The sequence below is a fragment of the Chelatococcus sp. CO-6 genome, from assembly GCF_001271345.1.
Taxonomy (GTDB): domain Bacteria; phylum Pseudomonadota; class Alphaproteobacteria; order Rhizobiales; family Beijerinckiaceae; genus Chelatococcus_A; species Chelatococcus_A caeni.
This window is the reverse complement of record NZ_CP012398.1, coordinates 2,597,501-2,653,435: the sequence shown is the minus strand read 5'-3', so window position 1 is coordinate 2,653,435 and position 55,935 is coordinate 2,597,501. Positions and strand designations below refer to the sequence as shown.

The window sequence follows — 55,935 nt, the reverse complement described above, 5'->3', positions numbered from 1 at the left end:
CGGAGCAACCGGCCACCGCAACGCCTTCCGCGCGATCGCGCCGCAGCGGACAGTATGGCTCCAACGCGGCGCGCTGCCGTGGCGCGAACCTGCTCGCGGACGCACGGCAGAACATGCCGACGCGGCTGGGGGTCGCGCTCGCGATCCTGCAGCGGGCCGGCTTCGACCCGGAAAGGGAATATGCCTTTTCCGATCCCGTCATCGTCGGAATCGGCGGGGCCACCATCAGAGGCAAGCAGCGCCTCGTCGACCTTTACATGCAGGCGCAGATCCAGGCCCTGCCCTTCTTCAGCCGCGACTTCCCGCAGGAGTTGAAGAATCTCCCCGACCTCGACAGCCGCTTCGAGGAAGAATTTTCGGAGCATATCGTCGAGCAAGCCGCCAACGCGACCGCCAGGATCATGGATACGCTGTCGGCGGCGGGACTGGATATCGACAAGACGAAAGCGTCCGTCCTGTCCTTTGACGTGAAACGGATGGGTTGGGAGCACGGCGGGCTGAGGCCCGGGGTCTCCGTCGAGCACGCCTCGCGCGGGTACGTCCTGAAGGTGGAGGGCGGGGGCGAGCCGCTGTTCTTCGCCGTGGTGCCGGGCGATCCCGCTCTGATCCTGCGCATGCCCGCGGACAGCGCAGGCCAGAAGAAATGGCTCTCGGGCCATCTGTGCCAGTTCTTCGAGACGCCTGTCGATCGCGGGAATTCGCTGACCGAATATCTCCTGAAGGAGGTCGACGGCGACATCAGCCTGCGCGAGGCCGTCGCGGACAGCAGCCTGCGCATCTTCGAGGACCTGCTGCTCCCGCTGAAGAACGAGGCTTTCGCGGAAACGGGTTACGAGCAGTTCGTCCACGCCGCGCGCGGCGGTACCGTTCCCGGCTATGATCCGGCGCGCGAATGGCAGCAGGGGAACCACAAGACCGCCGTCGCCCTCGGGGTTCTCGACGCGGGCCCTCCCGTCCTCGACGTGATCGGAAAGCTGCGCCTGCCCGCTGCTGCCGCCAAGACGATCGGCAACCAGGCGGATGCCCTGCCCCAGATCCGGAAAGGCGCCAAAGGCCTGAAGACAGCGGCGAACAGGATGGGGGGCGCGGACCAGGTCATGGATGCCGCCAAGGCGGGGCAGCTCGCGGACAAGGGGGGGCCCCTGGCGAAGGTGAAGACGATGGCATCACCCGCCCTCGCCATGGAGCAGCACCTGCAGCTCCGAACCGAGGTCACGAAGCGCGGGCGCAGGTATTTCGTCAAGTTGCGCAACGACAAGGGCGCTGCGGCGCCCGGCGCCGCGGGAGCACCGGGGGCGCGCAACGCGGATCCCGGCCGCATCCTGCGGGAGACCTACGAGGAAGCGGGGAAGATGCGCCAGGGCAGCGGCCGCGTGCTGAGCGCAGACGAGATCGCCCGCATCATCGACCGGCGAGCCGACCGGCCCATTCCCGACAGGCTCTACAGGGGCCAGGTCGGCTCGGGCATCACGAGCACGTTCGACTGGAGCGGACAGGATGCGCAGGACCGGTACCTTGCCGCCATCATCGAGCATGCCGGGAGCTATAGCGGGACCGAGCACGGCAAGGTGCCCTCCCTCACGATGACCGAATCGACGGCCGAGTACTTTGCGCATGGCAGGCCTGACGCGAAGGTGTGGGTCATCGACACTAGGCACAGCCCGCGGGATTTCCGGACGATCGAGGATATCCTGAAGAACGATGGTCCCAGGCTGGTCCGGGACGGCAAACTCTCCAGGCAGGTCCTGGCGAAGGCAGTGGGGCTGACCATCACCAACCAATGGGAAGACGAAGTCTTCTTCGTGCGTGGCAGCATTCCGGCCGACTGGGCGCAGTTGCGGGGCCCGAAGCCGTTGCCTCGCCCCCTGGCGGACGCCCGGCAGCGCGGCGCCAGGCCGGCGCCCGTGGCCGGCGCCCGCGCGGTGGACGGGAGCGCTCAAAACCTGCCCGCGGTGAAGGCCATCGCCCGTTTCATCGAAGTGCCGGGCAACTGGAACGCGGCAGCCGGCGACTATGCGCCCACGGCGATCGCCAACGCTCTGCGCCGGGAGCTGGTGCTGCGCGGCTATCCCGCGAGCGGAAAGAGCCTGTCGGTGATACCGAACGGCCCGGTCTCGGGCCCCGCCGTCGAGCTCGCCTATTCGCCCGGCCACTACGACGCCTATATCGCGGGCAACCTGCACCGGATCCGCGGGGATGGCGACTGCCTCTTCCGCGCCGTGCTCGCGAGCATGAACCAGAACAGGGCCGTCACGAACGAGGCGGTGGCCGGGCTGCGGCGGCTCGCCGCGCAGGAAATCCGCAACAATCCCGGCCATTACGCGCCCTTCGTCGGGCACGCGTAGCGGGCGAAGCCGCGCTCAGCCCGCCGTCCCCTCGATCAGGCGCAAACGCAGGGCCGCCGCCCGGCGGTGGCCCTCGAGGCCTTCGCTGCGGCTCTGGCGGCAGGCGGGCGGCGCGACCGCCATGACGCCGCGCTCGTCGAGCCATTGATGGGTGGCGACCTTGACGTAGGAGCCGACCCACAGACCACCCGTGTAGCGCCCGGCGCCCATCGTCGGCAGGGTGTGGTTGGTGCCGCAGCACTTGTCCGAATAGACGACGCTCGCCAGCGGCCCGATAAAGAGCGAGCCGTAGTTGGAGAGTTTCTTCGCAGTGGCATGCGGATCGGCCGTGTGCACCTGAAGATGCTCGGCGGCGATGAGGTCGGAATAGGCGATCATCGCCTCTTCGGTGGCGGCGACAGCAATCTCACCGTTGTCACGCCAGGCGGGGCCGGCGACGGCGGCGGTCGGCAGGTCTTTAAGCTGGCGCTCGACCTCCGCGAGCACCGCTTCGGCGAGCCGGCGCGAGGTCGTGATCAGGCCGACGCGCGTGCGCACGTCGTGCTCGGCCTGGGCGAGGAGGTCGGTAGCGATCATCACGGGATCGCCCGTCTCGTCGGCGAGCACGTAGATCTCGCTCGGGCCGGCGAGCTGGTCGATGCCGACGGGGCCGAAGACCTGGCGCTTGGCCTCGTTCACATAGGCGTTGCCGGGGCCGACAATCTTGTCGACCGCCGGGACCGTCTCGGTGCCGAAGGCCATGGCGGCGATCGCCTGGGCGCCGCCGACGCGGAAGATGCGGTCCGCGCCCGAAAGATGGCAGCCGGCGATCATGGCCGGATGGGCTGTCGGCGGCAGGCAGGCGATCACCTCCGCGCAACCCGCGACCTTGGCCGGCACGATCGTCATGATGGGCGCCGACAGGAGGGGATAGCGCCCGCCCGGCACATAGGCCCCGATCCGCCGGATGGGGATGACGCGATGGCCGAGGTGAAGGCCCGGCAACGCTTCCACCTCGAGCGGCAGCAGGGTGGCGAGCTGAGCCTCGGCGAAAGCGCGCACGCGCTCAATGGCGAATTCCGTGTCCTTGCGGGTCTGCGGGTCAAGGTTGGCAAGCGCCTCGGCGCGCTCGGCGTCGCTCACCTCGAAGCGCTCGGGCACCATGCCGTCGAAGGTCGCGGAATAGGTGCGCAGCGCCGCGTCGCCTTGCATCCGCACCGCGTCGAGGACCTGCCGGACGGTCGCCTCGACGGCGCGCCCGTCCGGCCCCTCGGACTGCTTCGGCGCCTTCACGTGAACCAAGCTCGCACGGAGTTCTGACGGCAGGTCGGGCATCGCTCACCTCTCGCAACTGGCTCGGGCGACCATCCGGGAAGGCTGACCCTTACTCAACGGCCCCGAGGGGCCTTGTTCAGGATTCTGAACATCCTTAGGCTCGCCGGGCCCGTTGCAACCGGAGCCGCCATGCCGCAGATCGGATCGCACCTGAAGGAGCTGCGCCGCCGGCGCGACCTGAGCGTGCGCGAGCTCGCGCTGCGCTCGGGCATCTCCCATTCGGCCATCTCGCTCATCGAGCGCGACCGCATGAGCCCGTCGGTCGACACGCTGAGCGCCATCCTCGACGCCCTCGGCACGACGCTGCCGGGGTTCTTCGCGGACCTTTACTCCAGCGTTCCGCACTCGCCCTTCTACGCCGCGCACGAATGGGTGGAGATCGGCAAGGCCGCGACCATTTCCTATCGCATGGTGGGCATCAACCACCCCAACCGGCAGATCCTGATGCTGCACGAGACCTATGCCCGCGGCGCGGACTCGGGCGAGGCCTTCGCCCACTCCGCCCAGGAGGCCGGCATGGTGACGCGCGGCGCCGTGGAGCTGACGGTGGGCGGCGAGAGCCGCGTGCTCCACCAGGGCGACGGCTATTATTTCGACAGCCGCCTGCCGCATCGCTTCCGCAACGTCACGGACGGCGAGAGCGAGATCGTGAGCGCCGTCACGCCGCCAACCTACTAGAATTGCCTTGCTGTTGACCGGCTGCACCAACGTGGTGATTATCGTCACCACCGGACGGTCGAGAGCTTTCAAGTCCCCCGAAATATGCTTGCCTTCGGGGATAACAACAGAGGGGAAAGTCATGCGATCGGTGAGGACATTCGCGCTCGTCGGCTGCCTGTCGGCCGTCGTCGGCGCATGGGGGATCATCGGGGCCGAGGCGCGCGACCTCACGGTCGTGTCCTGGGGCGGCAACTACCAGGACGCCCAGCGCAAGATCTATTTCGAGCCCTTCGCGAAGCAGAGCGGAAAGCCGCTGCTCGACGAGAGCTGGGACGGCGGCATCGGCGTCATCGCCGCCAAGGTCAAGGCCGGGGTACCGAACTGGGACGTGGTGCAGGTGGAATCCGAGGAGCTCGCCCTCGGCTGTGCCGACGGCTTCTACGAACAGCTCGACTGGGACAAGCTCGGCGGCAAGGACAAGTTCCTGCCGGCCGCCGTGAGCGACTGCGGCGTCGGCGCCATCGTGTGGAGCACGGCGCTCAGCTATGACGCAGACAAGCTGAAGGAGGCACCGGCCTCCTGGGCCGACTTCTGGGACGTGCAGAAGTTCCCCGGCAAGCGCGGCCTCAGGCGCGGGCCGAAATACGCGCTCGAATTCGCGCTCATGGCGGACGGCGTCGCCCCGGCCGACGTCTACAAGGAGCTCGCGACACCCGCCGGGGTGGACCGCGCCTTCAAGAAGCTCGATGCGTTGAAGCCCCATATCGTGTGGTGGGAATCGGGCGCCCAGCCGCTGCAGCTCCTCGCCTCCGGCGAGGTGGTGATGACGAGCGCCTACAACGGCCGCATCTCCGGCATCAACAAGGCCGAGGGCAAGAACTTCAAGGTCGTCTGGCCGGGCAGCATCTACGCCATCGACAGCTGGGTGATCCTGAAGGACAGCCCCAACAAGGACGCCGCGATGGACTTCATCGCCTTCGCGAGCGCGCCCGAGAACCAGGTGAAGCTGCCCGAATACATCGCCTACGGCCTGCCCAACAAGGAAGCGGCCGGCGCCGTCCCGGCCAATCTCCAGGCGGATCTGCCGACCGCGCCGGACAATCTCGCCCAGGCGGTCCCGCTCGATGCCGACTTCTGGGTGGACAACATCGAGGAGCTCAACAAGCGCTTCAACGCCTGGCTCGCCCAGTGACGGCAGCCGGCTGACCGATCCGGGGCGGGCGCCGCCGCCCGGCCCGGATTTCCTTTTCGTTTGGCCCGCCGGGCGCGCATGCCTCGTGCGTCGCCGGGCCCTCGGCATCGGGCGGAGCAATGGGCGCCTTCATCGCGTTTCAAGACGTCACCAAGAACTTCGGAGCCGTCACGGTCGTCGACCGCCTCGACCTCCAGATCGCCAAGGGCGAGTTCCTCAGCCTCCTCGGCCCCTCCGGCTCCGGCAAGACCACCATCCTGATGATGCTCGCGGGCTTCGAGCGTCCCACGAGCGGAGCGATCCTCCTCGCCGACAAGCCCATCGCCCATCTGCCGCCCCATCGCCGGCAGATGGGCGTGGTGTTCCAGAACTACGCCCTCTTTCCGCACATGAGCGTGGCGGAGAACGTCGCCTTCCCGCTCGAGATGCAGCGCGTGCCGCGCGCCGAGATCACCCGGCGCGTCGAGCGGGCGCTCGACATGGTGCGGCTCAGCGCCCTCAAGGACCGCAAGCCGTCGCAGCTCTCCGGCGGGCAGCAGCAGCGCGTGGCGCTGACCCGCGCCCTCGTCTTCGAGCCGGACGTCATCCTCATGGACGAGCCGCTCGGCGCCCTCGACAAGCAGTTGCGCGAGCACATGCAGCTCGAGATCCGCGACCTGCACCGACGCCTCGGGCTCACCATCGTCTTCGTCACCCACGACCAGTCGGAGGCGCTGACGATGTCGGACCGCATCGCCGTCTTCAACGCCGGCAAGGTCGAGCAGATCGACACGCCTCAGGCGGTCTACGACCGCCCGCGCACCCGCTTCGTCGCCGAGTTCATCGGCGAGACCAATCTCGTGGAGGGCAAGGTCGTGGAGGCCGGGGCGCAGCAGGCCGTGGTGCGCGTGGGCGAGACTGCGCTCAACGTTTCGGGAGAGGTCTCGCCCGGCCGGGACGTGTCGCTGTCGCTGCGCCCGGAGCGCATCCGGCTCGGCAAGGAGCCGGCCGCGGCCAACGCCCTCACCGTCACCGTCGCGGACTGCATCTATCACGGCGATCACATGCGCCTCGTACTGAAGAGCGGGCCGCTCGAGCTGGTGGCGCGGGCCGAGCGGCTGGCCGGCGACTGGGCGGTGGGCACCGAGGCCGTCGCCTCCTTCGACCCGCAGGACTGCACGGTGCTCGCTTCATGAGCCGCGCCTCGGTCCGGGACAGGTCGCGGGCCTTCGCGCTCGTCGCGCCGCTCGTCCTCTTCCTCGCCCTCTTCTTCGTCTGGCCGCTGTGGACCATGGTGACCGCGTCCGTCGTCGACGACGCGGTGACGAAAGTGCTGCCGCGCACCGCCGTCGCCATGGCCGACTGGGACGGGAGCGACCTGCCGCCGCCGGCCGTGCACGGCGCGCTCGCGGAAGACCTGCGCGCGGCACAGGACCAGCAGGCCCTCGGCGAGGCCGTGCGCCGGCTGAACAGCGCCGTCTCCGGCTTTCGTACCCTTCTCACCCGCACCGTGACGGCGGCGCGCGAGGCGTCGGACCCGGCCGCGCTCGATTTTGCCGCCGTCGACCCGCGCTGGAACGAACCCCGCTTCTGGCGCGCCATCAAGGAGGCGGTGCCGCCCTATACCGACCGCAACCTGCTCGCTGCGCTCGACCTCAGGCGCGATGCCGGCGGCAGCATCGTCGCGGAGGAGCCTGGCGCGGCGGCCAACCGCATCATCATGCTGCGCACCTTCGTGATCGCCGGCTCGGTGACGCTCGCCTGCGCGGCGATCGGCCTGCCCTATGCCATGCTCGCCGCCGCCGCGGGCGGCATCATGCGCGCGCTCCTGCTGCTCGCCGTGCTGGTGCCGCTGTGGACCTCGCTCCTCGTGCGCACCGCGGCCTGGTTCATCCTCCTGCAGCAGGAGGGCCTCATCAACCGCACGCTCGCCTCGCTCGGCATCATCGACGCGCCGCTGCCGCTCATCTTCAACCGGCTCGGCGTCATCATCGCCATGACGCACGTGCTATTGCCGTTCATGGTGCTGCCGATCTACAGCGTGCTCATCGCCGTGCCGCGCAACCTGATGCCGGCGGCCGCCTCGCTCGGGGCGGGGCCGATCCGCGCCTTCTGGCGCGTGCTGCTGCCGCTCGCCATGCCCGGTCTCATGTCGGGCTGCCTGCTCGTCTTCATGGTGGCCATCGGCTATTACATCACGCCCGCGCTCGTCGGCGGCGCCAACGACCAGATGATCTCCTCGGTCATCGCCTTCTACGCCCTCGGCACCGCCAACTGGGGCATGGCGGGGGCGCTCGGCCTCATCCTGCTCGCGGTCACGCTGCTGCTCTACCTCGTCTACGGGCGGCTCTCGCGCTCGCCGCAATTGCCGGGGGCCTGAGCCATGCTGCGCGCGCTCCAGATCGCCTTCGGCATCCTCGTCGTCGCCTTCCTGATCCTGCCGATCATCGCCATCCTGCCGCTCGCCTTCACGTCGAGCGTGTTTCTCACCTATCCCATCCCCGCCTATTCGCTGCGCTGGTTCGAGGAGCTGGTGAGCGCCGACGTGTGGCGCCTGTCCATCGTCAACAGCCTGATCATCGGCGGCGGCGCGACCGTCCTCTCGACCGTGCTCGGCACGCTTGCGGCGCTCGGCCTGCGCGGCAGCTCCCTGCCCTTTGCCGGCCTCCTGAGGACGCTCTTTCTGCTGCCCATGGTCGTTCCCGCCGTGGTCCTCGGCGTCGGCATGCAGATCTTCCTCGTGCGCCTCGGTCTCGCCAGCACCTATCCGGGCGTCATCATCGCGCATGCGGTGCTCTGCGTGCCCTTCGTCGTGGTGAGCGTCTCGGCGGCGCTGCAGGGCATCGATCCGGCGGTCGAGAAGGCGGCCATGAGCCTCGGCGCGCCGCCCGTCACGGTCTTCCGCCGCGTCACCCTGCCGCTCGCCGTGCCGGGGGTCGTTTCCGGCGCCGTCTTCGCCTTCGCGACCTCCCTCGACGAGGTGGTGATCACGCTCTTCGTCGCCGGCCCCAACCAGCGCACCCTGGCCCGGCAGATGTTCTCCAGCATCCGCGAGAACATCAGCCCGACGGTGGCGGCGGCGGCGCTCCTCCTCATCATCGGCACGCTGTGCCTTGCCGCCCTCGCCGCGCTTCTGCGCCGCCGCGAGAAACGTGCGGTGGCCGTGCCGTGACGGGCGCCGAACCCGCCTGCCGGATACGGGTTCAGAACGCGAGCTGCACCTTCATGGCGCGGGAGCGGTCGCCGGCGAGGGTGAAGGCAGCCACCGCATCGTCGAAAGGCAGCGTCGCGCTGACGAGCGGCTTCACGTCGATGTGGCCGCGCGCCATCATCTCGACGGCGAGCCCTAACTCATGGTCGAAGCGGAAGGTGCCGCGCAATTCGAGCTCGCGGGCCACGATCATGCTCATCGGCAGGGTCATCTCGCCGCCGATGCCGACCTGCACGACGATGCCGCCGGCATGCATGACGTCGAGCGCGCCGACGAGCGCGGCCTGATTGCCGGAGGCCTGTGTCCTGAGGCAGGCAAGAGGGCCGGACGGCAGCGCCCGCCCGGCCTTGCGCCTCGAGACGCGGACCATTCGGCCCTGCGGCCATCGCGACGAAGACGACCGAAAAACACCGCGGCAGCGGCCGGACGATCATGAACGATCCCCCGCCGCCGTGCTTGACGGGCAGGGGCCGGTGGGCAAGAGAAGAACGGGGGCTGGCTGAAAAGGACAGGGAATCACAGGTTTCGACACCGTGGCCACGACCATTCAGACAGCAAGAGAACGGGTCATCATCGCCGACGACCACCCCGTCTTCCGGGACGGGCTGTGCCGCATCGTGCGGCGGCTCTACCCTTCCGCCGCGATCGAGGAAGCGGGCAGCTTCGATCGGGTGCTTAACCTGGCGCGCAAGGGGGAGGCTCCTGACCTCCTGCTCCTCGACCTCGTGTTTCCGGGCCTCGACCCCATGCATTCCCTGCGCGCGCTGCGCCAGGAATTCGAGCGCGCGACCATCATCGTCGTCTCGATGGTGAACGACCGCAAGACGATCGATGCTGTCATGGCAGCCGGCGCCGACGGCTTCATCGGCAAGTCCGTGCCGCCGGACGAAGTCGCCGCCGCCATCGAGGCCATCCGCGCGGGCGACTTCGTGGTGAAGCGCGCAGCGGAGGAGACTGGCCTGCACCTGGAGGAGCATGCCGCGCTGTCGTCGCTCACCCTGCGTCAGCGCGAGGTGCTCAGCCTGCTGAGGGAAGGAAAGACCAACAAGGAGATCGGCAAGGAGCTCAACATTTCCCCCTTCACCGTGCGCCTCCACGTCTCGGCGCTCCTGCGCAGCCTCGGCGTTTCCTCCCGCGCCGCAGCCGCCGCGAAGGCGGCGATCAACGGGCTCTGAAGGGATAGCCGTCCGTCCCGCTTCAGACGCCCTCGCCTTGCAAGAACAGCGCCGGGTCCCTCTCCTCTTCCCGAGCCTCCATCCTGAGCTTCTGCGCCACCAGCACGGCCCGCAGCGTCGATGGATGGACAGGCTTCGCGACGACGGTGATGGCATCGTCGCCGAGCTCTTGGCGGACCCTGCCCTCGTCGTGACCCGTCATGATGACCGCCGGGACCGGACGGCCGAGCATCGCCGCGACACGCGCGATGCAGGCGGCGCCGGTCAGCGGTCCGTTGAGGTCGAAATCCGTGATGACGAGGTCGCAGGCCCCGACGCCCTCGGGCATGGCGGTTTCAGCCTGCACGCTGCATCCCCAGCGCTCGAGCAGCGCCGTCGTCGCGAGCAGCACGTCCCTGTCATCCTCGATCAACAGGATCCGCATGCCGCTGAGCGGGGTGACCGGGCCGGCGGGATGCTGCACGACCGTTCGCTCCTCTGCCGGCACGATGCGCAGGCCGGCGATCCGGACAACCGTCCCGCGTCCGGAGCGTGAGACGATGGAGGCGTCGAGCCCCATGATGCCGCCGATCCGCCTGACGATCGACAGGCCGAGGCCGACGCCTTCGACGTCCCTGCCCGGTTCCGGCACGCGGTAGAACTCGTCGAAGACCCTGGGCAGGTGATCGGCCGGGATGCCCCTGCCCCGATCGTGGACTTCGAGGGTCAAGCTGCCCCCGCGGCGCCTGCAGCCGATCAGGACCGGCGCTCCCGGGGCGTATTTCACGGCGTTCGAGACGATGTTCTGCACCATGGTGGCGAGGAGGTCCGGGTCGATCCGCACATGGAGCCGCGTGGGCACGATGCGCAGCGTGACGCCCGCCTGCCGCGCCGCCTCGCGGTTCCGCTCCGCCACGTCCCGCAGAAGCTCGCCGAGCGGGACAGCCTCGGCGCGCGGCCTGACCTTGCCACTGTCGAGCGTGGAGATGTCGAGCAGCGACCTGAACAGGCGCGACACGCTCTGCAGCGCCCTGTCGATGTTGTCGACCATGCGGCCCTGGTCGGGCGTCAGGCCGCTGTCGCGCAGGCAGGCGGTGAAGAGGCTGATGGCGTGCACCGGCTGGCGCAGGTCGTGGCTCGCCTGGGCGAAGAAGCGCGACTTGGTGAGATTGGCAGCGATGGCGGTGTCATGCGCCCGGCGGGTGTTCCTCAACAGCAGATGGGCATAGGCGGGCACGATGATCGTGGTCAGCACGAGCGTGGCGACGAAATAGGGATGCTCGCTCCAATAGGCACCGGAATAGGCCACGATGGCGAGGCTCGCGAGCGCAAATCCCGTCGCGATGGCAAGATAGCCGGACCCGTAGCGCATGCCGTTGCCGACGGTGACCCAGAGCAGGATGGCATAGACCGGCGAGACATATTCCCCGCCGATGATCAGGGTGAAGGTGATGGCGGCATAATCGTGGACCATCGCCAGGAGCCGCCGCGCGGGAAACGTGCCCGGGCGCCGGGTGATCACCAGGAGAAGCGCGATGGACACGACGATGAAGACCGCCGGATAGGCCATGAGCGGCAGGATGCTGCCGTCCGGAAGAAAGCCGATGACCGCGCCGATGAGGATGTACAGGGTCGCCACGCTGGCAAGGACCACCCGGACGAGCGCCTGAGCGCGTTCGGTTTCGGCCTCGCTGTCACGATGGGGACCTTCCGTTGCCGGCCCGAACATCTTCTGCAATGCGATCATGCGCCCCCGTATCCGCTCCCAAGCCCCACCGCGGCTGATCATAATCCGCCTGTACCGCTTGATGACATCGAACGGCAATCGTCAGGTGCGACGTTGCGCATCGAGCAACAGCCCCATGCACCTGTTCACATCGCGGTCATGTACAGGAGATTTCATGTCCGCTCACCGCGAGAAGCTCGCCTCCGGGGACGCAGGAATGATGATGCGGATGAGAATTGCCGCCTAGGCGCTCTTTGTCATCGCTGCCGGGGCGGATCCGGATCACGCTCGACCGCAGCGGCGCCCTGATCGGGAGGCCGGCTCAATTCATCGGGCGATCCCCGCTTTCGTCTCCATGCCGCAAGCGCCTTGCGGGCCGTCGCGCGCTGCGCAGCTTTTGCCTTTCTCGTCGCGCACGGTGACAGCTACGAAAGCTGGCGCGAGCTGGTCCTCATCTTCCGCAGCGAATAGGCCCGGGCGCCGCCGCCTCATCTTTCGCAATATATCGAAAAGGAGGGTGGAGAGCGCCCGCATCCGCTTGTTCAGCCGCCGGTCCGAACCGGACGTGGCGCCTTGCGAAGCAGAACGAGGCCCCCGATCAGCAGCAAGAGGCCGACCATGGTCGAGGGCACGCCCATGATCATGATCCAGAACCAGAAGGCCGCCACCGAATCGTTCTCGGCACGTGTCGCCGGATCAAGAATCTGCAGCAGGCTGACCTCGGAACCGAGGAGGGCGAACGCCGTATTGGCGAGCACGGCGGCACCGAGGAGAAGGCAGCCCCACCCGAGCCTGCGCATCGTATGGCCGAGCCTCGCCAGCACGACGGTCACGGCGGCCGCCAGCAGAAGCAGGGTGAGCACCGACACTATCTCGACCCTGACGCCGCCGGCGGCCGAATCATCGATGTCGTGGGCAGACGTCAGGGGAAGCGCGACGACGCCATAGCCGGTCCGAGCGACCAGGAGCCCGAACGCCAGACTGACGACCCACCTGCTCCAGAAGGATGCCATCATGCACCGTGTGTGGTTCCGCGACGCTGATCCGTTGCTCGCGAAACCGCCGCCAGCAGCGTCGCGCTGCAACGGCGCGACGCCACAGGCAACGATTACTGACCAGCCTTCATCTCGGCGATGAGTTCGTCGTAGAGGGCGCAGACCTGCCCCATGTCGCTCGCCTGCTGCGCCTTGGCCTGGGCGTCGGTGGCCTTCTTGCTCCAGTCGACAGCGGCCTGCGGGTTGGTCGCGGCGAGCTGCTGCAGGCCGGTGGAAAGCTCCATCGCCTTCGCGTGCACGTCCTGCTGCGAGCAGGCGAGCGCGGGAGCGGCGATGAAGAGCATGGGAAGAGCCAAGGCAATCTTGCGCATGATAATCCTCGAACAGGAAAAGGGCGCCCGGCCGCACAGCCGAGCGGCGCCACTTAGGCGGCCGCCGGCGGCTTATTCAAGTGTCCATATGTACATATGGCAGCCGTGCGCCCCCGGAGCAGGCGATACGACAGGAGCGTGAAGGTAACTCCGGGCGCGCGACCGGTCCAATGGGGCGTCGCGATAAAATTAATCTAAAGTTTGACTTCTCCTGCTGCGGTATGTCGGCGGCTCGCCGCTGCCTGCGTTCGGCAGCTGGCTATCTTGCAGACGATCCCACCGCAGGCCCGCCGTTCCGCGCGGGCCCGAAACCGTGACGTGCTGCTCGGCAGGCACTTCTCGCCCCTCGCCGGCTAGCGTTCGTAGATGCCGACAAGCTCGGCTTCCGCCAGCTTGTGCTTCTTCGCCTCGGTCCACAGGTCGGCGACGCCGACCTGTCGCGGCAGGTCGATGCTGGGCACGTCGAGGGCGGCAAGCCGGAAGTGATAATGATGCGGCCCGTGCCCCTTCGGCGGCTCCGGCCCGTCGTAATAGGGGTTGCCGAAGTCGTTGCTGCAGATGCGCATGCGCGCTTCGTCCGGCCCCGTCTCCACGCTCTCGGGCAGCCGTTCGGCATCGGCGGGGATGTTGTACAGGCCCCAGTGACGGAAGGTTCCGCTCGGCGCATCCGGGTCCTCGACAATGAGCACGAAGCTCCTGGTGCCATCGGGCACGCCGCTCCATTTCAGCGGCGGCGAGAGGTTCCGGCCATCGCGCGTGTATTTCTCGGGGATTCGCTCGCCGTCGGCGAAGGCAGGGCTGATGAGGGTCAGCGGCATCGCTCGTCTCCTATTGGCCTGATGATTCACTGCGGATGGGCCACGCGCGTGCGGCGTCCAGGAGCTGCACCACCTCCGCATCGCTCGTCTGGTCGAAGTTCTCGTAATGGAAACCCACGGCCCGGAAGTTCGACGGAGCGTCGAGGCAGACGACCTCGTCCGCATCCGCCTGCAGCAGGGCGAGGCTGTCGCGTGGTGCCACGGGGACGGCGAGCACGAGCCGGGCCGCTGCCGACCGCCGCAACGCCTTCAAGGCGACGCGCACCGTGCCGCCGGTGGCGATGCCGTCGTCGACGACGATCGCCGTCCGGCCGGCGAGCGGCACAGGCTGGCGCCCGGCGAGATAGGTCCGTCGGCGCCTCTCGATCTCCGCCAGCTGGCGCTCCATCTCCGCCTCCACGTAGCCGCGCGGCGGATCGACCACCTGCATGGCCTCCTCGTTGAGCACGACCTGCGGGTCCGCTCCGTCGACCACCGCACCGACGCCGTATTCGGGATAGCCGGGCGCGCCCAGCTTGCGCACCATCAGCAGATCGAGCGGGGCGGACAGGGCCTTCGCCACCTCGAAGGCGACCGGCACGCCGCCGCGCGGCAGGGCGAGGACGACCGGCCGCTCACCCTTGAGATGCGTAAGCGTCTCGGCCAGGCGCCGGCCCGCATCGCGGCGGTCCTTGAATGTCTCATGGGTGTCGAACATGGCCATCATCCGCTGTCTGTCCGGGATCCCGGCAGGTGCGCCAGGAACCAGTCCCTCGCGTGGTGCACGACCTCGTCGAGCTTGCCCGGCTCCTCGAACAGGTGGCCCGCGCCCTCGACGATGATGAGCTGCTTCTCGCAGGCGAGCGCCTCGTAGGCCTCGCGGTTCATGCCGATGACCGGACCGTCGAGGCTGCCGACGAGGAGCAGCGTCGGGGCCTTCACCCGGTGCAGAACCGGCAGGGCGAGGTCGGGCCGCCCGCCGCGCAACACGACGGCGGCGACGGACGAGTGCGGCTGCGCGGCTGCCACGAGCGCCGCCCCGGCCCCGGTGCTCGCGCCGAAATAGCCGGGACGGAGCGATGCCGTGTCGGGAAAGCCGGCGATCCAGGCCGTGGCGCGCTCCAGGCGCGCGGCGATCAGCGGGATGTCGAAGACGTTGCGCCTGTCAGCCGCCTCTTCCGGCGTCAGGAGGTCGAGCAGGAAGGTCGCCAGCCCCGCCTCCTGCAGCGCGGCGGCCACATGGTTGTTCCGGGGGCTCAGGCGGCCGCTGCCGCTGCCGTGGGCGAAGATGACGACGCCGGCCGCAACCGCCGGCACGCCGAGAAGACCGGTGAGCCCTTCCGGCTCGATATGCACCTCGCGCACATCCGCGCCTTGCATCGCCGCCTCCTACACGCCGAAGGGATAGGTTTCCGGCACCCCGTGCGGCCGCGCCGTGGGCAGCGGGGTGACCGTGCGCGTCTCGTCGAACCAGACATAGGCGTCGAACTGCTCCGGTAGGACCGCCTCGAAATAGTGGCTGGTGAGCTCCGTCTGCGGGCGATAGATGACACCGATAGCCCGCTCCAGCCGCGGGGCACCCAATGCCTCGCGCAGCTCCCGATCGGCGGATGCCCTGAGATCGGTCAGCGAGCAGGCGGTCCCGGACTGGTGGAAAACGCGCTCGTAGGAATCGGCGCGCGAGGGGTTGACGGTCTTGACGCGCATCGGTCCGCCCCAGTCATCGGCGGCCGCCACCGTGCCGCGGTCGGTCCCGAAGCCGATCAGGACGGCACTGTCGCCATGGGCCGTGCGGCACAGCTCGCCGATGTTGAACTCGCCCTGCCATCCCATGGCGGTGGCAGCCGCGTTGCCGATGTGGGAGTTGTGCGCCCAGACCACCGCCTTCGCCCTTTCGCCGCGCGCGGCGAGAAGATGCTGCAGCGTGTCGAACATGTGCCGGTCGCGCAGATTCCAGGACTCGGTCGAGCCATGGTACATGATGCGATAGTAGTGCTCGGCCGCACGCACGACCCGGGCGTTCTGGGCCGCGTCGAAATAATCCTCCCCATCGGCGGCGACATATTCGAGGCGCTTGCCCAGAAGCTCCGCCAGCTGGGCGACGACCTCGTCCTCGCAGGTGTCGTGCCCCGCCCGCAGCACGGCACGGCCGTAATGGGCCGGCTCGATCTGCCATGGCGTGAGGCAGCCGTAGCGGCGGCGCGCGGTCTCTGCGGCCGCCGGATCCACCCTGTCGAGATAGGCGATGACGGCCGCCATGGAGGCTGTCAGGGAATAGACGTCGAGGCCGTGGAAGGCGACCCTCTCGCCGGTCTGCCGGCCTTCGTTGTGGCTGCGCAGCCAGTCGACGAGCTGCGCGAATTCCATATTGCGCCACATCCACGTCGGGAACCGGGCGAAGGTTTCCTCATCGTAATGCCCCGCCTCCCTGTGGCGGACATAACGATCGACGCGCGCCGCATCCGGCCAGTCCGCCTCGACCGCGACGATAGTGAAGCCGTGGCGCTCGACGAGCCGGCGCGTGATCGCCGCGCGGGCGCGGTAGAACTCGCTCGTCCCGTGGGTAGCCTCGCCCAGAAGCACCACGCGCGCATCCGCGAAGCGGTCGAACATGGCGCCGAAGCGCTCCGTCTCGTCCAGCGGCGGCAGCTGCTCGCAGCGCGCGCGCACCAGCCGTGCCGCGTCATCGGCCAGGCGCGCCCGCGAACGTTCCATGATGGAGGCATCGGCCATGCTTCATTCTCCGTCCGTTCCAGGGCCGCAGGATCGGCAGGCCCTGCGGCCGCGCTCCCGCGTTCCCGGCCGACCAGCCGGAACCAGATGATGGTGATCGTCCTTTCGCAGCCGTCATGGCCCAGGGCGGTCATCAATCAGCCCTTCTGCGCCTGCCGGCAGCAGACACAGCTTCCGCGCTGCTCGTAAGGCAGAGGGCACGGCCATTGGCTGCGAAACCCCTGCGAGGCCAGGAGGTTCCCAATCGCACCTCTTGCAGGGAAAATAAGTATGTGCTTATATAAGTCATGTCTTATGATTATGCAGCGATGGTGGCGCTGGCCGACCCGACGAGGCGCAAGGTCTTCGAGCTCGTCGCGGACCGTCCCCGTTCGGTCGCCGAGCTGACGCGGGCGCTGCCGGTGTCCCAGCCGGCGGTCTCGCAGCATCTCAGGGTGCTCAGGGAGGCGCGCCTCGTGCGGGCCGAGGCTCGCGGCGCCAGCAACATCTATCACATCGACCCGCAGGGCCTGGCCTTGATGCGGGCCTGGCTCGACCGCATGTGGGGCGATGCCCTTGACGCCTTCAAACAGGACATCGGTTCAGCGAAGGAGCAAGCGCGATGACTGCCATGATCAAGCCAGCACCGGTCAGGAAATCCGTGACGGTCGATGCGCCGATTGCGCGCGCCTTCGACGTCTTCACCGCGGGCCTCGGGCGCTGGTGGCCGAGAAGCCATTCCATCGGCAAGTCACCGATCGCAAGTGCCGTCATCGAGCCGCGGACTGGCGGACGGTGGTACGAGGTCGGCGAGGACGGGAGCGAGTGCGACTGGGGAGAGGTGCTGGCGTGGGATCCGCCGACGCGCGTCCTCCTGGCCTGGCGGATCGGCGTCGACTGGCAATTCGATCCGAAGCTCCTGACCGAGGTCGATGTCCGCTTCACGGCGATCGGCGACGGCGAGACCCGGGTCGAGCTCGAACACCGGCTGCTCGAGAACATGGGCGAGGCCGCCGCGAAGGCACGCGAGATCTTCGATTCCGAGGGCGGATGGGGCGGCCTGCTCGCGGCCTATCGGGCCAGCGCCGGGACAGCTTGAGCGCCCGCCGGCTCCGCGGCGTCTTTGCAACGACAAGTGCCCCTGCCCGGCGAAGGCTGCTCCTTCGCCGGGCAGGGGCGTTTCAGAAACGTCCGCCGCCGTCTAGGAGACCTGCGGCGACGGTGCGGCCGCGCGCCGGGCGAGGCGGCCGAGGACGAAGGGCAGCAGGGCCATGGCCGCGGCCATGATCCACAGCACGATGGAAATGGTGCTCTGGAACAGGATCGACAGGTCGCCGCCGCTGATGGCGAGGGCGTTGCGCAGGTTCACCTCCATCACGCGGCCGAGGACGAAGCCGAGGATGATGGGCGCCATGTCGAAGCCGAGCTTGCGCAGCAGCCAGCCGACGACCCCGATGCCGAGCATCATCACGACGGCCAGCACGCTGGCGTGGGTCGAATAGACGCCGACGATGGACAGGACGAGGATGCCCGGCACCAGGACCCAGTTCGGCAGCTGCAGCACCCGCGAGAAGACGCGCACCAGCGGCAGGTTGAGGATGAGCAGCAGGATGTTGCCGATGTAGAGCGAGGCGATGAGGCCGCCGATCAGCTCCGGCCGCTCGGCGAAGAGCTGCGGCCCGGGCTGGATGTTGTAGAGCATGAGCGCCCCGAGCATCACCGCCGTGGTGCCGCTGCCCGGCACGCCGAGCGTCAGCATGGGCACGAAGGCGCCCGCCGCCGTTGCGTTGTTGGCCGCCTCCGGCGCGGCGAGGCCCCGCACGTCACCCTTGCCGAAGGTGCCCTCCCGGTCCGAGAGGCGCTTCTCCGTGGTGTAGGAGACGGCGCTGGCGACGGAGGCGCCGGTGCCCGGCAGGACGCCGACGGTGAAGCCGATGACCGAGCTGCGCAGCGCCGGGCCGATGCAGCGGACGATGTCGGCCCAGCGGGCGAACGTGCGGCCGGCGACCTTGATGACGCTGCCGCCCTTCGCCTGGTGCTCGAGCATGAACATCGCCTCCGAGATGGAGAACAGCCCGATCACCAGCACGACGAACTCGATGCCGTCGCCGAGCTCCGGCTCGTTGAAGGTGAAGCGGTAGGCGCCGGAGGTCGCGTCGAGCCCGATGGTCGCCAGCATCAGGCCGATGACGCAGCCGATGAGCGTCTTGACCGGCTGGCTGCCGACCATGGAGCCGAGGGTGGCGAAGGCGAAGATCATGAGAACGAAATATTCGGCCGGGCCGAAGCCGATGGCGAGCGTGCTCAGCAGCGGCGCGAAGAAGGTGAGGCCCACGACGCCGAGCGTGCCGCCGACGAAGGAGGCGAGGCCGCTGATCATCAGCGCCTCGCCCGCCCTGCCCTGGCGGGCGAGCGGATTGCCGTCGAGAGCCGTCATCACCGCGCCGGCATCGCCCGGCACGTTGAGCAGGATCGACGAGATGCGCCCGCCGTATTCGGCGCCGATATAGATGCCGGCGAGCAGGATCATCGTGCTCTCCGGCGGCAGGCCCATGGTGTAGGCGATGGGCAGGAGCAGCGCGATGCCGTTGATCGGCCCGATCGCCGGCAGGGCGCCGATCAGCGTGCCGAGAAAGCAGCCGGTGAAGCCGATGGCGAGGTTGAGGGGGCTGAGGGCGACGGAGAAGCCTGCCCAGAGATAGCCGAGATCCATCTTCGCACTCCTTCAACTCAGATGCCGAAGACGGCACCGCCCGGCAGGTAGACTTCGAGCAGATAGCGGAAGACGACGAACCACAGCGCCGCCTGCGCGAGGCCGCCGACGACGGCATAGCGCCAGGAGGCGCCGAAGAGGCGGCCGACACCCGTCACCAGGATCGTGACGGAGACGGCAAAGCCCAAGGGCTCCAGCAGCAGCGCGGCGGCGAGCACGAGGCCCGGAATGGCGAGCGCATGGGCGAGCAGCCGGCCCTGCGGCCACGGCTCTGCCCCGCCGGGCCTGAGGAGATAGATCAGCGACAGCAGCGCCAGCGCCCCCGCCAGCATCAGCGGAAACACCCGCGGCCCGAGCGGATCGGACGAGAACGAATAGGCGATGCGGCTCGCCTCGAAGCCGTAGAGGAGAGCGAAGACGAGGAGGACGATGGCGCCGACGCGATCGCTCCTGCCCGCTCCGCGAGGACCGGTCGAAACAGTCATGGGCTTCATCCCGATGTGAAAAGGGCGGCCCTCCTCGCGGGAAGGCCGCCGCGTGGCGAAGGGGCGATCAGAGGCCGGCTTCGGCGGCCAGCGCCTTGAAGCGCTCCACGTCCTTCTTGACGTCGCGCTCGAAATCGGCGCCGAGGACCGTGTAGGGATAGAGGCCGCGCGCCTCGCGCTCCTGCGCGAATTCGGGCGTCTCCGACAGCTTGCGGAAGGTGTCGACCCAGTCCTGATACTGCGCGTCGGAGATGTTCTTGCCGACATAGAAGCCGCGCCACACCACCCAGTCGATGTCGAGCCCCTGCTCGCGGGCGGTCGCCACGTCCTTCAGTTCGCCGGGCAGACGCTCCGGCGACATCACGGCGAGGATGCGCACCTTGCCGGCGGCATGGTGCTTGGCCATCTCGGCCGCATCGCCGGCGGCGATCTTGATGTGCCCGCCTTCGAGGGCCGTCAGCACCGCGCCGCCACCCTCGAGGGCGACATAGCGCATCTTCTTCGGATCCTGGCCGGCGCTCTTGGCGACGAGCGCGCCCTTCATCCAGTCCTGGCTTCCGACGGCGCCACCGCCGCCGATGGGAAAGTCGCCGGGCGCCTTGCCATAGGCCTCGACGAGGTCCTTGAGGGACTTGTAGGGCGCGTCCGCGGCCACGACGATGACGCCGTAGTCGGCGCCCAGCGCGCCGACCCAGCGCACGGCGCTCTCGTCGTACTGGCCGAACTTGCCCTGCGCCAGGAGGAGGGCCGAGCCGCTCGATGCCGCCGTGATCAGCGTCGGATCGCTCGACCGCTTGCCGACGACATGATTGTAGGCAATGGCCCCGACGCCGCCTTCCATGTAGGTCACCGGCATCGGCTTGTCGATCAGCTTGGCGGCGAGCAGCGAATTGCCGGCGAGCCGGCAGGTCAGGTCGAAGCCACCGCCGGGCTTGGCGCCCGCCAGGCACTCCGTCTTCTCCGGGGCGGCGACGGCAGCGCCCGCCATGAGGCCGGCGAAGCCAAGGGCAAGCGCGTTGACGAGGATAGTCTTCATCAGTTCCCTCCCTGTGGAATTGAGGTAACGCTCTGTTTGTGTGGAGCTTGGCCGTTACGGTAGGATCGAAACCTGTCATCCACCTGTCACAGCGAGCAGCGGACGGGATGCGCATCTTTCTGGTCGAGGACACGCGGGACGTCGCCGAGGCGATCATCGAGCGCTTCGCGCGCATCGGCCACGTCGTGGACTGGGAGACGACCGTCGATGCCGCCGTCGCCGCGCTCGACGATGCGCTCTACGACCTCGTCATCCTCGACGTCATGCTGCCCGACGGCAGCGGCTTCGCCGTCCTGCAGCGGCTGCGCAATGCCGGCGGCACGGTGCCCGTCCTGATGCTGACCGCGCGGTCCGAGATCGAGGACCGGGTGAGTGCCCTCGACATCGGGGCCGACGACTACCTCGTCAAGCCGTTCGACTTCCGCGAGCTCGAGGCGCGGGCACGTGCCCTCATGCGCCGCCGCCACGGCGACGCCACCAACCTGCTCGCCTGCGGCGACATCTTCATCGACCGCTCGGCCCGCTCCGTGCGCGTCGGCCAGCGCGAGGTGCATCTGACGCGCCGCGAGGTGACGCTGCTCGAGATCCTCGCCACCCGCCCGGGGCGCGTGTTCAGCAAGGACGACCTGCTCGACCAGGTCTTCGGCTGGGACGAGGAAGCGCCGTCGGCCAATGCCGTCGAGCTCTATATCGGACGCCTGCGCAAGAAGCTGCACGGCGCCTCGGCCCAGATCGTCACCGTGCGCGGCTTCGGATATCAATTGGTGGCCGATGGCCCGGCGTGAACCGTCGCTGTTCGCCCGCCTCATCGTCCTCATCGCTTTGGTGCTCGCCGCCGGGGCGGCGGCGCTGACGACGGCCGCCTGGTACTATGCCCGGGCTGCCGCGAACGAGGCCTACGACCGGCTGCTCGTCGGCGCGGCCTACCAGATGGCCGAGGCCGTGCACGTGCAGGACGGCGCCCTCACCGTCGAAGTGCCGATGTCGGCCTTCGAGCTGCTCGCCCTGTCGGAGCGCGACCGCATCTTCTACAGGATCGTCGACACCTCCGGCCGCACATTGACGGGCTACGGCGACCTAACGCTGCCCGGTGACGATGCCCCGGCACCCGACCGGCCGGCGCTGAGCAACGGCACCTTCATGGGCGTGCCGGTGCGCCTCGTGCGGGCAGCGCGCGCCTTTGCCGACCCAGCAGTGCAAGGCCGCGTCGACGTGGTGGTGGCGCAGACCATCGAGGCACGCACGGCCCTGGCGCGCGAGCTCACCCTGCGCGCGGTCGCGCTCATCCTCGCCATGAGCACGCTCGCTCTCGGCGGCACCATCTTCGCCATCCGCCATGCGCTGAAGCCGATGGCGCGTGTCGGGGCGGCCCTGCGCGAACGCGACCCGCACGACGTCACGCCCGTGACCGTCGCCACGCCGCGCGAGCTGCGGCCCTTCGTGTCCGCCATCAACACCTTCATCGCCCGGCTGAAGAGCCGCATGGACCTGATGCAGCAGTTCGTCGCCGACACGGCGCACCAGATCCGCACGCCGCTGGCGGCGCTGAAGTCCCAGGTCGACCTTCTCTCGCACCACCTCGGGGAGCCGCAGGCGCGCCAGCATCTGGCGCGGGTCGAGGAGCGCGTCGACCAGCTGTCGCGCCTCGTCGGCCAGCTGCTCAGCCATGCCATGATCAGCCACCGCGCCGCTGCGGTGCCCTTCACCCCGGTCGACGTCACCGAGACGGTGCGCCGCGCCATCCGCGAGGCGGTGCCGGACACGCTCGACCGCGATATCCTCACCGCGCTGGAAGTGCCGCCGAAGCCCATCGAGGTCCGCGGCGACGCCATCAGCCTCAAGGAGGCGGTCAAGAACGTGATCGACAACGCCGTGCGCCACGGCGCCGTGACGCGCCTGACCGTGCGCCTGCACGAGGAGAACGGCATGGTGGAGATCGAGGTGGAGGACGACGGCCCGGGCATCGCGCCGGAGCTGTGGCCGCGCGTCGTCGAGCGCTTCGGCTCCCCCTCCCCCGCCGGATCCGGCCTCGGGCTGTCGATCGCCGCCGACGTGCTCGCCGCACACGGCGGCAGCATCGGGTTCCGCCGGGGCAACGAGGACGGCTTCGCGGTCGTCATGCGCATCGCCGGAAGAGGCCCATGAAGCGACGTCCCCTCCTGCGGCACCGCCTTGCGGCACTGTGGCTGCCCGTACTGGCGCTGCCTTTCTCGACGGCATTGGCGCACGCGCAGGAGGCGACGACCTTCCCCGCGACGGCGCCCGAGGCCGAGGTGCTGTCGGTCCACGCCGCGACCGACCTGTCGGCGATGGAGCCGCTCATCCGCGACTTCCAGGCCCTCTTTCCCAACACCCGCATCGAATTCGTCGAATACGTCACGAACGACCTCTACGCCGCCGCGGCTGCGGCCTGCCGGGGGGGCAAGGCCCTGGGCGACGTGCTGCTCTCCTCCTCCGTCGATCATCTGGTGAAGCTCGCCAACGACGGCTGCGCCCGCGGCATCGCCTCGCCCGAAACGGCAGCGGCGCCGCGCTGGGCCAACTGGCGAGGCGACGTCTTCGGCTTCACCTTCGAGCCCGTCGTCTTCGTCTACAACCGGGCGAAGGTGCCCGCAGGCGACGTGCCGAAGACGCATCTCGAACTCGCCGACCTGCTGCGCCTCAAGCCCGAGACCTATGCCGGCCAGGTCGGCACCTACGATATCCGCCTTTCGGGCATCGGTTTCCTGCTCGCCTTCTACGATGCCCAGGAGACGACGACGACCTTTGGCCGCCTGCTGGAGAGCCTCGGGCGCGCCCATGCGGTGATCCGCTGCTGCACGAGCCAGATCCTCGACGAGCTCGAAGCCGGCCGGCTCTCGATCGGCTACAACATGCTCGCTTCCTATGCCTATGCCCGCGTCAGGGCCGGCGCCGACCTCGGCATCGTCATGCCCGCCGACTACACCCTGGTGCTGAGCCGCGGCGCCATGGTGCCCGCCCATGCGCCGCGCGCCGACGCCGGCACCCGCTTCGTCAACTATCTCCTCTCCGCCCGCGGACAGGAGGTGTCGCGGCGCGAGGCCTTCTTCTTCGGCGCCGGCGGCGAGATGCCGCCGGGCGTCGAGGGTGCCTCCTCCATCGTGCGCACGGGCATCGCCCGCCCCATCGCCATCGGTCCGGCGCTGCTCGCCGTGCAGGACCACGAGCGGCGCCGGCGCTTCATCAGCGACTGGGGGCGCACCCTCGTCGAGATGAGCACGCCCTAGGTGCCGGGTGGACCGTGCCCCGGCCGGCTTGCCCTCAACCGTTCAGGCGGCCCTCGATGAAAGCCATGCTCTCGCGCAGCGCGGCGGCCGGATCGGCAAGGTCATGGATGGCGGGGGCGAAGGGCTCGAAGGACAGCGCCCCGGCATAGCCGCCAGCGGCGAGCGCCGCGATCTGCCCGACGTTGTCGAGCCGGTCGTCCGCGGCGACGAGCCCCCGGTGCGGATCGCGCATGTCCGCGACCGAAACCGTGTCATCCGCAACGCCCGAGATGTGGACGAGGCCGGTCATCTCCGGGAAGAGATCAGGCTCGCCCGCGAGGTGATGGTGAAAGGTGTCGTGCACGAGGCGGAACACCCCCTCCCCGCCCACGGCTGCGATGGCGGCGGCCGCATCGGCCTTCGACCGCAGTGACGAGAAGGAGAAGCCGAGCGGCTCGACGAGGCCGGTGAGATCGCGCTGCGCCAGGATCGGCTTCAGGGCGGAAAGCGCCTGTTCGAGCTTCGCCCGGTCCTTCGGCGTGCCGTCGCAGACGGGCACCAGAACGAGGCCCCGGGCGCCGCAGGCGGCGGCATAGTCGGCGAGCGCCGTCGCCTCGGCCGCCCGGGCCGGCGTCCAGTCGTTGAAGCGCTGCAGGGCGTTGATCGAGAGGATCGTCAGGCCGGCCGCCTCCGCCGTCGCGCGCACGGCCTCGGGCGGCGTGCCGTCGGCAATGGCGGTCCCATCGAGATCGTTGCGGATCTCGACCGCGTCGATGCCGAGTGCGCGCGCCAGCGCGAAGAAGCCGGCGAGGTCGCGCCGGGGCGCAGCCATGTGGTTGAGGGCAAAGCGTGGCGTCGTCATGGGAGCATCCGGTGGAGGGCTTCGTCAGGCATCGCCAGGACGGCCGGGCGATCGTCGCCATTCTCGCGCAAGGCGCCCGCTGCCACCAGTCGTGGCTCGCCGCCGGTCATCCCTGGACGGTGCGCTCGCCACGCCGGCCGAGGACGTGACGAACGCCTGTCGGTACGAGCGCATCCGCTGCGCTCACCCCTCGACTTCGGCAAAGGCCCGGTAGACGCGCTCGCGATCGGCAGCCTGCCTGATCGTCCCGAGGGTGTCGGCAGACCGAAGCTGGCGCGTGACCGATGAGAGGAGCTTCAGATAGCGGTTCTGCTCGCCGGGCGGAGTGAGGATCAGGCAGACGACATCCACCGGCTCCTCGTCGATCGCCTCGAATTCGACCGGCTTGGCGAGGCGGGCAAGCAGCACGAACGGGGCAACGAGGCCGTCGACCGGCGCATGGGGGATCGCGATGCCCGCGCCGATGCCTGTCGACCCGAGGCTCTCCCGGCTCCGGAGCGCGGTCAGAATGGTCTCTTCGCTCACAGCCAGCGCCGCGCCCGCATGTTCGGACAGCAGTTGCAGAAGCTTGTCCTTCGAGGAGGCAGAGACGCCGAGGAGCAGGTCGTCCGGCTTCATGGCCTCAGAGATTCTCATTGGTTCCACTCACGGTTATTCCCTTGCGCGCGGCGCCGAGCGCCGCGCTCCTACGGCGATCTCATTCGGCTTCGCGCAGCCGGTAACCGACCCCCGTTTCGGTGGTGATGTATTGCGGCTCGTCGGGGCTGCGCTCGATCTTCTGGCGCAACTGCCGGACATAGACGCGCAGGTACTGCACGTCCGTCGCCCCGCCCCAGACCTGGTTGAGCAGGTGCTGATGCGTGATGACCTTGCCGGCATGCTGCACGAGCACCCGCAGGATGTCGTATTCCTTCGGCGAGAGCTTCACCTCCCTGTCCGCGACCTTGACGATCCGCTTGACGAGATCGACGGACAGGTCGCCGGTCTGGAAGATCGGCCGCTCCCCGTGCTGCTGCAGCTTGTGACGCAAGGCGACGCGGATGCGCGCCACCAGCTCCTTGGTTCCGAACGGCTTCGTCACATAGTCGTCGGCGCCGAGCTCCAGCGCCTTGACGATGCCCGCCTCGTCGGTGCGGCTCGACAGGATGATGATCGGCAGTTCGACGAGATCGTTGCGCCACTTCGCCAAGAGGTCATGCCCCTGCATGTCGGGCAGGCCGAGGTCGAGGAGGATGAGATCGGGCTGCTCCGCCTTCACCTTCTCCATGGCGTTCATGGCATTCGTCGCCTCGGCGATCGCGTAGCCCTCGGCGCCGAGCCCGACCCGCAGCAGCTTCCGGATCGGAGGCTCGTCATCCACCACGAGGATCTTTATCGACGCATTCGTCATCACGGCTCTTCCAGCTTTGGCGTGTCGCCGGGGATCGGCATGCGGATCGTGAAGACGGCGCCGCTACCGTCCGTCCTGTTGCCGGCGGTGATCGTTCCGCCCATCGCCTGGATGAACCCCTTGCAGATCGACAGCCCGAGGCCCGTTCCGGCGAGGACGTGATCGCGCTTGCGCACGCGGTGGAAACTGTCGAAGACCCGCTCGAGGTCCGTCGGCGGGATGCCCGGCCCTTCGTCGAGGATCTGGATGGAGACCCATCGGCCGTCCTCCCACGCGCGAATGCGGATCGTGGTGTCGACGGGCGCGTATTTGGCGGCATTGTCGAACAGGTTGAACAATACCTGCTCGAAAAGGACGGGGTCGACCGAGAGCATCGGCAGGTCGGCGGGGATGTCGGTGACCGTCCTGTGGCGCGACATGATCTTCTGCGCCCGCCGCAGCGCCGATCCGACCATGTCATCGAGATATTGCAGCGAGGCGTTGGGCTCCATGGCGCCCGTCTCGATCCGCGACATGTCGAGCAGGTTGGCGATGAAGCGGTTCAGGCGCTCGGCCTCGTCCACGATGGTGGCGAGCAGGTCGCCGCGGTCCGCCTCCGATACCGCGCTCGCATAGTCCCGCAGCGTGCCGGCCGCGCCGAGGATGGCCGACAGCGGCGTCTTGAGGTCGTGCGAGATCGAGGCGAGCAGCGCCGAGCGCAGCTGGTCGGCCTCCGCGGCGAGCTTCGCCCTCTCGACGTCGGCCACGAGCCGGATCCGCTCGATGGCAACGGCCGCCTGGTCGGCGAGCGCGTCGAGCAGCCTCTGCTGCTCGGGCGTGAGCAGCGGGCCTTCCTTGTCGCTGTCGAGCCCGATGACGCCGACGGGCGTCTTTCCCGTCACCATGGGCAGGTAAAGGCGCTTCGCGCCGGGGAGCGTGTCCGCGCCGCGGCCGGCCGGGCGGTTGTGCTCCCAGGCCCAATGCGCCGCGGCGATGTCGGCATCGACCAGCGTATCGTCCGGCGGATAGCCGGCACGAACGGCGACGGTGCCGTCCTCCGGCAGCAGGATCACGACGCGCAGCTTCAACATGGACGCCATCTGATGCGCCGAAGCCCACAGGACATCATCGAGGGTGCTCGCGCCGGCTAGTTTCTTGGCGAACTTATAGAGGTCCTCGGTGGTGCGCGCACGCTGGCGCGCTGCCTCCGCCTGCCTGTGGACACGCGCCGTCAGATCGCTCGTGATGATGGCGGCGCCGAGAAAGAAGAAGAACGCGACGACGCTCTCGGGATCGCGGATGGTGAAGGTGTAGAGCGGGTCGAGGAAGAAGAAGTTGAAGGCGAGGGCCGCGACGACCGAGGCGAACAGCGCCGGCCAGAGACCGGCGGTCGCGGCCGAGGCGAGCACGGCCATGAGAAAGGCGAGCGCGATGTTGCGCACGTCGAGCGTGCGGGCGAGCAGCGTGCCGAAGGCAAAGGCGACGCCGACATAGCCGACGCTCCACAGATAGGGCCGGACGCTGAAGCGGCGGGGCCGCGCCTGGGCAACGCCCCGCGAAGCGACGGCCGCGCGCTCCTTGCCCGAGATCACATGGACGCTGATGTCGCCGGAGTGGCGGATCAGGTCGTGGGAGACCGAGCCTTCGACGAACTCGCGCCACCGCGACTTGCGCGATCTGCCGACGACGATGTGGCTGTAATTGTTGTCCCCGGCATAGCGCAGCAGTTCCCGGGCCACGTAGTGGCCAGGAAGCGTGATCGCGTCGCCGCCGAGTTGCTCGGCCAGCCGCAGGGTCGCGGCGATCGTATCCTTGGCCTTCTCCGACAGGTTCGTCGACCGCGGCGCCTCGATGTAGACCGCCGCCCAGGGTGCGCGCAGGCGGTCGGCCTGCCGCTTGGCGTAGCGCACCAGGGACGGGCCGCGCGGGTCGTCGTCGACGCAGACGAGCACGCGATCCCCCGCGGCCCACGGCCCCTCGATGGCGTGGGCCTGCATGTGATGCAGGAGCTGCTCGTCGACGCGTTGCGCCGTCCGGCGCAAGGCGAGTTCCCTGAGGGCCGTGAGGTTGCCCGGAGAAAAGTAGTTCTCGATGGCGCGTTTGGCGGTCTTCGGGAGGTAGACCTTGCCCTCGTTCAAACGCTTGATCAGGTCATCGGGGGTGATGTCGACGATCTCGACATCGTCGGCCCGGTCGATCACGGAATCCGGCACCGTCTCGCGGACGCGGATGCGCGTGATCTGGGCCACGACGTCGTTCAGGCTTTCGACGTGCTGGATGTTCATCGTCGTATAGACGTCGATGCCTCTGTCCAGCAGCTCGAGGACATCGAGGTAGCGCTTCGGATGACGGCTGCCGGGCGCGTTCGTATGGGCCAGCTCGTCGACCAGGACGAGCTCGGGCCTGCGCTCCAGCACCGCATCGAGGTCCATCTCCTCGAGCGACTGCCCCTTGTAGGCGACTTGAGCTCGCGGGATGACCTCGAAACCGCGGACCAATGCCTCGGTTTCCTTGCGCCCGTGCGTCTCGACGATGCCGATGACCACGTCCTCGCCGTCGGTCTTGCGGGCGTGGCCGGAAATGAGCATCTCGTAGGTCTTGCCCACGCCCGGCGCGGCCCCCAGGAAAATCTTCAGACGGCCGCGCGTCTCCTGCGCCGCCTTTTGAAGCAGGGCTTCGGGAGAAGGCCGCTTCGTATCGTCCGCCAGATCCTGTGGGCTCATTGTCCGGTTCCCGTCACGGGGCATGGCGGCGGCCGCGAGACCGCCGCCATGGTCTTACAACCTGTCGAGCGCGAGGTTGAGCTCGAGGACGTTGACGATGCGGCTATCGGTCAGGAAGCCGCCCGGCGCGAAGGCGGCTTCACGGACCAGCGCCTCGACGCGGGTCCTGTCCAGGCCGCGGGCCTCGGCAATCCGGGGAACCTGGTAGAGCGCGCCGGCCTCCGAGATGTGAGGGTCGAGGCCGGCCCCGGACGCGGCGGCAAGTTCGGCCGGCAGCGGATTCTCCGCTGTCGCGCCGTAGCGTTCGACCATTTCCCGGCCGCGATCCGCGACGGCCGTGCTCGTCGGCGACAGGTTGCTGCCGCCGGCACCGGCGCCATCATAGTCGACGGCCGACGGGCGCGGCCAGAAATACTCCGGCCGCGTGAAGGCTTGCGCCACCTGGCGGCTGCCGATGACGGTGCCGTCGTCGCGCGTGATCAGCGAGCCGTTGGCCGTGTCGGGCGCGATGGCCTGGGCCACGGCCCAGACGGCCGTGGCGTAGCCGGCGACGCAGATCAGCATGGTCGCCACCGCGATGCGGATGCTTGCGAGAAGGGACTGCATGATACCGGTCTCCGTCAGTTCATATACATCAGGTGCTCGGCGATCGGCCCGAGCGTCGCCGCCGGGAAGAAGGTGAGCGCACCGATGACGATGATGGTGGCGGCAAGCATGGTGGCGAAGACACCGCCTTCGACGCTGAGCGTGCCGCTCGATTCGGCGCTGCGGCGCTTGGCCGACAGGGAGCCGACGATGGCAAGGGGCAGGATGATCGGGATGAACCGCGCGAGCAGCATGACGATGCCCGTCGCGAGGTTCCACGGCACGGTGTCATCCCCCAGCCCCTCGAAGCCCGAGCCGTTGTTGGCGCTCGCGGAGGTGAACTCGTACAGGATCTCGCTGAAGCCGTGCGGCCCGACGTTGTTGAGTGTGTCGACGCCCCAGGGAGTCGCCGCGAAGATCGCCGTGCCGCCCAGGATGAACAGGCCGTGGGCGAGGAGCGCAAAGAGCGCGAACTTCACCTCCCGCGATTCGACGCGCCAGCCGAGGTACTCGGGCGTGCGGCCGATCATCATGCCGGCGAGGAAGACGCCGACGATGATGTAGAGGAACATGTTGATCATGCCCACGCCGACACCGCCGAAGGTGGCATTGAGCCACATGCCGATCATCGGCATGAGCCCGGTCATCGGGTTGAGGCTGTCGTGCATCGCGCCGACCGAGCCGTTGGAGGTCGACGTCGTCAGCACGGACCAGAGCGGGCCTCCGGTCGGGCCGAAGCGCATCTCCTTGCCTTCGAGGTTGCCGACCGTCTGCTCGATGGGCAGTCCGGCGAAGGCCTCAGTGGGCGCGGCCTCGAAATAGACGGCACCGGTGATCTTGACGGCGAGAAAGGCGAGCATCACCGCGAAGATCACGCCGGCATGGCGCATGCGCCCGATGATGCGGCCGAACATCCACACGCAGGCCATCGGAATGATGATGATGGCGAACATCTCGAGGATGTTGGTCCAGAAGCCCGGGTTCTCGAGCGGATGCGTGCTGTTGGGGCCGAAGAAGCCGCCGCCGTTGGTGCCGAGCTGCTTGATCGTGACGAAAGCCGCGACGGGTCCACGCGCGATCGTCTGCTGCACACCCTCAAGGGTGGTCGCGACGGCGGCCCCGTCGAAGGTCATCGGCACGCCGCCGAGGACCAGCAGGATGGCGACGGCGAAGGCGACGGGCAGAAGGACGAGGAAGGAGGCCCGCTGCACGTCGACGAAGAAGTTGCCGAGCGGCCGGCCGGCAAGGCCGCGGGCGAGCGCCGCGAGCGCCGCGATGCCCGTGGCGGCCGAGACGAACTGCAGCCACATCAGGCCGGCGAGCTGGGACAGGTAGCTCAGCGACACCTCGCCCGAATAGTGCTGGAGGTTCGTGTTGGAGGTGAACGAGGCCGCCGTGTTGAAGATCAGGCTGCCTTCGAGGGCTTCCTTGCCATCCGGGTTCAGCGGCAGATATTGCTGCAGCGCCAGGATGCCGTAGGTCACGACGAACATGACCACATTGAACGCCAGCATGGCGAGCATGTAGCGCTTCCAGTCCTGGTCCCGGGCGGCGAGGGGGCCGCCGATCACCCGGAAGGCGCGGTTCTTCCAGCCGGCGATGCCGGACGACGGATCCGCCGGGTCCATCGCCCATTTCATGTAGCGGCCGAGGGGCCAGGAGATGAGCGCCGTGCCTCCAACGACGAGGACGACGAAGAGAAGGGCTTCATTGAACATCGAACGATCTCCGACCTCGCTGGGTGGTCAGGCGCGGTCCACGGCGCTGGTCATGACGAACAGGAGCCCGAAGACGGTGAGGCCGAGAAACAGACAAAGCAGGGTCATGTCCTGAACTCCGTGTGCTCAGGCGAGGCCGATGGCGGTGATGATCAGGTCGATCGCCTTGATGCCGATGAAGGGCACGATCAGGCCGCCGAGGCCGTAGATGAGAAGGTTGCGCTTCAACAGGCCGTTCGCGCCGATCGCCCTGTAGGCGACGCCTTTGAGCGCCAGCGGAATGAGCGCGATGATGATGAGCGCGTTGAAGATGATCGCCGAGAGGATGGCGCTCTGCGGCGTCGCCAGGCCCATGACGTTGAGCGCGCCCAGCTGCGGATAGAGGGCGATGAACATGGCCGGCACGATGGCGAAATATTTCGCGACGTCATTGGCGATCGAGAAGGTCGTCAGGGCGCCGCGCGTCATCAGCAGCTGCTTGCCGATCTCGACGATCTCGATGAGCTTCGTCGGGTCGGAATCGAGATCGACCATGTTGCCGGCCTCGCGGGCGGCGACCGTGCCCGTGTTCATCGCCACCCCGACGTCCGCCTGGGCGAGCGCGGGCGCGTCGTTGGTGCCGTCGCCGCACATGGCGACCAGCTTGCCCTTGGCCTGTTCCTCGCGGATGAGGTTCAGCTTGTTCTCGGGCGTGGCCTCGGCGAGGAAGTCGTCGACGCCCGCCTCCGCCGCGATCGCCGCCGCCGTCATGGGGTTGTCGCCAGTGATCATGACCGTGCGGATGCCCATGCGGCGCAGCTCGGCGAAGCGTTCGCGGATGCCGCCCTTGACGATGTCCTTGAGGTGGATGACGCCGAGGAGCCGGCCGTCCCTGACCACGGCGAGAGGCGTGCCGCCGATCTTGGCGATGTCGCTCGCGATCATCTCCAGCTCGCGCTTGCTCTCGTTGCTGGCGCGCGGGGTGCCGCCGGCGGCGGAGGCGAGCTCGATGTGCCGGAGCACCGCGTCGACCGCGCCCTTGCGGATGGTGGAGCCGTCGAAGTCCACCCCGCTCATGCGGCTTTGCGCCGTGAACGGCACGAAATGGGCGTGGAGGCTTCCCATGTCGCGCGCGCGTATGCCGTATCGCTCCTTGGCGAGCACGACGATGGAGCGCCCTTCCGGCGTCTCGTCGGCCAGCGAGGCGAGCTGCGCCGCGTCCGCCAGTTCCTGCTCGCTCACGCCCTTGACGGGGCGGAACTCGGTCGCCTGGCGATTGCCCAGCGTGATCGTGCCGGTCTTGTCGAGGAGCAGTGTATCGACGTCGCCCGCCGCCTCCACGGCACGGCCCGACATGGCCAGCACGTTGAAGCGCACCAGCCGGTCCATCCCGGCGATGCCGATGGCGGAGAGCAGCGCGCCGATCGTGGTCGGGATGAGCGTCACGAACAGCGCCACGAGCACGATGACCGGAATGGAACCGCCGGCATAGGCGGCGAAGGCGGGAATGGTGGCCGTCGCCAGCACGAAGATCAGCGTCAGCCCCGCGAGCAGGACATTGAGCGCGATCTCGTTCGGCGTCTTCTGGCGCTCCGCCCCTTCGACGAGCGCGATCATGCGGTCGATGAAGGTCGATCCGGCCGCGGCCGTGATCCTCACCTTGATCCAGTCCGACAGCACCTGCGTGCCGCCGGTCACCGCCGAGCGGTCACCGCCCGACTCGCGGATGACGGGGGCGGATTCGCCGGTGATGGCCGCTTCGTTCACCGAGGCGATGCCCTCGATGATCTCGCCGTCCGACGGGATGATGTCACCCGCCTCGACGAGCACCACGTCACCGACCTTCAGGCTCGTGCCGGCGACCTGCTTGACGTTGCCGTTCACCAGCAGCTTCGCCTGGGTGTCGGTGCGCGAGCGGCGGAGCGAATCCGCCTGCGCCTTGCCGCGCCCCTCGGCGACTGCCTCGGCGAAATTCGCGAACAGGATCGTGAACCAGAGCCAGAGGATGATCTGGAACGAGAAGCCGAGGTCGCCCGCCCCGGTCACGACGTCCTTGAGGAACAGCACCGTCGTCAGGGCCGAGACGACGGCCACGACGAACATCACCGGGTTTCTGGCCAGCGTGCGGGGATCGAGCTTTCGAAATGCGCCCCCGAGTGCGGGGACAAGTATGCGAGCATCGAAAATGCTCGCCGGTTTGGACTGGCTCATCAGTGACTCCAGCTTGGATCTTGAGGGCTGCGCCGCTACGGCCGGCCCCGACGGGCGGCGCCCGGAAATGCCGGGCGATGACCGGCCCGTGCCGGACATGACGCCCGAGGCTCGAGGGCTTGCCCGTGGAAAATCGCGGAATGAGGTGGAGAACCGGTCGGACCGTACCCGGCCTGGTGCCGCCGCGCCGCACCGGGCCGGTGACAATTCAGGACCGCTCTGGTCAGAACCGCTCTGGCCGCAACAGTGCGTAGACAAGGTAAGCCGCGACAACCAACGTCACAGCACCGCCGAGCATGTAATCAAAGATCATCCCACACCCCTTCTTCACCGGAAGGCGCCGGAAGAAGCACCTTTTTGCGCATCTACGGGCGGCCGTCTTCCGAATACGGCGTCACGACCTTTCGCCGCGCCATTTCTTCATGGCCGACGGACGGCCGAGGTGGCGGGACTATCGCGCCAAAGCGCATAAAGGTTCGAGAGAGGCGCAATGGCGAAGATATAAAAATCTTATAAATGGGCTGGGGTAGCGGGCATCGCGGCGTCTAGTGGTGGCGCCACAGGAGGACCAGGGTCGGCAGAATGGCGATGCCCGCCGCCAGGACGAACAGAACGGCGAGCCCACAGCCTTCCAGAACCACGAGCTTCCACATCGGCCGCGCCGGTCGTGCGGATCCGTCGTAGGGGTCGTCGGTCGGGGCATTCCTATAAGCGGCATCGTCGGCGCAGGTCATCGAACCCTCCGTCCTCGATTAGCATTGCTGGAAGACAGAACTGTTCGCGGCCGCACCCGGTGGGCGGGGCTCGCAACGATCATGAATCCCCTGGCGACGAGGCAGCGGCCATGGCATGCCGGGTTGCCTTCTCGCCCTCCCCCCGGGACACGAATTGATCCTGCTTCAGGGTCCGGAAGCCGAGCTTCCAGGCCGCCCGGCGAGGCCGCCGCGAGCATTCCCTCCAGCATCCCTGCAGTCGTTCAAGGATGGATCAGGCTTATCCGCGAAGCGCATAGGAATTCGAGACGGCCACACGCCCGAAGAAATAAACGCGTGTTTATGCGGGCGCGTTGAGCCCCGTGCGGAGCGACGCCTACGATCCTGCAGGCTATCTACCCCACCGCAAGGCCGCCCTCACACCCGAGCACGTCATCGTGCAGATGCCGCTCCGGCCCGGTGCCGGCGCCTTCCACGATGACGAAGACGCGGCCGCCTGCAACTGTCGCTGTCGGAGCAGCCGCGAGCGGGTTCAGCGCTTCGACGGGCGAGCCATCATCGCGAGATAGAGATCGCGGTCGATGTTGCCGCCGGACAATATGACCGCAACCTCCTTGCCGCGCATGGTGTCACGCTCCTTGAGAAGCGCGGCGAGCGCCGCCGCGCCCGCGCCTTCCGCGAGATTGTGGGTGTCCTCGAAATAGGCGCCCATGGCCGTGGCGATATCGTCGTCGCTCACGGCCACGATCCGCTCCGCGCCCTTGCCGTAGATGGCCAATGCCTCGGACGAGGGAATTCGCACCGCCATGCCGTCGGCAAAGGTGTCCGCTGTCGCGGTCTCGACGACGCGCCCGGCCTCGAAGGACAGCTTGGCGCCATCGGCCTTGTCGGAGACCACCCCGACGATCTTCGTCTTGAGCGCCAACGCATCACGCGCCGCGATGACGCCGCAGATGCCGGAACCCAGGCCGATCGGCACGTAGACCGTATCGAGGGCGGGCGCGGCGGAGAACAACTCGAGCGCGTAGGTGGCGACACCGCGCACGAGTTCGGGATGGAAGGATGGGGCAAAGTACAGGTTTTCTTCCTGCGCCGCCCGCTGGGCGGCAATCTTCGCCTCGTCAAAGTCGCGGCCGGTTTCCACGAGATCGGCGCCAAAGGCGCGCATGGCGGCGTTCTTTTCCCTGGAATTCCCGAGCGGCACGAAGATCTTCGCCTTGAGGCCCAGGGCTTTCGCCGCGCGTGCTTGCGACTGGCCGTGATTGCCGCGCGTCGCCGTCACGATGCCGGAAACCTCGGGATGCGAATGTCGCAGCCAGTGCATGAAGGTGATACCGCCCCGGATCTTGAACGCGCCGGTCGGCGTGTGATTTTCGTGCTTCACCCAAACGGTCGCGCCGGCACGCTCGCACAGCAGGGGCCAGACATACTGCGGCGTGGCCTGCATATGCCGATAAACGAGCTCGGCCGCAGCCTCCAGCTGTCCTCTCTCGAAGAGCATCTACCCACCCCATATGGTTCAGAATCGAAGCCGGATTATGCACCGATGCGTCACTTCTGAAGAAACCAAATGCTCAGGGGCGTTCGGCCCGATCGGCAGCCAAGGGCGCCTGCTGATGTGAGGCGCCGATCATCCGGCGCTGCAGCAGCAAGAGCCCGAGAAGGGCGCAGAAGGCGAATATCGAGATCGCGAAGGCCAGCCACAGGGCGGCATGGGGCCCGGCGGACGTCATGATGGCGGCAAAGACCGGCGGCGCGGCGGCAAAGGACAGGTTGAGCGGCACCGCCAGTTGCGCCGATGCGCGGGCATAGGCGCCGGCGGGAAAAATCTGCAGCGGCAGCGTCGCGCGGGTAACGGCGGTAATGCCGCTGGCCACGCCATAGAGCGTGGCGAAGGCCATGGCGCCGACGAAGGTGCCCGTCAGCAGCAGGACGACGAAGCTCAACGGAAACAGGGCAGAAGCGGCAAGAGCGATGACAAAGCCCGACCAGCGCCGGCCGCCGAGGACATCGACCATGCGCCCCAGCCATTGGGCGATACCAATGAAGGCCGCTGCCGCCAGCGCACTGGCGTGATCGAGGCCCGCAGCCTCGAACAGGATGATGATGGTGAGCGCGAAGCCCCAGGTGACGAAGCCATTGGCGGCAAAGCTCATGGCCAGAAGAGCGAAACGGGGCCGGTCGACAGGTGCCGGCTCGGCGGCCGCCTCCCTGGCGGATTTGTCCCTCGGCCGCCGGGCAAGCGTCGTCCAATGCAGTGGCGTGCAGACGAGCAGCATGACGACGGCATAGAGCAGCGTGGTCGTGCGCCAGCCCCATTGCGCCTGCAAGAGTCCCGTCAGCGGCCAGACGATCGTCGATGTCAGCCCGCCGGCCAATATCAGCGCCCTGAGCGCCTGGCGCGCCTTTTCGCCCGCGATCTCGGCCACGGCGATCTGCGCCGGTGTCGTCAACATGCCCGCGCCGGCGAGCCCGAGGATGGTCCATGACGCGAAATAGGCCGTCGGCCCATCGGCGAGGCCCATGACCAGCAGGCCAGCTGCGCCCAGGGGCGATCCCAGGACCATGACCGAGCGCGCGCCGTGGCGCTCGAACACGGCGCTCAGCGGCCAGGACGCCATGGCCATGACAATGAGCATGACCGTAGGTCCCGCCATGACCATGGGCAGGGCCATGCCCAGTTCATCGGCCATGGCCGGTCCGGTCACGGCAGGCAGCCAGAACGTGGCGCCCCAGCCAATGAGCTGGGTCAACGAGAGGGCGGCGACAGCACGGACTGTGCGCGAGCGGAAAGGCATCGGAGGAGCGACGCGGCGGGGTGATGGGACTGTGGCGAGGGTTTGCTGTCAAAAGGTACAGATCGAATGAAAGTTCGTCACACCCTAACTGCGCCAATCACCCAAAACTAACGAAGCGGACGGTGGAGGCAGTAGAGAGAGGCTTCAGGGTGCCCGCATATTTCCTGGCCCGCCCGGCCGCGTCGATCGCCCTTCTCACCGACTTGCCCGACGACACATCGGACCTGCGACCAGGCCGCCGGCCACAGCCTGCGACCGGAACAGACAGGATGCGGTGGTATGGCTGGGCTGTTCGGACACGAAGATGAGCACCGGCACTTATCCGAGCAGAGTTTCGACCTGTCCTGGAAGGATCGGACCGACGGGGGGCAAGCAGTCGCTACGGGGCTCCCATGCCGTTCACAGGTGGAACGGCTAACGGGGCGAAAGCTGCAGCATCCGGCGGAACTGCTTCTTCAGCAAGGGAGCTTCAGCTGATGGTCACAGCGCCCACGGGGCGCCATCGGAGAACGCCTTTGCCAGGTGGTCGATAATCGCCCGCAGTTTCATCGGCATCGGCTTCACGGGCCGCCAGACGGCGGAAATGGGCAAGGATGTCGGCTTCAGGTCCCTTGCGATTCTCATAAGATGCCCCGATGTCAGCGCATCGTGGGCGATGAACATGGGCAACAGCGCGATGCCCAATCCGGCGATGGCCATGTCGCGCATCGCCTCGCCGTTATTGGCCGAGATCCGGCTGTCCAGGGAAAGGCCGACCACACTTCCGTCTTCTCGCAGGAACTGCCAGACACTCGACGATTGAAGATTGAGATATCCGATGCAGGGATGGGCGTGTAGGTCGGCCAGCGTTTCCGGCTCGCCCCGTTGCGTGATGTAGTGCGGACTTGCGACGACGACCCGCGGATCCTCGCAGAACTTTCGAGCAATCAGTCTGGAATCGGGCAACTGGCCGATGCGGATCGCAAGATCGAACCGACCGCGCACGAGGTCGATGAATTGATCATCGTAGTCGAGATGGATCTCGAGGTCCGGATGCTGGAGAGCGAATTCGGCGATCACGGGACTGAGGTGGCGTATGCCGAAGCTCATCGGCGCGGAGATCGCAAGCGTGCCCCGCAAGCCGGCCATGCCCCATGCCGCACTTTCGACCGCCCGGGTGATCTCGGTGAGCGCCGGCCGCAGTCTTAGAGCCAGTTCCTCGGCGCTCTCGGTTGGCGTAATGCGGCCGGCGTGCCGCCGAAAGAGCGCCGTGCCGAGCGCGGCCTCGAAGTCGGCGATGCGCTTGCTGACGACGGACTTGGACAGATTCGATCGGGCGGCTGCGCCTGACACGCTGCCCGCGTCCAACACGTCCAGGAACGTCCTGATTTCCTCGATCGTCCATCTCATGCCCGACGATTACGGTATTCAGCGTCGCCGCGACAACCGAAACCGTTCGCAAACTGCGAACGGAGGGTCAGGGCGTTCAGGGCTCACCCTGCGCGATCGGCATCGTCATATTGGCCGCAACCGAAACAGGAGTGGCCGATATGCAACTGACCGGCATCCATCATCTGACGGCGATCACCGCTGACGCCCCGGCCAACAAGCGCTTCTATACCGAGACGCTGGGCCTGCGTCTGGTCAAGAAGACCGTCAACCAGGACGATACCAGCGCCTATCACCTCTTCTACGCCGACGGCGCGGCAACGCCGGGAACGGATCTGACCTTCTTCGACTGGCCGCTGGAACGCGAACGGCGCGGCACGCCGTCCATCAGCCGTACGGGTCTCAGGGTCTCGGGCGAAGACAGCCTCAACTACTGGATCACACGCCTTGAGGACCTGGGCGTCGCCGCCGAACCGATCAGGATGATCGACGGCCGCGCGGCGATCGATTTCGAGGATCCGGAAGGCCAGCGCTTCCGGATCGTGAATGACGGCGGCGCAGGCCGTTCGCACCCGTGGGACCGCAGCCCCGTGCCGCAAGAGCATCAGTTCCGCGGCCTCGGTCCGATCACGATCTCCGTGCCGAAGCTGGAGATGACCGACGCGCTCCTGACCCGCGTGCTCAACATGAAGGAGGACCGCCAATACGTCTCGCCGGACGGCCACGGCGAGGTCCACGTCTACAGCATGGGCGATGGAGGACCGGCAGCCGAGCTGCATGTTGCGGTCCAGCCCGGCCTGCCCATGGCGCGCCAGAGAGCCGGCGCCGTTCATCACGTGGCCTTCCGGACGCCGAATGTCGAGGCAATACGAGACTGGGCGGCGCGTCTGTCGGAATTCCGCATCCCGAGCTCGGGCGAGGTCGAGCGATACTATTTCCGCTCGCTCTACTTCCGCGAGCCGAACGGCAATCTGTTCGAGATCGCCACGGACGGTCCGGGCTTCGCCGTCGACGAGCCGCTGCAGAGCCTGGGCGAACGCTTGGCCCTGCCACCCTTCCTCGAGAGCCGTCGCGCATCCATCGAGGCGGGGTTGCAGCCCCTCGATTGAGAAGGTCCCCCGGAGCAGCCACTCCGGGGGGCTTGCCATGCTACGTTCGGCGCGATCGGGAACTACCAGGAGAGACATCATGGCAGGCATTGCACAGACGCTCGGACCAGCCGTTGTCCTGCTCGGCTCGGCAGTCGTGGCGGTGCCGCTTTTCCGAAAGATCGGGCTGGGATCCGTGCTCGGCTATTTTTCCGGGGGCCTCCTGGTCGGACCGTCCGTGCTCGGAATCTTCAACGACCCCTCGACCATCCTGCACGTCTCCGAACTCGGCGTCGTGATGTTCCTGTTCCTGATCGGCATCGAGATGCGCCCCCAGAAGCTCTGGGCGTTGAGGGCGCAGATCTTCGGGCTCGGCCTTGCCCAGGTCCTGGTCTGCATCGCGCTTCTCACCGGTGCCGGGATGCTCCTTGGGCTGCCCGGTCCCGCGGCCTTCATCGCAGGCTCCGGTTTCGTCCTGTCATCGACCGCCGTGATCATGTCGATCCTCCGGGAACGCGGTGAGCTTGCCAGCGATCAGGGCCGGCAGTCGGTATCGATCCTGCTCCTCGAGGATCTGATGATCGTGCCGCTGCTGGCGGCCGTCGCCTTCATGGGGGCTTCGGCGGCCGGTGGCGGCGGGGCTGGTGTCGACCCCACAGCGCTGCTCGTCGCTCTCGGAGCAATCCTCCTGCTGGTGGCGATTGGGCGCTGGCTGCTCGATCCGTTCTTCGCGCTTCTCGCCCGCGCCCGCAACACCGAGGTCTTGACCGCCGGCGCGCTGCTCGTGGTCCTGGGCTCCGCTCTGTTGATGGAGATGAGCGGCCTCTCGATGGCGCTGGGAGCGTTCCTTGCCGGCGTCATGCTGTCGGGATCGAGCTACAGGCACCAGATCGAGACCGACGTCGAGCCTTTCAAGGGCCTCTTGATGGGCCTGTTCTTCCTGGCGGTCGGCATGTCGCTCGACTTGTCCGTCGTCGTGACCGACTGGCGGATGATCGTGGCGCTTCTGGCTGCCTATGTCGTCGTGAAGGCGATCGGGATCTATGCCGTCGCCAGGGCTTTCGGCGCGACCAGCCTCCAGGCGCTGCGCAGGGTCTCGCTGTTCGCGCAAGGGGGTGAATTCGCCTTCGTCCTCTATTCGGCCGCGGCCGGCGGCGGTGTGATCAGCACTGCGGAGAATGCGGTCTTTTCCAGCGTCATCATTCTTTCCATGGCGGTTACGCCCCTGGTCCTTATCGCGGCCGATCGCTGGTTGAAGGACGAGCCGGTCTCGATGGAGGGAATCGAGACAGCGGAGGGCCTCAAGGGCCGGGTGCTGATGATCGGTTTCGGCCGTTTCGGCCAAATTGCGTCACAGATGCTGCTCGCGCAGGGTATCGAGATTTCTCTCATCGACAATGATCCCAACCGCATCCGGGAGGCCGAGCGGTTCGGCTTCAAGGTCTACTTCGGAGACGGTGCACGGCTGGACATCCTGCGTCAGTCGGGCGCCGAGAACACCGACATGGTGATGGTATGCGTCGACGATGCCGCCGTCACCGATCGCATCGTCGATCTGGTGAGAGAGCATTTCCCGACCTGCCGGCTGCTCGTGCGCTCGTACGACCGCGGGCATTCGATCAAGCTGCGCAAGGCTGGTGTCGATTACGAGATCCGCGAGACCTTCGAGTCTGCGCTCACATTCGGTGGCGCGGGGCTCAAGGCACTCGGTATGACAGCGCTCGACGTGAGCGAGGTGAGCGACGACATCCGTCGGCGCGACGGCGAACGGCTCGACGCGCAGGCACAGGGCGGGCTGTTTGCCGGCGGGGACAGGCTCCACGTCGGCCCACGGCCCGAACCGCTCATCGGGCCCCGTGGCAGATCTGCGGAAAGCCCGACGTAAAGAGAAGAAGATGACGGTCTTCGCGCTGCCCGGCAGCCCCGAGCGGGTTCCTGGCCCAAGGTTCCCCGCAGGCCGCGGCTGGTGACCGGCTTCAGGAATTTCATGGGCTTCGGGAAGCCGGCAATTTTCTGTCAGGTCCCGGACGTATCCTCGGGATCGGTCGTCATCACGTCGGCCCACTCCGGATGCTTGCGGTATTGGGCTCTGACATAGGGGCAAATCGGCCTGATCCTGAAGCCATGCCGACGGGCGTCGTCGATCATGTGGAGGACCAGACCCAGCGCAATCCCCGTCCCCCGCAAGGTTTCTGCGGCGCCGGTGTGGTCGGCGCTGATCAGATCGGGGCCGCGGACCGCGAATGTGATCTCGGCGTCTCCGTCGATGCCTGGAATGCGCGCGACGTAGCGGCCATGCCTGTCGTCCCGGTATTCCTTGCCCGTTTCGAAGTCAGTCATTTTCCCTCCTGCGCTGCTCAAGCCATTCGCGTGCGATCGTCGTCTCCTTGGCCATGCGTCACAAGCAAAACTGTACAATACAGGTAGTTGGCTGCGACCCTTCCTTCAGAGCATGCGATGGCCAAGCTGGCTTCTGCCAAACCCAGCGTTCGCTTTTTGCGAACGGAAAACGGGTTCTGATATAATTTTCTGCGTCCTATTCTTTCCCCGTTCCGGGTGAATAGTAGAGGACGAGATGAGCTGGAATCCCGCTCTGCCCCTCGGTCGTCCCGACGACACAGGCATCGACACGATTGAAGCGCTCATCATTCCCCGCTCCCGTGGCCCGGGCGGTTCCGAGGCGTGCCGGGCGCTGCTGGCGCCGACGTGGCAGAGGATCGGCCCCTCGTCTTCTTCGACCAGGCCGGACCGGCCGAGCTTTTGCGCGGCTCGAAGATGGATGTCCATCCACATATCGGACCGGGCACCGTGACTTGCCTGTTCCAAGGCGATTTCCCTCACCGGCTCTCGACGGCGGACAACTCGCCCCGCCGTCTTCTGCGAGGCACTCGACCTCCGGCAGTCACTGGCGAGTCCCAACTGAATGGAGAAGCGCGATGACCAGCGAACCAATCCGCGATCCACTGAAAGACCACCTGCTGACGCCTCGGAACTCAGCATTCATCATCATCGACTATCAGCCGATACAGGTCAGCTCCATCCGCTCGATGAGCCAGAAGGAACTGGTCTTCAACATCGTTCAGACGGCGAAAGCCGCCGTGAACTACGACCTTCCCATCGTCCACTCGACGGTCAACGTAGCGACCGGCAGGAACAAGCCGCCGATCCAGCCGCTCATGGAGGTGCTGGGCACTTATCCCACCTATGATCGGACGACGATCAACAGCTGGGAGGATGTCGAGTTCAAGAAGGCAGTCGTCGAGACCGGCCGCAAAAAGCTGATCATGACGGCTTTGTGGACGGAGGCCTGCCTGACCTTCCCTGCACTCGACGCCCTGAAGGAAGGCTACGAAGTCTACGTTGTCGCCGACGCGGTCGGCGGCACTTCCGAAGCGGCGCACGAGGCGGCACTGCGCCGGATGGAGCAGGCGGGCGCCCAACTGATCAGCAAGACCCAGCTGTATTGCGAACTTCAGCGTGATTGGGCCCGCGAGAAGACCGTGCCCGGCTTCATGGACGTATTCCAGAACTGGGATGGGTCCAATCCTGAAAAAGACTTCAAGGAATAGTTTCGGGTTGAGGTCTCACGACCGTGGCGGGCGATCGAACGATCTCGCCCGCAGAAGAGGGATCGCGTGAGTGAACGAACCGCTGTGCGATTGCTCACGCGATCTGAACGCTTCCTTCTCATGCGCCCACCCGCTGAAACGGCTGGCACTTCGAAATCAATTCCTGTGCGGGAGCGTTGAACCAGCATACGAGGAAGTCACGCAATTTTCCGCGTGGGCGACATGGTGTTCGTAAAGTCGCCTAATGCATGGAGGTCATGCCATGTCCGAAGTTCACATGGTTGCAGTACTTTATGCAAAGACCGGAAAAGAGAAGGAACTCCGGAACGATCTGACGGTCATTACCGAAAAATCACGCAAGGAGGAGGGAAATCTCGAATACGACTTGTTCGAGGATCGAAACGATCCCAGGCGCTTCGTCCTGATCGAGCATTGGCGGGGTGCGACAGACCAGGACCGGCACCACAACCAGTCCGATCACATTCGCCATTTTCACGATAACGGCGACCGCAATGTCGAACGGCGAGAGGCAATATATCTTTTGCAGAAGGTCGTCTGACGTCCCGACGTTCGGATGAGGGGCGGCCTGAGCGGCCGTCCCGGGATTGAGCGCACCGAGCGGATGAAGGTCGCCTGTTGTTGCTGGGCGTTGAACCGCTTCAGGCAGCATTTGCCGCGATCGCAGCTGATGTCGCTGCATGAATTCCTATGCGGGAACAGTCCAGTGTAGCCGAATAGATTTGCATACGACGAAGGACGTGGCATCCTTCCTCATGGGAACTGGCAAGCGCCGGATGGCCGGACCTGCGCAGAGGGGGATGCGCCTTGTCGAGACTGAAGCGGTTCGCCGTCGCCGGCGCCATGGGCTGCACGCTGCTGTCCGCCCCCGCCGTGGGAGCGGATCTCCAGCCGCAGCCGCCGGTGCCGGCGCAGCCGGCACCGGGCTCCTGGCAGTTCCAGGCGACGATCTACGGCTGGGCGACGTCGCTCACGGGCACCGTCGGCGTTCGCAACCTGCCCGCGGCGAAAGTCGATGCATCCTTCGCCGACGTGCTCGAGAACCTCGACGGGGCCCTGATGGGCTCCTTCCTCGCCAAGAACGGCGACTGGATGTTCCTGATCGACATCGTCGGGGCCCGGCTTTCCGACAGTGCGACGCTGAAGATAGCGAACGCGCCCACCGTCAAGTTCAGGCAGGGCCTGTTCATCGCCTCCGCTATCGCGGGTTACCGGCTGCCCCTCGGCGACCCGAACCTCGACGTCAGCCTCACGGCCGGCGTGCGCTACCAGCAGCTCACCGCCAAGATGACGTTGTATCCCGGCCTTCTGCCGGGCCTCAGCCTGACGAACGAGGAAACCGAGGACTGGCTCGACCCCATCGTGGGCGTGGCCCTGCAGTACCGGATCAACGACCGCTGGTTCGTCAACGCACTTGCCGACATCGGCGGTTTCGGCGTCGGCTCCGACCTGACCGCCCAGGGCCTCGTTTCCGTCGGCTACAAGTGGACGGACACGGTCTCGACCGCGATCGGCTACCGTGCGCTGTACACCGACTACAGCACCAGCGGCCATCGCACGGGCACCTTCCGCTATGACACGACGATGCACGGGCCGTTCCTGAGCCTCGCCTTTCATTTCTGATGCTCGCGCGGACGACCGAGGGCACCGTTTGAAGCACCGGAGGCGGCGCTGGGCGCCGGTCGCCACGGGGTAATCTACCGTATCTTACGCCCCGGTCCGGCGCACACGGCCTAGGATCGGGCCGTTCACCGGCTTGGCCCCTGCAAACTCGGGAATCCCGAGAAATTCCGCCAGAGGAATTGCTGCGAACGACGAAGGCATCAACGCCGGAATCGCAGGAATCAACGCGCTCCGATCCAGTTCACACCTAGTATGAGTATATCATGCGGTCTCATCACCGCATCGAGGCGCCACCACAGCATGGGCCTGTTCGTGATTGACGTGACAGCCTTCGGCTGCCCCCGAAGAGGCTCGCCGGCGGGCGTGGTATTCTGTTTCCGACAACTGGAACTCATCCACGAAGGCGGGACAATTGGTCTATCCGTATCTGATCTGCCTGGCCCTTCAGACCACCGCTGCCTTCGCCCTTCTGGCTGCGATCCAGCGGGCATTCCGAATTGTGATCGACGATCTGGGTGTTCTGCATGCGGTTTCGCCCATGGAGTTGACGCTCCTCGTCGTGGCGATTTGCGCATTCCAGGCGGCCTACTGGTATCGGCTCGCAAGGGTTGAGATTCCGAGATGGCGCAATGTCGTCCTCGGCCATATCGTCGGATTCGTCGGCCGCCTGAGTTTTGTTTTCGGCGCGGCACTGTTCAGTCTCTTCTTCCTGCGACATACGCCAGGACTGACTGAAGGTGCGCTTATCCTCGTTCCGAGGATAGCGATCCTGCTCGCAACGCTGTTTTGTCTGTACTGCTTCACACTGGAGCTCGAGCGCCTGGGCAACGCGCTGCAGTCTGCCGTTTCAATGGGCCCGCCCCCACCGACGGCAGGCGACCGAGGCAACAGCCGTCCTCTTCAGGCTGAAGTGCCTTCCCCTGGCCTGGACGGGGAAGAGCTCAGAAGCAAGTGACAGCCGGTCGATCGAATGACGGACGTCCATCATCAAGGACCGCAGCGACAGCGTCACCTTCGAACTCGGGTCGCGCGGGATTGCCGTCCTCGTAGCTTACGCTTCTCTCAGCCTCAGCCGGACGGAAGTCGACGGGAACACCCGGTGATCCCATCCTTGCCTGCGGAGTATCACAGGTACGCGGCAAAGGATCCGACCCAGAGCAGGATGCGCGCGATCAATCCAATGACGCCGGCGCTTTCGGAAAACACCGTTGCGGTTCCGGACGTCCCCAGACGCAGGATGTTGCGGTCGGCGTCCTGCGGGATCGAGATCACCGCTGGATAGGCCAGCGTCCCTCCAATGGATCCGACGGGCGCCAAGGTGCCCGATACGGCGATCTCGCCCTGACCGACCCCCTTCGGTATTTCGGTGATGGTGGCTTCGTAGATGCGCCCCGGATCGACATCAAAGAACAATCGCACTCTGGCGCCAGGTCGGATTGTTCGAAATCCGTTCTGCATGAAAGTGCCGACGATTGTGAGGTCGGACTCCACGATGAAGGACATCGCTGCCCTTGCATGGAGCGCGCGCTCCAACGGCGACCGCAAGGGTGCTGACATAGCCGTCGGACGGTGCCCTGACCGTCGTCTGCTCGAGCTCCCACTTCGCGTCGTCCAGCTGCGCACGATGCTGCAGAACCGCCGTGTTGATGCCGTTGATGGAGGATTCGAGCGTCGCGCGTGCGCTCAGCTGTTGCGCCTTCGCAGCGTCCAATTGAGCCGTGGCGATATCGAGTTCCTCCCGCGTATCCTCCTCGCTGAATGGCGTGGCCGCGCCGCCTTTCACCAGCCTGGCGATGTCCGCCAGCCGCTGCTGATGAAATTCGACCTGCTTCTCGAGACCGGCGACGTTCGCGCTCGCCTGCTTGTAGTTGTCCTGCAGCACATTGGCCTGTTGCTGAGCGGCGACCAGTGCCGCTTCCAACGCGCGAACCTTGTACTGAAACGGAGCAGGGTCGATCTGGAAGAGAACCGTACCGGTCGTGATCGGCACATTGGGTTTGACTGGAATGGCGATGATCTCGCCACTGACGTTGGGCGTCACCTCCACCACGCGCGATCCGACCACGAAGCGACCGGTCGGCGTGAGCGTGTTCATCAGTGCCGCGAAGACGGCGAGGATGAAGAGGCCGACCAATGTGGCCAGCGCCCCGGTTATCCAGGTCAGCCGCAACAGCTTCAGCTTGAAGAACAAGAGCCAGACCAGGACGAGGTAGGTGACGAGTATGATGACCATTATTCGCCTCTCGCAACCTCTCCCAGGACGGCGCGAAAATGATGTCGAACGTAAGTGATACGCTCAAGGTGCATCGCAACGTGCTGCCTGCGTTGCCCGAGGTCCGCAGCCGCTTCGATCGTGCCGACAGTAAACCGGACCAGCCGGTCGAACTTGCCATTTCGCGCCATCTCGACCTCGGTCGCCCTGTCGTACGTTTTCGAGTGCCCGAGAATATAACTTCGAGCATCAGGTCCACGACGAGCTTGAAGGTTCCTTCGCAGCCCGGAGCCATATAGTCGGCGCGAAGCTGATCGCTCCGCACCCGGGCTCCATGCGGTCAAATCTATGCCCCGTCGGGCAACGAGGAAGCGCCGCTGCCGGCCCCCAGAAGAAGCCAGCCAATATCGATCCCGAAGGCATCAGCATAGATCTTCGCCATGGAAACACTCACCGTGCGCGTTCCGTTTTCATGGGCGCGGTAGGTGACCTCACTCCAACCGAACGTGCGCGCTGCGACAGCGGCGCTCGCGTAGCCGCCCTGCATCCTGGCAGCCTTCAATCTCCCCCCAATATCGTTCATTCGCAGTTCCGCATTAGTGAGCAACCACTTCCGCTCGCTCATGGAACGCACTCCGAAGGCGATGTCAGTTTCATCGTCGGCCTGCCGCCGGGGATTGGCATTGGCTTGGGTCACCGGCTCAGCAAGGCCAGCTGATAGGCGAAATAGAGCATGGCCCAGGCGGTGATCCACGAGCCCGCGACCTGCGCTGCGACATGCTGCCAATGCTTCTCCACCCGAAGCGCAAGGGCCGCGATGATTGTGGCAAGCGCCGTGCTCCCGACGATTGTTGCCACGCCGCTCGTGACGGCCGCGATATGCGACTTCGCTTCCGGTGCCGCATCGATGCCGAGGGCCGTTCCCGCGAGGGCAGCCAGCCCGGCTGCGACCCACGGGGGCACGCGCTGGTCGGCAGTGACGATGGCGCCCGCAACGAGGGCCGCCACGACAAGCGGTGTCGTCGTGCCGGATGTCGTGACGACCGATGCGAGACCCAGGCCCACCGCCACGCCGGCGGCGAGCATCGGGATGCCCCGGCGGCAGGCCGCGAGACCGGACCGGCCGACCAGCAGTCCCATGGCCGCGATGGCAAGCAGCTCCGCGGGAACGACGATGGGATGGAGAAGCCCGGCATAGAAATCACCGACGCCCTTGAGAACGCCATGCGCCAAGGCCTCCTGTGGCATCAGCCACGACAGGCCTCCCCCCAAAAGGATGAAACGGCGAAGGGTCACGCCACCCCGGACAGGTAGGCGCCACCCGCGAGCGCAATCACGACGCCGGCGGCGCGGACGGCCATCTTGCCGACCGGCCAGCGCGCCAGGTTGCCGAAGGCAATGCCGCAGAGGTGCAGAAGGCCTGTCGCAACGACAAAGCCGAGCGCGTAGGAAAGCGCATCGGATGCGACCGGCATCTCGGTCCCGTGCGCGTATCCATGGAAGATGGCGAAGGCGCCGACGATGAGAGCCGCCGCCCAGAGCGGCGGCTGCAGGGCGAAAGCGACGCACAGGCCAAGAACGACCGCGGACAGGGCGATACCCGTTTCGACGGCCGGAAGCGGCACCTCGATCATGCCGAATGCGCCACCGAGGGCCATGACCAGCGGAAAGACGATGGGCAGAACCCAAATTGCCGGCGCGCCGAGGAACACGCCCCACAGCCCGACGGCAACCATCGCGATCACGTGGTCGGGCCCGAGAAGCGGATGCATGAACCCGCTCGAGAAGCCCCCTCCCCCATGGTCGTCGCCCGTGTGCCCGAGGGCGGATCCGGCGGCAACGACCGCCAAGAACCAGATCGCTGCGCCCACGGCGCCAAATTTGCTCCCTGCCACGTCAGCCTCCCCTTAAAGAAAGATCGCGTCGAGGCGCTCCACCACCCAGAAGGCGGCGATGGCGCCGATGCCATAGGCGGCCGCTATCCGCATGGACCGCCCCGATGTGAAGATGAGCCGCGCCGAACAGGCGACCGCCAGGATCGCGGCGATGAACATCAGTTGGCCGATTTCGACGCCGACGTTGAAGAACAGGAGCGCAAGCGGAACATCCCGCTGCGGAAGGCCGAGATCGACCATAGCGCCTGCAAAGCCGAAGCCATGGAGCAGGCCGAAGCCGAAGGCGACCACCCACGGCCAGGTGATCGTCAGGCTCACCTTTCCGCGCTCCATCCGCACCGCCTCGGCGGCGACGAGCAGGATGCTGAGGGCGATCATGGCCTCGACCGGGGGCGGAGGCAGCGTGACGAGGCCGAAGGTGGCGAGCGCGAGGGTCACCGAATGGGCGATGGTGAAGGCCGTGATCGTCTTCACCAGGACACGCCAGTCGCGCACGATCAGCATGAGCGAGGCGACGAACAACAGGTGGTCGAGACCATAGAGGATGTGGTTGATGCCGAGGGCGGTATAGTCCCAGGCGATCGACCAGAAGCTCTGCTCGGCCGGCACCAGGTACCATGGCTGCGACGGACGCACGATGGCGCTCGCCTGCCTTCCGTCCAGCCACGTCACCCGCACGAGGACGTCCGTAATCGTCGCCTGGAGGCCGACGAACGCGATCTGGCGACCCGCCAGGCCAGCGGGCGCGGAGATCACGCGCTTCTGCAGGATGGAGCCCGGCAGCGGCCGTTCCAGCGGCTCCACCACATGCTTCACGTCATCCGGAAGCCTGAGGACGACCGGCAGCGGCATTCCCGAGAGAAGCGGCGTCTTCCAGAGAACGGTGTAATGGCTGTCGTCCGTCTGGTCGATCTGCAGATAGGCGGGCCTGACCTCGTGCGCCGCTGCGGGGACGACCCAGCCCAGAATCGCGACAACCAGCGCGGCGAGCAGCCGCGCCGCCGTCGACCGGCCGGAAAGCGCGGCTGTCATTCGGCGGACCGGCGGCTTTGACCCGACGACACGATGGTCAGGTCATCGATGTCGAGGGTATCGAGCGGCGGAACGACGACCTCGTACCGCGACCGGATCTCGTCCAACGCTCGCTGCTTGACCTCGCGGTACTTCTCCGCCTGCCATGCCTGGAGGACAGTCGGCCTGATTTCCTCGAGCGTCGGAACGCGAGGCGCCTCGCGCGACTCGACCCAGACCAGGTGCCAGCCGTAGCCGGACTCGACAGGGCCTCGCCAATCGCCGGGTTGAAGCTCGAAGATCGCATTCGCAAAGATTACGCCAAATTCCTTCGCCATCTGCTCCGGAGTGACGTCGGCGTAGTAATCGCGGAACATGAACGGATCGGCGGCATCCGTTGCTCCAAGGTTCGCGGGTGACCTGCCGGCGACAAGCGGCAGCCTCGCCTCCGCAGCCGCGCGTGTGCCCTGGCCTCTCTTGTCGAACGAGAAGTAGAGATGCTGAAAGCGGATCCGCGGTGGCTTCGTGAACTCGGACTTGTTCTGGGCGAACCAGGCTGCCAGTTCCTCGTCGGTCGGCAGAGCCAGGGTCGCGACATCGGCGATGAGAAAATCCATCTTCTGCGCGAGCCGGCGCTTGATGACCTCATCGTCCTTGTCGAGGCCGAGTGCGATCGCCTCGCGCATGAGCATTTCCGAGGTGGCCTTGTGGTCGATGAGCGCACGCAACTGTTCGGGCGTCGGCTTCTCGCGCCCCTGCGCGAGCCAAACCACCGTCATCTGACGCAGGTCGTCCTTGGTGATCTCGATGCGCTGGCTGTCCCCGGACGCCTGCGGCTGGTGATTGACGAGCTTGTAGCCCCCGAAGACCAGGATACCGAGCACGACAAAATGGACGAGAGGCTCACGCATGGTGCGACCGATCCAGCTCGGCCGCTCGATACGGGTGCGCTCCGCTGCGCTTGCTGTTGAAGGTACTTCGGCGGGGCTGTCGTCTTCCGTGAGGCTGCTCATGATGGATCGCCCGCTCAGTTCGCGTGTGCCGTGAAGGCTTCTGCCGCCGATCGTGCCACGGTGTCCGGGCTGTCCCGCAGATAGACCAGGATCGCGAATTGCCCGGCCGGGTCCTTCACCGCATTCGATCGCAGGACCTCGACGTAGTCGGGCACGGCATCCCACGCCCGCCACTCGCTGAGATAGGGCGCGACGAACCCGGCCATCGGCTGGCGCTCGCGGATGAACCTGCGGTAGGCGTCCACGATCCGTTGGCGGGAAATGGCACCGACGGCTCCTCCGTGAACGCTGAGGGCCAGCAAGGCTGCTTCGATCTCCGGCACGGAGCGGCTGCGATCGGCCAGATAGTTCTCTTCGACCCACGCCACACGGGACGGCCCGTTCAGTTCCAGATCGGCCGCGAGCATGGCGGCGAGATAGGTCGCATCCTGCGAGGCCCTGGCTTCGGCGAGGCGCCGCTCCAGCTTCGTCGCATCATCGGCGTTGCCGGCAATGCCCAGGAGCAGGAGGTAGGCATCGTGACGCGGGGACAGCACGGGATCCTCGATCCAGCCGCGAACCTTGTCCGCATCGAGGGTGGGCCGGAGCAGACGCATCGCTTCGTAGGGAGCCCGCGAGAGTTCGCCGAAGGCGATTTCGGCGGCCAGCGGGTCCTCACTTTCGAGATGTGGTGCGATGAGAAAGATCCGTTTGGACCAGTTGGTGGTGTCGACGGCCTGGAGGGCGCTCGTCAGGGGCCAGGCGCGGGGCGGCCGCTTCGAAGGCCCGTCGTTGGTCTTGACGAACTCCCGCAACCAGCCTGCATGTCCGGGGCCGATCATGCCGTAGCTCGTCCATCGTCCCGAAAGGCCATTGCGGGCGAGCAGATGCGGCATGCCGCCCCGCGGATCCGCCGGTTCGGCGGAATCGGCGCTCGCCTCGACAATGGCACCGGGGAGAACGTCTCCCTTAACGATCTCCATGGCCCGAAACCGTTGCCCATCGTCGATGGGCACGGCGAGGACGATCTGATCGGCCGCATCCAGCCGCTGCCCGGTCGTGACGGAGACCGCCGACAGACAGATCGCACAGGCGAAGGCATGGCCGGAGCCACCACCCAGCAGCACTGCCAGCGCCCAGAGAAGCGCCAGGCCATGCCTTCGGATCGACTTCATTGTTGCGCCGATGCCCCTGTCGGCACCGTCGCGTCCTTGACCTCCGTTCCGAGGAAGATGGGCGTCGGAACGAACTCGTAGTTCGCGTAGCCGAACTCATTGCTCCGCGCGGCAACGTATGTGTCACCCTTCGTCAGGAGGTCCTTCGCGCCCCCCTCCAGCTTGTAGACGGTGAACTCGTACTCCCGGTTGCCGAACCAGGTCGCAACCTTGCCATTCCGGATCGAATAGTCGCCCGGGTCCCCAAGGTAGGAGGCGCGCACCACGTCACCCACTTCCGACGGCTGGGGGATGCGGGGGTCGACATTCATGACCAGCATCTGGCCGTTTTCGCCCCACTGAACCTTGAAGACGCCGCCGGTGACGTGATTGCGGATCCAGGTGTACTTGCCGACGAGCAAGTCCTTGAGCGCCGCCTCGTCGAGCATGACGGCACCCTGCTCCTTGAGATCCGCCTCCGTCGGGCCCTTCCGGGCGGCAACACGCATCTCGTTCGTCGGCGTGTACCAGATCGGCGACGACCAGGCGCGTTCCTGCACCGTCGCCGGAACGACCTCCGGCGGCGGCACGCCGAGTTCCTTGGCCTGGATCGTGGTCCACCGCGGGGTCGGGATAGCGATGACGCGCGCATAGTAGAAGGCGTCGTCGGCCGGATCGAAGTCCGGATCGGTCCACGTGCCCTTGAGCTCCACGGCTCCGATCGTGTCGGTATAGCTGGCGTCCGCGATATTCACGGTCGACCCGATGGGCGGCACCTTGCCGGTTACGGCATCGGGCGTCCGGTCGCCGGCCCACACCGCGTCGTAGACCTTCTCGAAGGACTGCCCGTTCTTCGACCATCCCTTGACGACCTGGATGCGGTCGAGGTTGCTCGAGGTGGGGTCCTTGACCGCCCACACCATGAACGTCGGCGCCTTCTCGCCGGCGCGCGGCTGAAGATCGCCACCCATTGGCACGCCGCCGGCATAGGCGACCTCGACCCAGTTGCTGCGCTCCGCGGCATCTGCCGCGTAGTCCCAGCCGCCGAAGAAGCGAAGCGTGATGCGCGGGCCGCTCGTGGCGAAGGTTTCCTTGCGCTTCATCGCCTCGAAGAGGGATTCGCGCGTATTCTCCTCGGCCCACAGCCCCGTCAGGCCGGCCGGATTCTCGAAGCGTACGTCGAGGCCGGCAAAGTTGTGTCCGCCCATGCGTTCCTTGACGGTCCCGTCGAGCCGGGCATGGCCGCCGAAGAAATTTTCCTGGCGATAAGGGACGGCCGTGTTGTGCGAATCCGATCCGCCGACGACACCGGTCTTGAAGGGGTTGTAGCCGCGTGCCTCCTGCATCGCGATGCCATCCTTCAGAGCCTGCCGGATATAGCTGCCGCCGATGGTGATGAACTGCCCCTGGGGATCGCCCAGGAGATAGTTGAGGATCTCGTAGTTGGCGAACTCGTCGTTCGGCGAGAGCAGCGGATGCGTCTCGGACGCGCCCTTGATCTGCTTGATCTCGGTGAGATGCTCATTGCGGTTGCGTGATTCAGCCCAGGCCTGGTCGATCGGGCGCCCTTTGAAATCGACCTCCGTGGGATACATGAGCCCGCCGGACAGGTTCGCGTTGTGCGAAATCGCAAGAAGCTCGTTACCCGCCTTGCGCTGACCGTCCATCCAGTTCCACAGGTCCTCCGGCGCCTGGGATTCCAGCGAACTGAAGGGGTGGTTCGGGACCTTCGCGCAATCCTTGAAGAAGATGTTGCGGTGCATGTTCCGGTAGTCGGGGTTCGACGTCCATTCATAGGAGCAGAACGCCGTGAACTTGCCGGGCTCGTTGGCAGCGTCGGCGGCCGCGTTGTTGGCCTTCCACACGGTGTCCGAGATCTCGGGCTGCACCAGCGCCTCGATCGGCTTCTCCTTGATCATGCTCGTGCCGAGCCAGAGATAGAGGCGCTGGATGTCGGCGGCATCCCGCACCTTCAGCTTGTCTGCGATCGGCAACTTGCTGATCGGAGAGCTGGGATCATTGGAAAGCCGGACGACCCCGGCATATTCGGAGTGGTCGGTGACGCCCATCCAGTCGAGTGGAGTCGTGATCTTGATGTCGTAGCCAAGAGGATGCTTGATCGTCTCTCCCTTGGCGTATTTGTAGGCGTCCGCCGGGCCGGTTACGTGATTACCGAAGATATAGGCGTCGAAGGACCAGCTCGTGTGGACATGCGTCTCGCCGAAAAACGCCTTACGCTCCGGCGCGCTCTGCGCCATGGCAGAGAAGAACGGGATGGCGACAAGAGGGATGGCGGCGCATGCAGCTTGGGCAATTCCATGACGTTTTGCGGAACGTAACCTCGACATCGCCTCGACTCCTGTATTGGTTATTCAGACGATCTGATGAACGACTGGCCATCGCATGCGCATGCACGCGACGGAGTTCCAAATACTGAACATCGATACGGGCGAGCGGCCGTTGCCTGTCCCAGCACCACTTTAATGAGCGCCGTCGCCCAGCCGTGGACGGTTGCCTTTAAGCTCCGGTGCAAAGATATCATGGACGCCATGCACTTGTCGCTACTTGGAGCAGCAGAAATCGATACACGGCGCCGCCACGTGTTGCAGCAGCGGCAACGGCGTCGAAACCGATGATGACGAGCGACTTCATGCGGGCAACAATGGACGATGAGATGAACCATCGGTCCGGCTCCCGATCCACTCGCCCGAGGACACGCGGCAGGCTCCGCTGCGCATGAACGGCATACCCTTTCGCAGCGGCGTGCCGAAGCCAGCCCCCCAGCAACCGCGAACTCTCCCCGTACCCCAGACAGAGCCTGGTTGAGCATCCGCCGTTCCTGTCGTTTGACGCAAAACCATCCGGCGATAAGTTCAGCGGACACATTCTTCTACGCTAGGTAGTACTCGTTATCGAAACCACCCATTTTACGCCACGTGCCAGGTTCAGGAGCATCCTCGTATGGCGGCAGTCCCGGTCATTTCCAGCTATGTCCTGCAGGGCCTGCCCGCCTTCGTCCGGAACGAGATCGGGGGGAGCGCTCTGCAGAGGGCCAATCGCGCGGCGGGGTTCGATGTCGAGCTGATCGAGGGGCGGAACTGCTTCATTTCGCAACGCGCGGTGGTCGCCTTCATCAACGCGATAGGAAGGGCGGCGGGAGAGCCCGATCTCGGGCTCCTGATAGCTCCCGGCATGAATGCGGCCGGATATGGCAGCTTCGGACGCTACGTCTTCGGCGCCGGTAATCTGGGCCTCGCCATCAACCGCAGCATCGAGGCCCTTCATTGCCATAGTACCGGCGATAGAATGGCGATCACGGTCTCCGCCGATGAAGTCCGATATAGCTACACGTTCGCCTTGGCCCGCTCCGAGGGCTATGCCCCCATCGCAAGCGCTGCTGCAGGCGAGTTGCTGAGCCTGATCCGGGCATATCTGCCCACAAGTTGGCGACCGTTGCGCATTGAACTTGATATCGAGGCGCCGCGCCGCGCCTCGATATTCGAAGACACGTTTCAATGCCCTGTCATCTTCAACGCCCCCGCCGTGGCAGTCGTCTTCGAGCGACATCACCTGACGGCCGCGTCGAAGCACATATCGCAGCCCCTCATCACCCTGGCGGATGTGGTGCGCGACCGACCGGGCGCGGCGCCACGAAGCCTCCTCGATGTCGTTATCGAGCAGGTTCGCACACAGGTTTTCGCCGGCAGCGTATCGCTCGACGATGTCGCGCGATCGATGGACACCAGCGTTCGGACGCTGCAGCGTGAGATCCACCGCGCCGGCACCGACTTTCGCAGCCTCACGACTACGGTGAGGATCCAGCGAGCAACCGAACTGCTGCGACACACGAACGGTTCGATCACCCATATTTCGGCAGAGCTGGGATATTCTTCTCCTGCCGGCTTCGCGCGCGCCTTTCGAAAGGCGACCGGCGTTGGACCGCGCGAATTTCGATCGAGCGAAGCCGCAATTCCACCTGCCGATGGATGGGGCGATGAGCATCACGAACGGATCTGAGCAGACTGAACCTGCTGGCGGTGCCTCTCGGATCGATCATTGCTTCGATAGAACTCGGCGATGCAAGGATCTTTGAAGCGGCCGGCTCGTCAAGGACGTTCCCGAACTGCACG

53 protein-coding genes and 2 pseudogenes (1 of these 55 running past the window's edge) are annotated in these 55,935 nt (G+C 66.6%); 21 read left to right on the top strand and 34 right to left on the bottom strand.

Going from position 1 to position 55,935, the window contains the following annotated elements; all coding sequences use genetic code 11:
• Positions 1-2,345 carry the 3' portion of a hypothetical protein gene (locus tag AL346_RS12465; RefSeq protein WP_019403980.1) on the top strand. 94 nt of this gene lie to the left of the window's left edge, so 2,345 of the gene's 2,439 nt are visible here — the last part of the coding sequence; its start codon lies off the left edge, out of view; it ends in the stop codon at positions 2,343-2,345.
• Between the two features lie 15 nt (positions 2,346-2,360).
• Here AL346_RS12465 and hisD read toward each other — a convergent pair whose 3' ends face one another.
• Positions 2,361-3,626, bottom strand: a complete 1,266-nt coding sequence (hisD, locus tag AL346_RS12460) for a histidinol dehydrogenase (RefSeq protein WP_019403979.1) — start codon at positions 3,624-3,626, stop codon at positions 2,361-2,363.
• 162 nt (positions 3,627-3,788) lie between these two features.
• Between hisD and AL346_RS12455 the strand changes: the two genes are divergently transcribed.
• The 5 genes from AL346_RS12455 to AL346_RS12435 all read left to right on the top strand — a co-directional run bounded on the left by AL346_RS12455 (position 3,789) and on the right by AL346_RS12435 (position 8,662).
• The gene (locus AL346_RS12455; RefSeq protein ID WP_019403978.1) at positions 3,789-4,337 is read left to right on the top strand and encodes a cupin domain-containing protein; all 549 of its coding nucleotides are present in this window, start codon (positions 3,789-3,791) and stop codon (positions 4,335-4,337) included.
• Between the two features lie 121 nt (positions 4,338-4,458).
• Entirely contained in the window at positions 4,459-5,511 is a 1,053-nt protein-coding gene (locus tag AL346_RS12450) for an ABC transporter substrate-binding protein (RefSeq protein WP_019403977.1), read from the top strand.
• Between the two features lie 119 nt (positions 5,512-5,630).
• Positions 5,631-6,686, top strand: coding sequence for an ABC transporter ATP-binding protein (locus AL346_RS12445; protein WP_053193715.1), 1,056 nt, complete (start codon positions 5,631-5,633; stop codon positions 6,684-6,686).
• Positions 6,683-7,870 carry an ABC transporter permease gene (locus AL346_RS12440; protein WP_019403975.1) on the top strand — a complete coding sequence of 396 codons (1,188 nt, stop codon included), beginning with the start codon at positions 6,683-6,685 and terminating at the stop codon, positions 7,868-7,870. The genes AL346_RS12445 and AL346_RS12440 overlap by 4 nt, the downstream gene beginning before the upstream one ends.
• A gap of 3 nt (positions 7,871-7,873) precedes the next feature.
• A complete protein-coding gene (locus AL346_RS12435; protein WP_019403974.1) occupies positions 7,874-8,662 on the top strand; it encodes an ABC transporter permease in 789 nt (262 codons plus the stop codon).
• Between the two features lie 31 nt (positions 8,663-8,693).
• On the opposite strand, the pseudogene AL346_RS12430 reads toward AL346_RS12435, so the two are convergent.
• A pseudogene (locus AL346_RS12430) lies at positions 8,694-9,002 on the bottom strand (hypothetical protein); the annotation flags it as partial.
• Between the two features lie 232 nt (positions 9,003-9,234).
• Here AL346_RS12430 and AL346_RS12425 point away from each other — a divergent pair.
• On the top strand, positions 9,235-9,876 hold the full coding sequence (locus AL346_RS12425; RefSeq protein ID WP_019403972.1) for a response regulator transcription factor: 642 nt from the start codon (positions 9,235-9,237) through the stop codon (positions 9,874-9,876).
• A gap of 22 nt (positions 9,877-9,898) precedes the next feature.
• On the opposite strand, the gene AL346_RS12420 is transcribed toward AL346_RS12425, so the two are convergent.
• The 7 genes from AL346_RS12420 to AL346_RS12390 all read right to left on the bottom strand — a co-directional run bounded on the left by AL346_RS12420 (position 9,899) and on the right by AL346_RS12390 (position 16,477).
• The gene (locus AL346_RS12420; RefSeq protein WP_019403971.1) at positions 9,899-11,602 is read right to left on the bottom strand and encodes a hybrid sensor histidine kinase/response regulator; all 1,704 of its coding nucleotides are present in this window, start codon (positions 11,600-11,602) and stop codon (positions 9,899-9,901) included.
• A gap of 521 nt (positions 11,603-12,123) precedes the next feature.
• Positions 12,124-12,597: a hypothetical protein gene (locus AL346_RS12415; RefSeq protein WP_019403969.1), complete on the bottom strand. Its 474-nt coding sequence runs from the start codon at positions 12,595-12,597 to the stop codon at positions 12,124-12,126.
• Positions 12,598-12,689: 92 nt separating this feature from the next.
• Entirely contained in the window at positions 12,690-12,947 is a 258-nt protein-coding gene (locus AL346_RS12410; protein ID WP_019403968.1) for a hypothetical protein, read from the bottom strand.
• Positions 12,948-13,300: 353 nt separating this feature from the next.
• On the bottom strand, positions 13,301-13,765 hold the full coding sequence (locus tag AL346_RS12405) for a YbhB/YbcL family Raf kinase inhibitor-like protein (protein WP_019400109.1): 465 nt from the start codon (positions 13,763-13,765) through the stop codon (positions 13,301-13,303).
• A gap of 10 nt (positions 13,766-13,775) precedes the next feature.
• Positions 13,776-14,468 carry a phosphoribosyltransferase gene (locus AL346_RS12400; RefSeq protein ID WP_019400108.1) on the bottom strand — a complete coding sequence of 231 codons (693 nt, stop codon included), beginning with the start codon at positions 14,466-14,468 and terminating at the stop codon, positions 13,776-13,778.
• Positions 14,468-15,124 carry a dienelactone hydrolase family protein gene (locus tag AL346_RS12395; protein WP_019400107.1) on the bottom strand — a complete coding sequence of 219 codons (657 nt, stop codon included), beginning with the start codon at positions 15,122-15,124 and terminating at the stop codon, positions 14,468-14,470. The genes AL346_RS12400 and AL346_RS12395 overlap by 1 nt, the downstream gene beginning before the upstream one ends.
• A gap of 9 nt (positions 15,125-15,133) precedes the next feature.
• Positions 15,134-16,477, bottom strand: a complete 1,344-nt coding sequence (locus AL346_RS12390; protein WP_019400106.1) for an erythromycin esterase family protein — start codon at positions 16,475-16,477, stop codon at positions 15,134-15,136.
• Between the two features lie 287 nt (positions 16,478-16,764).
• Between AL346_RS12390 and AL346_RS12385 the strand changes: the two genes are divergently transcribed.
• Positions 16,765-17,082 carry a helix-turn-helix transcriptional regulator gene (locus AL346_RS12385; RefSeq protein WP_019400105.1) on the top strand — a complete coding sequence of 106 codons (318 nt, stop codon included), beginning with the start codon at positions 16,765-16,767 and terminating at the stop codon, positions 17,080-17,082.
• Positions 17,079-17,555, top strand: a complete 477-nt coding sequence (locus AL346_RS12380) for an SRPBCC family protein (RefSeq protein ID WP_019400104.1) — start codon at positions 17,079-17,081, stop codon at positions 17,553-17,555. The genes AL346_RS12385 and AL346_RS12380 overlap by 4 nt, the downstream gene beginning before the upstream one ends.
• A 102-nt stretch (positions 17,556-17,657) precedes the next feature.
• Here the strand turns inward: AL346_RS12380 and AL346_RS12375 are convergent, their stop codons facing one another.
• The 3 genes from AL346_RS12375 to AL346_RS12365 all read right to left on the bottom strand — a co-directional run bounded on the left by AL346_RS12375 (position 17,658) and on the right by AL346_RS12365 (position 20,690).
• Complete coding sequence (locus AL346_RS12375) at positions 17,658-19,169, bottom strand: tripartite tricarboxylate transporter permease (protein ID WP_019400103.1); 1,512 nt, start codon at positions 19,167-19,169, stop codon at positions 17,658-17,660.
• Positions 19,170-19,186: 17 nt separating this feature from the next.
• The gene (locus AL346_RS12370; protein WP_156332746.1) at positions 19,187-19,654 is read right to left on the bottom strand and encodes a tripartite tricarboxylate transporter TctB family protein; all 468 of its coding nucleotides are present in this window, start codon (positions 19,652-19,654) and stop codon (positions 19,187-19,189) included.
• A 67-nt stretch (positions 19,655-19,721) separates the two neighbouring features.
• Positions 19,722-20,690, bottom strand: coding sequence for a tripartite tricarboxylate transporter substrate binding protein (locus AL346_RS12365; RefSeq protein WP_019400101.1), 969 nt, complete (start codon positions 20,688-20,690; stop codon positions 19,722-19,724).
• 107 nt (positions 20,691-20,797) lie between these two features.
• Here AL346_RS12365 and AL346_RS12360 point away from each other — a divergent pair, with 107 nt between their 5' ends.
• From AL346_RS12360 to AL346_RS12350, 3 genes are read left to right on the top strand one after another with little or no spacing between them, the layout of a single operon-like run.
• Positions 20,798-21,475, top strand: coding sequence for a response regulator transcription factor (locus tag AL346_RS12360; RefSeq protein WP_019400100.1), 678 nt, complete (start codon positions 20,798-20,800; stop codon positions 21,473-21,475).
• Positions 21,462-22,835: a sensor histidine kinase gene (locus AL346_RS12355; protein ID WP_053193712.1), complete on the top strand. Its 1,374-nt coding sequence runs from the start codon at positions 21,462-21,464 to the stop codon at positions 22,833-22,835. Before AL346_RS12360 ends, AL346_RS12355 begins: the two co-directional genes overlap by 14 nt.
• Positions 22,832-23,938, top strand: a complete 1,107-nt coding sequence (locus tag AL346_RS12350; protein WP_053193709.1) for an ABC transporter substrate-binding protein — start codon at positions 22,832-22,834, stop codon at positions 23,936-23,938. The genes AL346_RS12355 and AL346_RS12350 overlap by 4 nt, the downstream gene beginning before the upstream one ends.
• Positions 23,939-23,972: 34 nt before the next feature.
• Here the strand turns inward: AL346_RS12350 and AL346_RS12345 are convergent, their stop codons facing one another.
• A complete protein-coding gene (locus tag AL346_RS12345; RefSeq protein WP_019400097.1) occupies positions 23,973-24,779 on the bottom strand; it encodes a TIM barrel protein in 807 nt (268 codons plus the stop codon).
• An 11-nt stretch (positions 24,780-24,790) separates the two neighbouring features.
• On the opposite strand from AL346_RS12345, the gene AL346_RS25060 reads away from it, so the two are divergent.
• Complete coding sequence (locus AL346_RS25060) at positions 24,791-24,928, top strand: hypothetical protein (protein WP_156332745.1); 138 nt, start codon at positions 24,791-24,793, stop codon at positions 24,926-24,928.
• Positions 24,929-24,962: 34 nt separating this feature from the next.
• Here the strand turns inward: AL346_RS25060 and AL346_RS12340 are convergent, their stop codons facing one another.
• From AL346_RS12340 to AL346_RS12295, 11 genes are all read right to left on the bottom strand, one after another.
• Positions 24,963-25,397, bottom strand: coding sequence for a PTS sugar transporter subunit IIA (locus tag AL346_RS12340; RefSeq protein WP_019400096.1), 435 nt, complete (start codon positions 25,395-25,397; stop codon positions 24,963-24,965).
• Positions 25,398-25,476: 79 nt separating this feature from the next.
• Positions 25,477-26,169, bottom strand: coding sequence for a response regulator transcription factor (locus AL346_RS12335; RefSeq protein WP_019400095.1), 693 nt, complete (start codon positions 26,167-26,169; stop codon positions 25,477-25,479).
• A complete protein-coding gene (locus AL346_RS12330; RefSeq protein ID WP_019400094.1) occupies positions 26,169-28,871 on the bottom strand; it encodes a sensor histidine kinase KdpD in 2,703 nt (900 codons plus the stop codon). Before AL346_RS12330 ends, AL346_RS12335 begins: the two co-directional genes overlap by 1 nt.
• A gap of 54 nt (positions 28,872-28,925) precedes the next feature.
• Complete coding sequence (locus AL346_RS12325; protein WP_019400093.1) at positions 28,926-29,477, bottom strand: potassium-transporting ATPase subunit C; 552 nt, start codon at positions 29,475-29,477, stop codon at positions 28,926-28,928.
• A 14-nt stretch (positions 29,478-29,491) separates the two neighbouring features.
• Positions 29,492-31,174, bottom strand: coding sequence for a potassium-transporting ATPase subunit KdpA (gene kdpA / locus AL346_RS12320; RefSeq protein WP_019400092.1), 1,683 nt, complete (start codon positions 31,172-31,174; stop codon positions 29,492-29,494).
• Between the two features lie 126 nt (positions 31,175-31,300).
• On the bottom strand, positions 31,301-33,364 hold the full coding sequence (gene kdpB / locus AL346_RS12315; protein WP_026014763.1) for a potassium-transporting ATPase subunit KdpB: 2,064 nt from the start codon (positions 33,362-33,364) through the stop codon (positions 31,301-31,303).
• 223 nt (positions 33,365-33,587) lie between these two features.
• Entirely contained in the window at positions 33,588-33,662 is a 75-nt protein-coding gene (kdpF, locus tag AL346_RS25945; RefSeq protein ID WP_371179617.1) for a K(+)-transporting ATPase subunit F, read from the bottom strand.
• Positions 33,663-33,909: 247 nt separating this feature from the next.
• Positions 33,910-34,098: a hypothetical protein gene (locus tag AL346_RS25055; protein WP_026014762.1), complete on the bottom strand. Its 189-nt coding sequence runs from the start codon at positions 34,096-34,098 to the stop codon at positions 33,910-33,912.
• Between the two features lie 511 nt (positions 34,099-34,609).
• Positions 34,610-35,578, bottom strand: a complete 969-nt coding sequence (locus tag AL346_RS12305) for a threonine dehydratase (protein WP_019400088.1) — start codon at positions 35,576-35,578, stop codon at positions 34,610-34,612.
• A gap of 73 nt (positions 35,579-35,651) precedes the next feature.
• Positions 35,652-36,875, bottom strand: a complete 1,224-nt coding sequence (locus AL346_RS12300; protein WP_050996426.1) for an MFS transporter — start codon at positions 36,873-36,875, stop codon at positions 35,652-35,654.
• 480 nt (positions 36,876-37,355) lie between these two features.
• Complete coding sequence (locus tag AL346_RS12295; RefSeq protein WP_019400086.1) at positions 37,356-38,264, bottom strand: LysR family transcriptional regulator; 909 nt, start codon at positions 38,262-38,264, stop codon at positions 37,356-37,358.
• A 140-nt stretch (positions 38,265-38,404) separates the two neighbouring features.
• Here AL346_RS12295 and AL346_RS12290 point away from each other — a divergent pair, with 140 nt between their 5' ends.
• Both AL346_RS12290 and AL346_RS12285 read left to right on the top strand, forming a co-directional pair.
• Positions 38,405-39,352: a ring-cleaving dioxygenase gene (locus AL346_RS12290; RefSeq protein WP_019400085.1), complete on the top strand. Its 948-nt coding sequence runs from the start codon at positions 38,405-38,407 to the stop codon at positions 39,350-39,352.
• 79 nt (positions 39,353-39,431) lie between these two features.
• Positions 39,432-41,216: a monovalent cation:proton antiporter-2 (CPA2) family protein gene (locus AL346_RS12285; RefSeq protein ID WP_019400084.1), complete on the top strand. Its 1,785-nt coding sequence runs from the start codon at positions 39,432-39,434 to the stop codon at positions 41,214-41,216.
• A 131-nt stretch (positions 41,217-41,347) separates the two neighbouring features.
• Here the strand turns inward: AL346_RS12285 and AL346_RS12280 are convergent, their stop codons facing one another.
• A complete protein-coding gene (locus AL346_RS12280; RefSeq protein WP_019400083.1) occupies positions 41,348-41,671 on the bottom strand; it encodes a GNAT family N-acetyltransferase in 324 nt (107 codons plus the stop codon).
• 235 nt (positions 41,672-41,906) lie between these two features.
• Here AL346_RS12280 and AL346_RS25590 point away from each other — a divergent pair.
• From AL346_RS25590 to AL346_RS25380, 5 genes and pseudogenes are all read left to right on the top strand, one after another.
• A pseudogene (locus tag AL346_RS25590) lies at positions 41,907-42,184 on the top strand (pirin family protein); the annotation flags it as partial.
• An 83-nt stretch (positions 42,185-42,267) separates the two neighbouring features.
• Positions 42,268-42,900, top strand: a complete 633-nt coding sequence (locus tag AL346_RS12275; RefSeq protein ID WP_019400082.1) for a hydrolase — start codon at positions 42,268-42,270, stop codon at positions 42,898-42,900.
• A gap of 262 nt (positions 42,901-43,162) precedes the next feature.
• The gene (locus AL346_RS24655; RefSeq protein WP_040403305.1) at positions 43,163-43,459 is read left to right on the top strand and encodes a putative quinol monooxygenase; all 297 of its coding nucleotides are present in this window, start codon (positions 43,163-43,165) and stop codon (positions 43,457-43,459) included.
• Positions 43,460-43,725: 266 nt separating this feature from the next.
• A complete protein-coding gene (locus tag AL346_RS12270; RefSeq protein ID WP_053193706.1) occupies positions 43,726-44,541 on the top strand; it encodes a hypothetical protein in 816 nt (271 codons plus the stop codon).
• A 412-nt stretch (positions 44,542-44,953) separates the two neighbouring features.
• Positions 44,954-45,496: a hypothetical protein gene (locus AL346_RS25380; RefSeq protein WP_197286561.1), complete on the top strand. Its 543-nt coding sequence runs from the start codon at positions 44,954-44,956 to the stop codon at positions 45,494-45,496.
• A gap of 170 nt (positions 45,497-45,666) precedes the next feature.
• Here the strand turns inward: AL346_RS25380 and AL346_RS25585 are convergent, their stop codons facing one another.
• The 9 genes from AL346_RS25585 to AL346_RS12220 all read right to left on the bottom strand — a co-directional run bounded on the left by AL346_RS25585 (position 45,667) and on the right by AL346_RS12220 (position 54,063).
• Positions 45,667-45,954 (bottom strand): hypothetical protein, encoded by a 288-nt coding sequence (locus AL346_RS25585; protein ID WP_019403510.1) that lies wholly within the window; start codon positions 45,952-45,954, stop codon positions 45,667-45,669.
• Positions 45,944-46,774 (bottom strand): HlyD family secretion protein, encoded by an 831-nt coding sequence (locus AL346_RS12255; RefSeq protein ID WP_040405123.1) that lies wholly within the window; start codon positions 46,772-46,774, stop codon positions 45,944-45,946. The genes AL346_RS25585 and AL346_RS12255 overlap by 11 nt, the downstream gene beginning before the upstream one ends.
• 325 nt (positions 46,775-47,099) lie before the next feature.
• Positions 47,100-47,378 carry a helix-turn-helix domain-containing protein gene (locus AL346_RS12250; protein ID WP_019403508.1) on the bottom strand — a complete coding sequence of 93 codons (279 nt, stop codon included), beginning with the start codon at positions 47,376-47,378 and terminating at the stop codon, positions 47,100-47,102.
• Positions 47,379-47,446: 68 nt separating this feature from the next.
• Positions 47,447-48,001: a HupE/UreJ family protein gene (locus AL346_RS12245; protein ID WP_082312504.1), complete on the bottom strand. Its 555-nt coding sequence runs from the start codon at positions 47,999-48,001 to the stop codon at positions 47,447-47,449.
• 44 nt (positions 48,002-48,045) lie between these two features.
• Complete coding sequence (locus tag AL346_RS12240; RefSeq protein WP_019403506.1) at positions 48,046-48,624, bottom strand: HupE/UreJ family protein; 579 nt, start codon at positions 48,622-48,624, stop codon at positions 48,046-48,048.
• Between the two features lie 36 nt (positions 48,625-48,660).
• Entirely contained in the window at positions 48,661-49,680 is a 1,020-nt protein-coding gene (locus tag AL346_RS12235; RefSeq protein ID WP_019403505.1) for a HupE/UreJ family protein, read from the bottom strand.
• Positions 49,677-50,672, bottom strand: coding sequence for a peptidyl-prolyl cis-trans isomerase (locus tag AL346_RS12230; RefSeq protein WP_156332744.1), 996 nt, complete (start codon positions 50,670-50,672; stop codon positions 49,677-49,679). The genes AL346_RS12235 and AL346_RS12230 overlap by 4 nt, the downstream gene beginning before the upstream one ends.
• A 14-nt stretch (positions 50,673-50,686) precedes the next feature.
• The gene (locus AL346_RS12225) at positions 50,687-51,826 is read right to left on the bottom strand and encodes a hypothetical protein (RefSeq protein WP_019403503.1); all 1,140 of its coding nucleotides are present in this window, start codon (positions 51,824-51,826) and stop codon (positions 50,687-50,689) included.
• Positions 51,823-54,063, bottom strand: coding sequence for a DUF3604 domain-containing protein (locus tag AL346_RS12220; RefSeq protein ID WP_019403502.1), 2,241 nt, complete (start codon positions 54,061-54,063; stop codon positions 51,823-51,825). Before AL346_RS12220 ends, AL346_RS12225 begins: the two co-directional genes overlap by 4 nt.
• Positions 54,064-54,766: 703 nt before the next feature.
• Here AL346_RS12220 and AL346_RS12215 point away from each other — a divergent pair.
• Complete coding sequence (locus tag AL346_RS12215) at positions 54,767-55,822, top strand: AraC family transcriptional regulator (protein WP_019403501.1); 1,056 nt, start codon at positions 54,767-54,769, stop codon at positions 55,820-55,822.
• Positions 55,823-55,935: the final 113 nt, after the last annotated feature.

What these genes read in the sequence shown, in the direction of transcription:
- AL346_RS12455 (WP_019403978.1), top strand. Translation starts at nt 3,789, where the DNA reads ATGCCGCAGATCGGATCGCACCTGAAGGAGCTGCGCCGCCGGCGCGAC.
- AL346_RS12450 (WP_019403977.1), top strand. Translation starts at nt 4,459, where the DNA reads ATGCGATCGGTGAGGACATTCGCGCTCGTCGGCTGCCTGTCGGCCGTC.
- AL346_RS12445 (WP_053193715.1), top strand. Translation starts at nt 5,631, where the DNA reads ATGGGCGCCTTCATCGCGTTTCAAGACGTCACCAAGAACTTCGGAGCC.
- AL346_RS12440 (WP_019403975.1), top strand. Translation starts at nt 6,683, where the DNA reads ATGAGCCGCGCCTCGGTCCGGGACAGGTCGCGGGCCTTCGCGCTCGTC.
- AL346_RS12435 (WP_019403974.1), top strand. Translation starts at nt 7,874, where the DNA reads ATGCTGCGCGCGCTCCAGATCGCCTTCGGCATCCTCGTCGTCGCCTTC.
- AL346_RS12420 (WP_019403971.1), bottom strand. Translation starts at nt 11,602, where the DNA reads ATGATCGCATTGCAGAAGATGTTCGGGCCGGCAACGGAAGGTCCCCAT.
- AL346_RS12415 (WP_019403969.1), bottom strand. Translation starts at nt 12,597, where the DNA reads ATGATGGCATCCTTCTGGAGCAGGTGGGTCGTCAGTCTGGCGTTCGGG.
- AL346_RS12410 (WP_019403968.1), bottom strand. Translation starts at nt 12,947, where the DNA reads ATGCGCAAGATTGCCTTGGCTCTTCCCATGCTCTTCATCGCCGCTCCC.
- AL346_RS12405 (WP_019400109.1), bottom strand. Translation starts at nt 13,765, where the DNA reads ATGCCGCTGACCCTCATCAGCCCTGCCTTCGCCGACGGCGAGCGAATC.
- AL346_RS12400 (WP_019400108.1), bottom strand. Translation starts at nt 14,468, where the DNA reads ATGGCCATGTTCGACACCCATGAGACATTCAAGGACCGCCGCGATGCG.
- AL346_RS12395 (WP_019400107.1), bottom strand. Translation starts at nt 15,124, where the DNA reads ATGCAAGGCGCGGATGTGCGCGAGGTGCATATCGAGCCGGAAGGGCTC.
- AL346_RS12390 (WP_019400106.1), bottom strand. Translation starts at nt 16,477, where the DNA reads ATGGCCGATGCCTCCATCATGGAACGTTCGCGGGCGCGCCTGGCCGAT.
- AL346_RS12385 (WP_019400105.1), top strand. Translation starts at nt 16,765, where the DNA reads ATGTCTTATGATTATGCAGCGATGGTGGCGCTGGCCGACCCGACGAGG.
- AL346_RS12380 (WP_019400104.1), top strand. Translation starts at nt 17,079, where the DNA reads ATGACTGCCATGATCAAGCCAGCACCGGTCAGGAAATCCGTGACGGTC.
- AL346_RS12375 (WP_019400103.1), bottom strand. Translation starts at nt 19,169, where the DNA reads ATGGATCTCGGCTATCTCTGGGCAGGCTTCTCCGTCGCCCTCAGCCCC.
- AL346_RS12370 (WP_156332746.1), bottom strand. Translation starts at nt 19,654, where the DNA reads ATGACTGTTTCGACCGGTCCTCGCGGAGCGGGCAGGAGCGATCGCGTC.
- AL346_RS12365 (WP_019400101.1), bottom strand. Translation starts at nt 20,690, where the DNA reads ATGAAGACTATCCTCGTCAACGCGCTTGCCCTTGGCTTCGCCGGCCTC.
- AL346_RS12360 (WP_019400100.1), top strand. Translation starts at nt 20,798, where the DNA reads ATGCGCATCTTTCTGGTCGAGGACACGCGGGACGTCGCCGAGGCGATC.
- AL346_RS12355 (WP_053193712.1), top strand. Translation starts at nt 21,462, where the DNA reads ATGGCCCGGCGTGAACCGTCGCTGTTCGCCCGCCTCATCGTCCTCATC.
- AL346_RS12350 (WP_053193709.1), top strand. Translation starts at nt 22,832, where the DNA reads ATGAAGCGACGTCCCCTCCTGCGGCACCGCCTTGCGGCACTGTGGCTG.
- AL346_RS12345 (WP_019400097.1), bottom strand. Translation starts at nt 24,779, where the DNA reads ATGACGACGCCACGCTTTGCCCTCAACCACATGGCTGCGCCCCGGCGC.
- AL346_RS12340 (WP_019400096.1), bottom strand. Translation starts at nt 25,397, where the DNA reads ATGAAGCCGGACGACCTGCTCCTCGGCGTCTCTGCCTCCTCGAAGGAC.
- AL346_RS12335 (WP_019400095.1), bottom strand. Translation starts at nt 26,169, where the DNA reads ATGACGAATGCGTCGATAAAGATCCTCGTGGTGGATGACGAGCCTCCG.
- AL346_RS12330 (WP_019400094.1), bottom strand. Translation starts at nt 28,871, where the DNA reads ATGAGCCCACAGGATCTGGCGGACGATACGAAGCGGCCTTCTCCCGAA.
- AL346_RS12325 (WP_019400093.1), bottom strand. Translation starts at nt 29,477, where the DNA reads ATGCAGTCCCTTCTCGCAAGCATCCGCATCGCGGTGGCGACCATGCTG.
- kdpA (WP_019400092.1), bottom strand. Translation starts at nt 31,174, where the DNA reads ATGTTCAATGAAGCCCTTCTCTTCGTCGTCCTCGTCGTTGGAGGCACG.
- kdpB (WP_026014763.1), bottom strand. Translation starts at nt 33,364, where the DNA reads ATGAGCCAGTCCAAACCGGCGAGCATTTTCGATGCTCGCATACTTGTC.
- AL346_RS25055 (WP_026014762.1), bottom strand. Translation starts at nt 34,098, where the DNA reads ATGACCTGCGCCGACGATGCCGCTTATAGGAATGCCCCGACCGACGAC.
- AL346_RS12305 (WP_019400088.1), bottom strand. Translation starts at nt 35,578, where the DNA reads ATGCTCTTCGAGAGAGGACAGCTGGAGGCTGCGGCCGAGCTCGTTTAT.
- AL346_RS12300 (WP_050996426.1), bottom strand. Translation starts at nt 36,875, where the DNA reads ATGCCTTTCCGCTCGCGCACAGTCCGTGCTGTCGCCGCCCTCTCGTTG.
- AL346_RS12295 (WP_019400086.1), bottom strand. Translation starts at nt 38,264, where the DNA reads ATGAGATGGACGATCGAGGAAATCAGGACGTTCCTGGACGTGTTGGAC.
- AL346_RS12290 (WP_019400085.1), top strand. Translation starts at nt 38,405, where the DNA reads ATGCAACTGACCGGCATCCATCATCTGACGGCGATCACCGCTGACGCC.
- AL346_RS12285 (WP_019400084.1), top strand. Translation starts at nt 39,432, where the DNA reads ATGGCAGGCATTGCACAGACGCTCGGACCAGCCGTTGTCCTGCTCGGC.
- AL346_RS12280 (WP_019400083.1), bottom strand. Translation starts at nt 41,671, where the DNA reads ATGACTGACTTCGAAACGGGCAAGGAATACCGGGACGACAGGCATGGC.
- AL346_RS12275 (WP_019400082.1), top strand. Translation starts at nt 42,268, where the DNA reads ATGACCAGCGAACCAATCCGCGATCCACTGAAAGACCACCTGCTGACG.
- AL346_RS24655 (WP_040403305.1), top strand. Translation starts at nt 43,163, where the DNA reads ATGTCCGAAGTTCACATGGTTGCAGTACTTTATGCAAAGACCGGAAAA.
- AL346_RS12255 (WP_040405123.1), bottom strand. Translation starts at nt 46,774, where the DNA reads ATGGTCATCATACTCGTCACCTACCTCGTCCTGGTCTGGCTCTTGTTC.
- AL346_RS12250 (WP_019403508.1), bottom strand. Translation starts at nt 47,378, where the DNA reads ATGAGCGAGCGGAAGTGGTTGCTCACTAATGCGGAACTGCGAATGAAC.
- AL346_RS12245 (WP_082312504.1), bottom strand. Translation starts at nt 48,001, where the DNA reads ATGCCACAGGAGGCCTTGGCGCATGGCGTTCTCAAGGGCGTCGGTGAT.
- AL346_RS12235 (WP_019403505.1), bottom strand. Translation starts at nt 49,680, where the DNA reads ATGACAGCCGCGCTTTCCGGCCGGTCGACGGCGGCGCGGCTGCTCGCC.
- AL346_RS12230 (WP_156332744.1), bottom strand. Translation starts at nt 50,672, where the DNA reads ATGAGCAGCCTCACGGAAGACGACAGCCCCGCCGAAGTACCTTCAACA.
- AL346_RS12225 (WP_019403503.1), bottom strand. Translation starts at nt 51,826, where the DNA reads ATGAAGTCGATCCGAAGGCATGGCCTGGCGCTTCTCTGGGCGCTGGCA.
- AL346_RS12220 (WP_019403502.1), bottom strand. Translation starts at nt 54,063, where the DNA reads ATGGCGCAGAGCGCGCCGGAGCGTAAGGCGTTTTTCGGCGAGACGCAT.
- AL346_RS12215 (WP_019403501.1), top strand. Translation starts at nt 54,767, where the DNA reads ATGGCGGCAGTCCCGGTCATTTCCAGCTATGTCCTGCAGGGCCTGCCC.